Here is a 56,010-nt window from a genome sequence, read left to right as displayed (position 1 = left end):
CGTCGAGCAGCACGTCCTCCCACGCCGGCACGGCGGGCCTGCGGCGCCGCGCCCGAGGCGGCGCAGGCTGGGCGGGCGGCTCGGGCGTCGGCGCCGGCTCCTCGGCGGGCGCCTCCTCGAAGTCCAGCTGGGCCACCGCTGCCACCGGGCGAAGCGGCCGCTCGAAGTTCGGGTCGATCAGCTCGGTGGCGGTGTCGTCGAGCGGAGTCGACGTGCCGCCGTGCGCGCCGGGGGTGAACCGGAAGTGCGCGACGTTTCGCGAGCGGCCCGCCTGCCAGGTCAGCTGCACGGTCCAGTGGCCGTCGGCGTTCTTCCAGGCGTCCCACGTCGTGGCGTCATGGTCTAGGCCGCGCGCGACGAGCGCGCTGGCCACGGTCTCGAGCAGGGTCTGCACCGCGGGCCCGTCGGCGAGCACCGGGTGCGACGCGGTTGCCAGCTCGGCCGCGCGCGAGCGCTCCAACAGCACCGGGTGCGCGAACCGCTCCACCCGGGACACGTCCACCCCGGCTGACTCAGCGACCTGCTCGACGGACGCACCCGCCCTGATCCTGGCCTGAATCTCCCTGGGACTGAGCACGTTTGTGACCTCGATGTCGACTTCTGGCTGGCGGCTGCGAGCGACCTCGCCCCGCACAGCGGCTTGCAGCCGGTCGTCGGCGCGCAGCCGGAACTTCTCGCCCGAGTGCTTGCTCTCGCAGATGATGTGTTTGCCGTCGACGTCTAGGCCGACCACCGTGAGTTCTCGCATGCCGACCTCCTCCGGGCTGTCACGACATGCCCGTCAGCTGCGCACTTTAGACGAGGACGGGGCGCAAGCGGCGCTGACACGCGCTAAAGCCGCTCGACCACCCAATCGACGCACGCGGTCAGCGCGCTGACGTCGTCGGGGTCGACCGCCGGGAACATCGCCACCCGCAGCTGGTTGCGGCCGAGCTTGCGGTACGGCTCGGTGTCGACGATGCCGTTGGCCCGCAGCGTCTTGGCCACTGCGTTGGCGTCGACCTCGTCGGCGAAGTCGATGGTGCCCACGACCTGAGAGCGCAGCTCGGGGTCGGCGACGAAGGGCGTGGTGTACGAGGTCGCCTCCGCCCACGAATACAGCCGCTGTGACGAGTCGGCGGTCCGTTTCACCGCCCACTCGAGTCCGCCGTTGTCCAGCAGCCAGTCCAGCTGCTCGGCCAACAGCACCAGCGTGCCGATGGCCGGCGTGTTGTACGTCTGGTCCTTGCGGCTGTTTTCGACCGCGATCGGCAGCGACAAGAAGTCCGGCACCCAGCGGCCAGCCGCGGCGATCGACTCGATGCGTTCCAGCGCCGCCGGGCTCAGCAGCGCCAGCCAGAGGCCGCCGTCGCTGGCGAAGTTCTTCTGCGGCGCGAAGTAGTAAGCGTCGGCCTGTGACACGTCGACGGGCAGGCCGCCGGCGCCTGAAGTGGCGTCGATCAGGACCAGCGCGCCGTCGGAATCCGCGGGCCGACGCACCGGCACGGCCACGCCGGTCGACGTTTCGTTGTGCGCCCAGGCGATGGCGTCCACCGACGGGTCCGACTGTGGCTGCGGCGCGCTGCCCGCCTCGGCCTTGACGATGATCGGCTCGCCCACGAACGGGTTCTTGTCCACCGCGCCCGCGAACTTGGAGCTGAACTCGCCGTACGCCAGGTGCAGCGAACGCTTGTCGATCAGCCCGAACGCGGCGGCATCCCAGAACGCGGTCGCGCCGCCGTTGCCCAGCACCACCTCGTAACCGTCCGGCAGCGAGAACAGTTCGGCCAGTCCCTTGCGCACGCGGCCCACCAGGTTTTTCACCGGAGCCTGCCGGTGCGAGGTACCGAACAGCGCCGCCGCGGTGGTGGCCAGCGCCTGCAGTTGCTCCGGTCGCACCTTCGACGGTCCCGATCCGAACCTGCCGTCTTTCGGCTTGATCGAGTCGGGGATCGTGAGTGCTTCAGCCATGGGGTCCAGGTTAGGCAAGCGTTTGTGGCCGACGGCTATCGGGCACAGCCTCCCTATGAGCACTGTGCCACTGATCGACCTCAACGACGGCAACCGCATTCCGCAGCTGGGCTTCGGCACGTACCAGATCGAGCCGCAGCACACCGCCGAGGCGGTGCGCACCGCGCTGGAAATCGGTTACCGCCATATCGACACCGCGCAGATGTACGGCAACGAGGAAGGGGTGGGACAGGGCATCCGCGACGCCGGCCTGGACCGCGAGGAGGTGTTCGTCACCAGCAAGCTCAACAACGGGTTCCACCGGCCCGACGACGCTCGCCGCGCGTTCGACGACACGCTGCGCAAGTTGGGCTCGGACTACGTCGACCTGTTCTTGATCCACTGGCCGCTTCCGACGCTCTACGACGGCGACTTCGTCTCGACCTGGAAGACCCTTGAAGAGTTCGCGAAGGACAAGCGCGCCCGCAGCATCGGGGTGTCGAACTTCCAGCCGCATCACGTGCTGCGGCTGCTCAACGAAACCGACACCGTCCCCGCGGTCAACCAGGTGGAGATCCACCCGTATTTCACCAACGACGAGGTCCGCGACTACAACCGCGAGCACGGCATCGCGACCGAGGCGTACTCGCCGATCGCGCAGGGCAAGGTGCTCGACGATCCGGTGATCACGCGCATCGCCGCGTCGGTGGACAAGTCGCCCGCGCAGGTGGTGCTGCGCTGGCATCTTCAGCGCGGCGACATCGTCATTCCGAAGTCGGTGACGCCCGAGCGCATCAGGTCCAATTTCGAGGTCTTCGACTTCGAGCTCAGCGACAACGAGATGGAGGCGATTTCCGGGCTCGACCGCGGTGAAAACGGCAGGACGGGAGCCCATCCGGATACCTTCGACTACATCCCGGACTAGCCCCACAGTGACCTAGATCACGTGACATGCGTCAAGTGCCCGTCGCCCACAGGACGGCGCGCGGTCTAGACAGTTAACCAGTACCCGCGGTACCGTCTCTGGACATAAGGCGTATCGATGTAAACCTCATAGGGGAGGGCTCGAATGGCTCGGACGCGCGTGATGAAGCGGTGGAAGCGCAACATGGAGGTCGACGACGACCGCGAATACGTCGACACCCTGGCTGTCCTGTCCGAGGGCTCCGTGCGCCGGAACTTCAACCCGTACACCGACATCGACTGGGATGATCCCGCGTTCGCCGTCACCGAGAACGACCCCCGGTGGGTGCTGCCGGCGACCGACCCGCTCGGGCGGCACCCGTGGTACAAGGCGCAACCGCTGGAGAAGCAGATCGCGATCGGCATGTGGCGTCAGGCCAACGTCGCGAAGGTGGGCCTGCACTTCGAGAGCATCCTGGTCCGCGGCTTGATGCAGTACACGTTCTGGGTGCCCAACGGGTCGCCGGAGTACCGGTACTGCCTGCACGAGTCGGTCGAAGAGTGCAACCACACAATGATGTTCCAGGAGATGGTCAACCGCATCGGCGTCGACGTGCCGGGTATGCCCAGGCTGCTGCGGTGGATCTCGCCGCTGATTCCGCTTGCGGCAGGGCCACTTCCGATCGTGTTCTTCTTCGGCGTGCTGGCGGGCGAGGAGCCGATCGACCACGCGCAGAAGAACATCCTGCGCGAAGGCAAGTCACTGCATCCGATCATGGAGAAGGTGATGGCGATCCACGTCGCCGAGGAGGCCCGCCACATTTCGTTCGCGCACGAATACCTGCGCAAGCGTGTCCCGCAGATGCGCCGGCGGTCGAAGTTCTGGCTGTCGCTTCACGTGCCGATCATCATGAGGGTGCTGTGCCAAGCGATCACGGTGCCGCCGCGGCAGTTCTTCAAAGAGTTCGACATCCCGCGCTCGGTGCGCAAGGAGCTGTTCTTCGATTCACCGGACTCGCGGCAATGGCTTCGCGACATGTTCGGTGACGTCCGCATGCTGTGCCACGAGGTCGGCCTGATGAACCGGCCGGCGCGGCTGATGTGGCGGCTCTGCAAGATCGACGGCCGGCCGTCGCGCTACCGCTCAGAGCCGCAGCGCCAGCACCTTCCGGCGGCGTAAGCGGATGCCGCACGTCATCACCCAGTCGTGCTGCAGCGACGGGTCCTGCGTCTACGCGTGCCCGGTCAACTGCATTCACCCGACGCCGGACGAACCGGGCTTCGCCACCGCGGAGATGCTGCACATCGATCCGGACGCGTGCGTGGACTGCGGCGCGTGCGTATCGGCCTGCCCGGTCGGCGCGATCGCACCCGACAATCGGCTCACGGCTGAGCAGTTGCCGTTCGTCGAGCTCAACGCGTCGTTCTATCCGCCTCGGCCGCCCGGTGAAAAGCTGCCTCCCACATCGAAACTCGCGCCCGTCATCGAGGCGCCCGCGATCCGGCGGCGCGGCCCGCTGCGGGTCGCCGTCGTGGGATCGGGTCCCGCGGCGATGTATACCGCCGACGAGTTGCTGACCCAGCCCGACGTGCGGGTCAACGTGTTCGAGAAGCTGCCCACGCCGTACGGCCTGGTCCGCGCGGGCGTGGCGCCCGACCACCAGACCACCAAGCGCGTGACGCGGCTGTTCGACCGGATCACCAGCCAGCCCGGGTTCGGCTTCTATCTCAATGTCGAAGTGGGCAAGCACCTTTCACACGAAGAGCTCCTGCGCCACCACCACGCGGTGGTCTACGCGGTCGGCGCATCGGCAGACCGGCGCCTGCACATCGACGGCTTCGGCATGCCCGGCACCGCCACCGCCACCGAACTGGTCGGCTGGATCAACGCCCACCCCGACTACCGTGACCTCGACGTGCCGCTGGACCACGAGCGCGTCGTCATCGTCGGCAACGGCAACGTCGCGCTCGACGTCGCGCGACTGCTCACCGCAGACCCCGAAAAGCTTGCCGCCACTGATATTTCGCGTGCTGCGCTGACGGCACTGGCGGGCAGCAAGGTGCGCGAGGTGCTGGTCGCAGCCCGCCGGGGTCCGGCCGCGTCGGCGTTCACCCTGCCGGAAATGATCGGGCTGACGAATGCCGCGCGGGTGGTGTTGAGCGCCGACGACCACGAGCTGGTCCGCGCGGATCTCGCCCGCTGCTCGGACCGCCTCACCCGGCACAAGCTCGAACTGCTTGTCTCCCTTGGCATTTACGACGAATACGGCGACCAGCCGGTGGTCCGGCTGGCCTATCGCATGACGCCGTCGCGGGTGCGGGGGCGTCGGCGCGCCGAGGGCATCGAGTTCATGGTCACCGGCACCGACACGGTCCTCGACGTCGACGCTGGGCTTGTGCTGAGCTCGATCGGCTACCGCGGCCGGCCAGTGCCGGGTCTGCCGTTCGACGAGCACGCGGGCGTGGTGCCAAACCGGGGCGGCCGCGTGCTCGACCCGCATACCGGTTCTGCGGTGCCGGGTAGCTATGTCGCGGGCTGGATCAAAAGGGGCCCAACAGGTTTCATCGGCACCAACAAGTCGTGCGCCCAAGAGACCGTCAACGCGCTCGTCGACGACTACAACGCCGGCCGGCTCGCCGATCCGGCGGCAGGGCCGCGGGCGTTGGACCGGCTGCTGTGCGCGCGCCAGCCTCAGGTCATCGACCGGACGGGATGGCAGGCCATCGATCGCGCCGAGATCGAACGCGGTCGCGCCGACGGCCGGCCGCGCGACAAGTTCGCCACCGTCGAGGAGATGCTGCAGGTGGCCGCCAGCGCACGGCCGCGCCGCGGCCTGCTGGCCGCTTTGCTGCACTAGCGGCGGCTCGCAGAAGCGGCTGCGGGAAGAGGCCAGAGCCGGACCAGCGCCGCGGCCGCTGAAGACAGCCGGCGGTCCGCCCGCCATGCGACAGCGACTCCTCCGCGCAGCACCGGCCGCACGATGCGTACCAGCCGCACGTCGTCGCGGGTGCGCGCATACGACTCTGGCAGCACTGCCACCCCGAGTCCCTGCGCCGCCAGGTCCCCGACCACCTCGGGATTGCTCACCTCGAGCGTGACCCGGGCGGTGAGCCGGGTGTGCGCGCACCCCTCGTCCAGGCTGTTACGAATCCCGGCCCCGCGTGGCAGACAGATGAGGTCGTAGTCGACCAGACGGCGCAACGACACACTGTTGTGCGCGGCCAGCGGGTGAGCCGGGTCGACCGCCGCCACCAGAACGTCGTCGTTGATCACCTCGACGTGCAGCCCGGCCGGCGGGGAGGAAAAGCCGATGACGGCCAGATCCAGCGACCCGTCGCGCAGACCGGCGACCAACTCGGCGGTCGGCGCTTCGATCAAGCTGACCCGCACGTCGGGGTGACGGTGATGAAACCGCGCCAGTGTTGCGGTGACGACGCCGGGCGGGCACGACGTCATCATTCCCACCGCGACGTGGCCGCGTAGCACTCCACTGAATTCGTTTGCGGTGGTGCGGATTTCGGCGACGGCCGCCAGTGCGGCCCGGGCCAGCGGCAGCATCGCGAGGCCGGCGTCGGTGACCCGCACAGAACGGCCGGAGCGGTCGAACAACGTCTGTCCGAGCTCCTGCTCGAGCCGGCGGAGCTGCGCGCTCACCCCGGGCTGGGCGACATGCAGCCGGGCCGCTGCCTTGGTGAAGCTGCTCTCTTCGGCGACCGCGACGAAGTATTCCAGCTGATGCAGTTCCATAACCAGCGATTATGGATTACATAAGAAACATATTTTGGACTTATGCACGGCAACCGACGCACCATGAGGGCATGGAACCTACGACTATTGCCCAGACCTACTTCGACAGCTGGAACAACAAGGACTTCGACCGGTTGCGGTCGATCCTCGCCGAGGATGTGACGTTCTCCGGGCCGCTGGGGTCGGCGAGCGGAGCCGACGACTACGTCGCGTCGCTCGCCCGGTTCGCGGAAGCCCTCGACGGCGTCTCGGTGGAGAAGATGATCGCCGACGACAGCGACGTGCTGACCTGGTTCTATCTCCACCCCAAAGGAGGCGACCCGGTGCCCGTCGTCAATTGGTGCCACCTGGAAAACGGTCGGGTTCAGCGGGTTCAGGTGACCTTCGACCCGCGGCCGCTGCTGTAACGACCGCTCAGCTGTGCAGCAGCCCCGACTGAACCAGCGCCGCCTCGATGAAGTCCTGCACCGGCCGAGAGCGGAAGAATCCGGTATGGCCGCCGCGATACCAGACGATCTCGGGCCGGCCCCAGTGCTCCCACAGCCGCACCACCTGCTCGCGCGGGTGGACCAGGCGATCGGCGACGCCGCCGTAGATGAAGCGGCCGCGCATCGGCACCTTCGGTGTCAGCGACAACGGTGACACCATCCGGCCGATCGGTCTGGCCATCCGGATCGTCTCGCGGCGCGGGTCGTCACTGCTGAGCCCCGAGTGACGGGCCAGGACGTCGACCAGATCCGCCACCGGGACACCGAGGATGGCGCACGTGAGGCCGTCCTCGAGGCTCGCCACCAGTGACGCGATGTAACCGCCCAGAGAGATACCGTCCAGCCCGATCGGCGACTCGGGCTCCTGCAACCGGATCCAGGACAGCACACGGCGGATGTCCCACACAGCCTGGGCCGCGGCGTGCACGTCGTCCTGCACGTCTTCGCCGGGCAGGACGGCGCCCTTGGGCACCCCGCGCTTGCGCGGGCCGTGCAGCGGCAGCACCGGCAGCACGACGTTGAGGCCCAGGTCCTCGTGCAGGTGCCACGCGCGGAACAGTCTCAGGTCGATTCCGCCGCGGCCCATCTCTGTGCCGTGCACGCACACCAGCCACGGGCGCGGCTCGTCATGCCGCAGCATCAAGCCGTATTCGCGGTTGTTCGCGGTGTAGGAGAGCCAGCGGTCGCGGCCGGGCTCGCCGTCGTACGGTTCGTAGCCGCTGTCGAATGCGAACCGGTGGTAGGAGCGGTTGCGCCGCTTGACCTCGCGCAGTCCGATGTCGGTCAGTTCCGGGGGCGCGGCGAAAAAGCCCTCGGGCGCGTCCAGCCAGCCCTTGTCGCGGTAGAACTGCAACGCGGCGGTCACCTCCCGGGTGATCCGCTCGAAGGCCACCGGTTCGCTCACCGGCCGGCTCATCCGCAGCCCGCTGAGCACGATCTCGTCGCGCAACGCCTGCGCGGCCAGCGAGACCGTGGGCCGGGCGATCGGCAGATCGGTGGGCTTACCGTCGAGGTAGTCGCGCCAGGACTGGGCGTAGTAGCGACCCGTGCGAGCGAACGGGCGAATGACCGCCGACCTCACCGCCTGCACCCGGGAAGGCGTTTTGGCAGACGTGTCTGCGGGCTTGTCCTGTGGCTCGTCGCGATGGGGTGCTGCCATGTAAGGCGATGTTATGCCTAGTGCCGACGGCACCGGACAGTCGCCCACCCCGGCACGGATTACCGGCAGGCCGGCCGCCGCAGGAGAGGCTCAGCGCGTCGATTCTGCGACGGCAGCAAAGTTCCTTCGGATCGCACTGCTTTCGATGAGCATCTTGGCGGCTTGGTGCGGCGCAGCGTGGCGGATGAAGGTGCGCCGGTCCCACCAGATCAGCTTGGTCTGGTAGCGCTCGTCCGGGTACGGCGCCGCCGGAATGGGGGCGATGACGCCGCCGGACGACCGCCATCGGTTGAGCACATAGGCGGCGGCAGTGGCCATGTGGAACTGCACACCCAGCAGCGAGGCGATGTGATATCCGCTGCGGGCGATGGCCTCGGTCAGTTGCTGACTGTGCGCAACTTTCTCGCCGACCCAGGCCGATTTCATCTCCAGGACGCCGTAGGGAATCCGGTCCTCGATCATCTTGCGCACGGCTCCTTCACCGGGTTGGCCTTGCCATTCGAGGACGGCATGTGAGTCGTCAGCGCAGCTCAGTGGACCGATCGCGCGCACTCCGGCAACCACGGTGTCGTCGGCGTCGAGGGCCGCGAAGAACATGATCGTGTCGTCCCCGCTCTGCAGGGCGGCTTGGTCGAGGGCGCATTCGACGCCGTGGCGCCGGTAACTTTGCACGGCACCTTCGCCGTACTGCTCCCACAACTGCGGATCCACGCTGGGCTGCGACACCATTAGGCGATAGCCCGTTTCGTCGTCATGCCAGCACAGTCGCTCGCTGAGTTGGAAATTCGTGGTTTGCTGTTGCGAGAATGCGATCCGCATTACACATCTCCTTCGCGGGTTGGCTGGGGTGGACGGCTTTTGCTCCCTGCATCAACTCGCACCCCGACGGTCATATGTTTTCATAATGACCAGGCAAAAATCCCGGCCTAATTCTAATAGTTCGGTCAATGCAAATCTAGATGCTAAGGGTATGCAATTAGTGTCAGTTGCATACTTTTAGTTTTCCACAGCCCCGGGTTTTTGGCGCGGCTACGATCAGAACGTATTGCGGTAATCCGGCGACGGAATTCCGGCAATCGCCATTCGTGATGGTGCTTTTCCGATCGCGGCGGGCGACCATTACGACACCGTTTAGCCATCGCCACGGCGCAAATTCGACCGACGACTCCAGGCGCTGACGAGCGCGGGCCGCCTCGACACGGCGACGTGCGCATGCCACCCTACATCTGCTGTGACACAGGCGCCTGACCCAGATGAGCACCGCGCGCGCGTCCTCGACGCCGGCGATGCTGCCGACCGTGCCCTCTTGACGCGGCTGCGCGCCGACGAGCGCATCGACGTGATCGACACAGTCGCGCAGCAGAAGCGCACACTCGCCGGCATCGTGCCCTCGCCGCCACCCGAGGTGACTGCCGAGCCGACGCGCTGGGCGTACTTCCCGTGGCGCCGAACGCTCGCGGCGATTCTGGGTCCGCGTGGCTATCGACTGGTGCGACTGGACCGCAACCGCAACCTGATCACCGCCGCAGAGCACGAGCGGCTCGCCACGCTGCGCGTGGGAATCGTGGGGCTCAGCGTCGGTCACGCCATTGCGCACACCGTTGCGCTGCAAGGAGTGTGCGGATCGCTGCGGCTGGCGGACTTCGACGATCTCGAGTTGACCAATCTCAATCGGGTGCCGGCCACCGTCCTCGACCTCGGCGTGAGCAAGGCGGTAGTCGCAGCACGTCGCATCGCAGAGGTCGACCCGTATCTTTCTGTGGACGTGATTGCCTGCGGCATCACACCGGAGTCTCTCGACGAATTCGTCGACGGTGTCGACATCGTTGTGGAGGAATGTGATTCGTTCCAGATGAAGGCCGCTGTGCGGTTGGCTGCGCGTGCGCGCCGGCGACCGGTGCTGATGGCGACCAGCGACCGCGGGTTGGTCGACGTTGAACGCTTTGACCTTCAACCCGATCGCCCGATTTTTCACGGCCTGGTAGGGGATATCGACGACGACGGAATCGGCTCGCTCGGAGGTGCCGACAGGGTTGCACAGTTGCTGCGCCTGATCGACGGTGGCGCACTATCCTCGCGCGGCGCAGCATCTCTGCTCGAAATCGGCCACACGCTGTCCACCTGGCCCCAACTGGCCGGCGACGTCGCGGTCGGCGCCGGGACGATCGCGGAGGCCATCCGCCGGATAGGACTCGGCGAGGCCCTGCCGTCGGGACGAATCCGCGTCGACGTCGCAGCCGCGCTGTGCAGCCTCGAAGACCCGCTGTCCCGACCCACCCCCGCGCCCCCTCCGTCGACCTCTCAGCCCGAGACGGCAGAGCCGGAGCGCGTTGCGGAATCCATTGCGGCTGCAGCTATCCGGGCACCATCGGGCGGTAACGCACAGCCGTGGAAAATCGAATTCAGCGACCACTCGGTCAGTGTGTCGCTCGTGCCGGAGCACACGTCGACCATGGATGTCGGCCTTCGCGCCAGCGCAGTCGCCGTGGGCGCGGCGGTTTTCAATGCGCGTGTCGCCGCGGCCGCGCAGGGTGTTCTCGGTCCAGTGTCGATGTGGGAGGGCGGAAACGGCTCACCGCTGCATGCGGTGCTGACCCTCGGGGACGAGCAGCCGGATCGGTTGTCCGCGTTGGCCGATGCCATGCGCAACAGGGCGACCAACCGGCACGCGGGGACAACGCAACCATTGTCCCCCGTCGCAATTGCGGATTTGACGTCCGCCGCCGCCAGCGAAGGCGGCCGGCTGCGGCTCCTGACGGACGCCGTCGACATCAACTCTTGCGCAAATATTCTCGGCGAGTCCGACCGAATCCGCTACCTGACACCGAAGCTGCACGCGGAGATGATCTCGGAACTGCGGTGGCCAGGCGACGCCGCGGCCGATTCGGGTATCGACATTGCGAGCCTGGAACTCGATGCAAACCAGTGGGCGGTGCTCGACATTCTCCGCCGATCCGATGTGATGGCTGAACTTGCCGCCTGGGATGGCGGCGCCGCTTTGGCCGCCGACACCCGAGACCGTGTCGCGGGATCATCCGCCGTTGCGGTTGTCTGCGTGCATGGCCGTACGCTGCTGGACTATGCACGCGGCGGATCAGCGCTGGAAGCGGTCTGGGTGGTGGCAGAGCAGCATGGCATTGCGGTACAGCCGATCTCGCCGGTGTTCCTCTACGCCCACACCGCTGACGAGCTCACCAGTGTGTCGCCCTCCCATGTCGCCGAATTGACAGAGCTGCGCGACGGGTTCGCAGATCTTGTCGGTTTGGAAACGGGGGAGTCACCGGTGCTGGTGCTGCGGATGTTCTACGGGGCGCGTCCGTCGGTGAAGAGCCGTCGGCGTCCGTTGACTGTCGCTCGGCCCACCGCGCAACGTCGATCTGCGGAGCTGCGGTGACCGTAAGCCTCGATCTTCTGGTCACCTCCGTTGCGACGAAGCTCATGTCGGCGACGGCGGCGAATGCCGCTCAGGTGAGCCAGGACGTTCTGGCCACCATGGTCGAGTACTTCGACGTCGACGTGAGCTTCTTGCGGCACAACGACCACAACATCCGGGCCTCGCGGCTGATCGCAGAATGGCCACCGCGCTCGGATGTCCCGGATCCGGACCCACTCGCGGTGGTCTACTTCGAAAACGCCGATCCGGTGTTCGCGGTGTCGGAGCACGCCAAGACACCGCTGGTGATTCGCCCGGATCCCGCGACCGACGACTACCAGCGTCGCATCGAAGAGGGCCGCCACATCGTAGAGACGTCCATGGCCGCGGCACCGCTCGTCTCGGGTGAGACCACCACCGGGGCACTCGGTTTCGTGAAATACGGCGACCGTGAATGGACCACCGAAGAGTTGAATGCGGTGGAAGCGATCGCGTCGTTGTTCGCCCAGCTTCAAGCCCGGATCAACGCCGAAGAGCAGCTGCGCTTCCTCGCCGACCACGACGACCTCACCGGCATGCACAACCGCCGGTCGCTACTGAGCTATCTCGACGGCCGGATGCAACCGGGCGAGCCTCCTGCGGTGGCGCTGCTGTTCTTGGACCTCGACCGTCTCAAGGCCATCAACGACTTCCTCGGGCACACCGCGGGGGACCAGTTCATCCGGGCCGTCGCGCAGCGGCTCTCCGACAAAGTCGGTACTACCGCGCTGATCGCCAGACTCGGTGGTGACGAATTCGTGGTCGTTCCGAGTGCGGCTGTCGATATCCACGACGCGGAAGCGCTGGCGCAACAATTGCACGCCGCATTGTGCGACCGCGTGAATATCGAAGGCGAATTGGTAACGCGGACCGTCAGTATTGGCGTAGCGACCGGTATTCCCGGAGAAGACAGCACCACGGATCTGCTGCGGCGTGCGGATCAGGCGGTGCTGGCCGCGAAGAATGCCGGTGGGAATCAGATCGCGGTGTTCACTCACGAAATGGCTAAGCGCAGCGAATTCCGCAACGACATCGAATTGCACCTGCAAGACGTCATCGACAGCGGGGCGCTGACGCTGCACTACCTTCCCGAGGTGGACATGCGCACCGGCGAGATCCTGGCGCTCGAGGCGTTGGTCCGATGGCAGCATCCGGTGTGGGGTCTGCTGTCGCCGGACGCGTTCATCGGTGTGGCGGAATCCGTCAACCTCGCAGGCGAATTGGGCCGCTGGGTGATCAGGGCGGCATGTTCGCAATTCGCAGCCTGGCGCGAACGTGGTCTGGGACACAATGCGCTTCTGCGGCTCAACGTATCTCCCGTGCAGCTCGTCGCGGCCGGTTTCGTGTCGACAGTCGCCAACATCATCGACGAGTATTCGCTCGACGGCAGTTCGTTATGCCTCGAGATCACGGAAAGTGTTGTGGTGCAAGACATTGAGACCACACGCACGACTCTTGCCGGACTGAGTGCGCTGGGCGTGCAAGTTGCCATCGACGACTTCGGCACCGGTTACAGCGTGCTGTCTTACCTGAAGGACCTGCCTGTCGACACGCTCAAGATCGACAGGAGCTTCGTGCGTGAACTCGGCACTAACGCCGGGGATCTGGCGATCGTGCGCGCCATCATCGGGCTTGCCGAGGCGTTCGATCTGACATTGGTCGCCGAAGGCGTGGAGACCGAACTGGCTGCCCAGACACTGGTGGCCCACGGCTGCTACCGTGCTCAGGGCTTTCTGCTGTCGCGGCCGCTGCCTCACGATGCGACAGAGACGCTGCTGGTTGCCGGTCGAGTGCCGATGCGGTTTCCCGTCACCGACGTAGCCGGTGGCTCCGAGGCCGACGGCGGTGAACACGGCCACCGTTCGTCTACCGATCGGGTCCATTGACCGAAGTGCGGACCCAGGTGGCACAATACCTGAAAGAAAGTCCGTTTTCCGTAAAGGTATTCCGAGCGTCACGTGACCGAACCGAGCGATAAGCGAGCCGACCTCACACGTCGGCAGATTCTTCATGCCGCGGCTCATCAGTTCGCGCATCGGCCTTACAGTCAGGTCAGCCTCGACGACATTCTCGCCAATGCCGCGGTCACCAAGGGCGCGATGTATTTCCATTTCCGGTCGAAGTACGCATTGGCACTGGCGATCATCGACGAACAACTGGACAGAGGCAGGGTTGCGGCCAAGGCAGCCTTCTCGCGTCGGCTGTCTGGTCTGGAGACGTTGATCGACATGTCGTATCTCGTTGCGACACTTGACCTCAGCGACGAAGTGTGCCGCGCCGCAATGAACCTGGTCGAGAGCGTCGGCCGTGCCGACGGTGTGCAGGCGAAACTGCTCGGCGAATGGATCGACGCATTCGCAATCATCTTCGAGCGCGCGATCTCCGAAGGTGACGTCAAGGCAGACGTGGCGCCCGACGCGGCGGGACGGCTTCTCGTCGCGTTGTACATGGGGCTGCGCCAAACCAGTGACCTGTCGAATTCCCACACCTTCTTCACGAACTTCGAGCAGCTGTGGCTGCTGGTCTTGTCCGCCGTGGCGCCGCCCGAGCGGGCCGGGTACATGACCCAGTTCATCAAGCGGCGCACCGCGATGGCCGTGAACACCGTGCCCCTGCGCGCCGACACGCCCTGACCGCGCCGCGCTGTTACGCTCACCGGGGCGCCGCGGCGACGGCGGACTTCGGAGGAGTGCAGGCATGGCGCGGCAGGCCCGGTCTGAGTTGACCCGGCAGAAAATCATCGACGCCGCGGTTGGCCTGTTCACCGACGTCGGCTATGAAGCCACCAGCCTCGGCGACATCATCGATCGGGTCGGGGTCACCAAAGGTGCCCTTTACTACCACTTCGACTCCAAAGAGACGCTGGCGCGCGCGATCGTCGAAGACGGGATGGCTGCGATGACAGCCTGTTTCGCCGACATCACATCGGCGCCGGCGCCGGCATTCGAGAACGTCATCCACGCTGTGTTCGTCGTCGCCGATATGGTGCGCCACGACAAGCTGGCTCGCACGGCGGTGCGGCTGGCGCGTGCACAGGCCGACTTCAGCGAGTGGGCAGCCGAGGTCTACACCGGATGGATCCAAGTGATCACATCGCAGATGACGTCCGCGCGGGAGCAAGGCGACCTCAACGACGCCACGGACCCGGTGACGGCCAGTGAGTTACTGCTAGCCGCGGTCCTCGGCGTGGAGTTGTTGTCCAGCGCGAGTTCCGGATACGACGATCTCGTCGCTCGCCTCACCCGCGCCTGGGATGTGCTGCTTCCGGCGATCGCCAACCACGAGGCGCTGCCGTACTTCCGCGAATTCGTCTCCCGGGAATCGATGCGTCATGCGGGGTCAGCGCTGACGATCGGAACTCAGAGGCCTTGAACCCACAGCTGCTCGGTGAGGTCCTGGAATGTCACCAGCGCCACGGGGTCGTCGTCGCGCCGTAGCACCGACTTGCTCATTCGCGCGTTCACCGGCGACCCGTCGTGATGTTTGAGCTCGACGACCACATCGGCAAAGGCCCGCATGGCCGCCACTGCTGAGGTGTCCGCCGGCAATGCGGTGAACAATTCCCGAAACTGCAACGCGGTGAGTTCCGCGTCGGTGTAGCCGAGCATTTCAGCGCAGGCCCTGTTCGCGAATATGATTTCGCCGTCTTCGGCTACGGCCAGCGCGGCGACTGGGAGCCGGTCGAGCAACACCAGCGCAGGCAGCTGACGCAGGATTTCCAGGGGTGACTGGCCGGCTTGGTGGTTACGTCGACGCTCCATGGTCCCGAAAATCCTTGATACGGACAACTTCTGAATGTGGGTCACGAAAATTCGTACCACATTTCCCAGACCTTTTTCGGTCTTCGGCAGCCTGAAAAGTGTGATCAGCAGCATGGGGCCTGCGCTGGTCGCAGACACGATTCCGGCGGTAGGAATGGAAAAATGCAATACTGCTGATCATCATTATTGAACTAGCGGGCAAATATTACGAAATGCGGAACTGATTTTACGGCGCCGCAAAGCGATCGAGCGTTTCCGCCGGTCGCAAGGTCGTCAGCCGTCCCAGGTCAGCCTGTCTGCTCGTCGAGACACCGCCGGACGGTCGCCGGCCGGCTCGGGCATACCCTTGGTTGCTCAGAACGCGCATAATCATCCCGAACGTATGTAAAGATGTCATCGTTCTAGTCGTCGGTTTGATGTTGCGCGTTACGGCGAGGCGGGCTTCCTCAAACCCACCTGCCGCGCGTGAGGGAAAGAGGAGATGAATGAGTGACACATTCGCAGCCCGTTTGAACCGGTTGTTCCAAACCGTCTTCCCGCCAAGCCGGGGACCGCACAGCTCGGCGGAACTGGTGGCGGCGCTCAACGCTCAGGGTGTGCGCACGTCGGCCCCCTACATCGCGCAGCTGCGCGCCGGGGTGCGCACAAATCCGTCGAAAGAGCTGGTCGAAGGCATTGCCGCGTTCTTTCGGGTGAGTCCCGCGTACTTCACCGACGAGCAGTACTTCGACAGCATGTCGGAGGGCCCTCTCGACGCGGTGACGCGTGTGCACTCGCTGCCGTGGCGTGAGCAACGGCGAATGGTGAAAAAGACGTTCACCCAGCGGCTCAACCGCCTGTTCGACACGGTCTATCCCCCTGGCCGCGGCCCCCACACCTCGGCGGAGCTGATCAATGCCCTCAACGCCCAGGGCATGCGGATCTCGGCGCCCTACCTGTCCCAGCTGCGTAAAGGCACGCGCGGGAATCCGTCGAAAGAGATGGTGGAGGGCATCGCCGCGTTCTTCCGCGTCAGCCCGGCCTACTTCACCGACGACTGGTATTTCCGGGTCATGGACAAGGAGCTGACGATCCTCGCGGCGATGCGCGACCAAGGGGTGCGACGGGTTGCCAATCGGGTGGTGGGGCTTTCCGCCCACGCCGTCGAGGAGCTCGCTGCGAAGGTGGAAGAGCTGCGCCGGGCTGAACACCTCGACTGACGCCCTCAGCGGTCCATCCGCGAAGCTGGTTAACAGTGCTTTGCCACTCGGTGTCGACTAGGTGGCCGACGGGCATTGGTCGAACCGGTTAAGGCCACTCGTTCTCTGTGGGGCAACAGCTGTACGTTCGCATTTCGCCTCGCTCGTTGGCACATGTTTGCACTCTGTCGAGCGTGGATCTCAGTGCCGCTGATTTTGCTAGATGTTGTGAGGTCAACAACCGCGTGGCTAGACTCGACTGCGGTTCGGCGAACAGCCGAGCCGACGACGTACGCCATGGGTTGAGTCGAGGCGCCATCGGTGGTTTCGGCCGGCGGGGTACCCGTGGATGCGCCGACGAGCGCGTTGGCCGCCTCGCCGAGAACCCGGACGGGTGCGGCCAACGCGCTCGTGAGCTGATCAGCTGGGGCAAACTCCCGGCTATCTGCAATGTCGAATCTCGGCGTCTCACTGGCGATTTCGCGCGCGGCCCGAGTGTTGTGCCTTTTCAGCGCCCCAGTTCCTCATTTATTTGCAAACGAAAATACGAAAGTCCGGAAACCGGAGACTTTTCTGATAATCAGTCGGTATTGTCCGGTGCATGCCGACTCAAAGCTCTATCAGGCCGGCGCCTCCTGCCAAGATGGACGGTCTTCACGCAGCAGGTAGCGAACCGCGGCGTGGCGCCGACGCGAAGCGATCCCGCCCGCACCCGCACATCGACCTCGTCAAGGGATTGACGAAGCAGGCTGCCGCGGACCTCGCCAACCGATTCGGCTGGACACAGCTTCCCACCGACGAAGTTCCCTACTATCAGAAGTCCGAGGCCACACACGGTCGGCTCACCCGCTGGGTGCGCGTTCTCGACCCGGGTCACAGTGGCGTGGTCGAGTACATCAGCTTGTACTGGGACGACGACGGGCACTGGACCGGCCTCGCGGGTAGCGAGCGGTACCGGCGCGGCGTCAGCGTGGGCACCGAGTGGGTCCGCACCGTCGCGGCACTGGAGGAACGCTTCCGTGGCGGCGCGACGGACGAGCAGGGTGAATCCGATCCGGCGATGCTGCGGCTGGTCGGCGACGCCGAGGCATGATGCAGCGGAGATTGCAGCGCTGAGGCTCTCGGCCTACTGCCGGCTGAAGGCCTGCTGGATTTCTTCAGGGCTCACTTCACGCACCGGCTGGCCCAGCGACCACTGGTGACCGAAGGGGTCGCGCAACATGCCGTACCGGTCGCCCCAGAACTGGTCCTCTACCGGCATGACTACCGTCGCACCGGCATCGAGGGCCTGCTGGAATTTCGCGTCGACATCGGTGACGACGAGGTGGATGGTCACCGGCGTGCCGCCGAGCGCGGTCGGTGCACTGGGCTTGCCGTCGTTCATCTCGGGGAAGTCGTCGGCGAGCATCACGGTCGAACCGTTGAGCCGCAGCGCCGCGTGGATCAGCTTCTTGCCGTCCGGGCCCGGCACGCGGCCGAGTTCCTCCGCTCCGAATGCCTTCACGTAGAAGTCGATGGCGGCGGCCGCGTCGTCGACGGTCAGGTGCGGCAGCACAGCAGGCTCTACTTCGATGGCCATGGTGATCTCCTTCTTCCGGGGGTCGGCTCTCTAGGTAGACCTGCCGCCGGCGCCGAAGTCATCGCGACCACGTCGCCTGATCCGGAGGAAGGGAGCGACGGGAGTCAGACCCCGACGCGGGCGATCTCCGACCACCCGTCGACCGCCTCCAACGGCCGCGGGCCGGGTCCCACATACACCGCGGACGGCCGCACCAACTTGCCCAGCCGCTTCTGCTCGAGGATGTGCGCGCACCAGCCGGCGGTGCGCCCGCAGGTGAACATCGCCGGCATCATCCTTGCGGGCACCCCGGCGAAATCGAGGATCACCGCAGCCCAGAACTCGACGTTGGTTTCGATCGCCCGGTCGGGGCGGCGTTCGCGAAGCTCGGTCAGCGCCGCCTGCTCCAGCGCCGCGGCCACTTCGTAGCGTGGCGCGGCGAGGCGCTTGGCCGTCGACCGCAGCACGCGGGCCCGCGGGTCCTCCGCGCGGTACACGCGGTGGCCGAAGCCCATCAGCTTCTCCTTGCGGTCGAGGATGCCCTTCACCACGGCCGTCGCGTCGCCGGTCTTCTCGACCTCCTCGATCATCGGCAGCACACGTGCCGGTGCGCCGCCGTGCAGCGGTCCGCTCATCGCGCCGATGGCCCCGGACAGCGCCGCGGCCACGTCGGCGCCCGTCGACGCGATCACTCGCGCGGTGAACGTCGACGCGTTCATCCCATGCTCGGCCGCGGACACCCAGTAGGCGTCGATGGCTTCGACGTGCTTGGGGTCGGGCTCGCCCTTCCAGCGGGTCATGAATCGCTCTGTGACAGTTGAACATTGGTCGATCTCGCGCTGCGGAATCGCCGGCCGCTCGATACCGCGGGCGGACTGCGCGACGTACGACAGCGCCATCACCGACGCCCGCGCCAGCTGCTCGCGCGCGGTGTCGTCGTCGATGTCCAGAATCGGCTTGTATCCCCAGATCGGCGCCAGCATCGCCAAACCCGCTTGCACGTCGACACGCACATCGCCGGTGTGGATCGGCAGCGGGAACGGCTCGGCCGGGCGCAGGCTACGGCCGAACTTGCCGTCCACCAACAGCGACCACACGTCGGCGAACGTCACCCGCTGCTCGACCAGATCCTCGATGTCGACCCCGCGGTAGCGCAGCGCACCGCCGTCCTTGTCCGGCTCGGCAATCTCGGTAGTAAAGGCCACCACGCCTTCGAGTCCGCTGACGAAATTCTCCGGTACCGCAGTCATGGCGCTGATTCTCGCACCCGGCTCGCCGGCGCTGTCTACCGGTCGGTAACCACCACTGCGCTGCTGCGGCGTAGCGTTGCCGCGTGGCGCGACCGGACAACGAGCACCTGGCACGGATGCGAGCCGAATACGGTTCGGCGGAGAAGGACGGCAGTCCCGATCTGGACGTCGACTGGCTTGCCGACGGATGGGTTGCGTTGCTGTGCAAGTGGATTGACGACGCGGAACGCGCAGGTGTGGCGGAGCCCAACGCGATGGTGCTGGCCACGGTCGACCGTCGGGGAAGGCCGGCGAGCCGGTCGGTGTTGTGCAAGAGCGTGCACCATACCGGCATCACGTTCTTCACCAATTACGACTCCGCGAAAGGTGTCGAGCTGGCCGCGACACCGTATGCGTCAGCGACGTTCCCGTGGTACGCGCTGGGCCGTCAGGTCCACGTACGCGGGCCTGTGAGCAAAGTCACCGCGCAGACCACCGCGGAGTACTGGTCGAAACGGCCGCGGGGCTCGCAGCTGGGCGCGTGGGCATCCGCGCAATCGCAGCCCATCGGCTCGCGCGCCGAGTTGCTGGACCGACTCAAAGAGGTCACGGAACGCTTCGCCGGCGTCAACGAGATTCCCGTACCGCCCAATTGGGGCGGCTACCTCATCGGCCCGGACGTCGTCGAGTTCTGGCAGGGCCGGGAAAACCGGTTGCACAACCGAATTCGGGTACACGACGGCCGTGTCGAACGTCTCCAGCCGTAGCTCGCGGCTGCTGGCGGACACCGCGCCGCTGCGCACGCCCGACTTCCGCCGGCTGTGGCTGGCCGGTGTGGTCACCGTCATCGGCGCCAACCTGACGATCTTCGCGGTGCCGGTGCAGATTTATGCGCTCACCCAGAACTCGGCGTACGTCGGGCTGTCGGGCCTGTTCGCGCTGGTGCCGCTCATCGTGTTCGGGCTGTGGGGCGGTGCCTGGGCCGATGCGATGGACCGGCGCCTGCTGCTGATCATCGCGTCCTGCGGGCTGGCGCTGGCGTCGGTGCTGCTGTGGGCGCAGGCGGCGTTGTCGCTCAACAACGTGTGGGTGGTGCTGTGCCTGCTGTCGGTGCAGCAGGCGTTTTATGCGATCAATTCGCCCACTCGCGCTGCGGCGATCCCTCGGATGTTGCCGGGCGAGCAGCTGCCCGCTGCGAACTCGTTGAACATGACCGTGACGCAGTTCGGCGCGATCGTCGGGCCGCTGCTGGCCGGTGTGCTGCTGAAGTGGGTGGACCTCTCGGCGCTGTATCTGATCGACGCGATCACCTGCTGCGCGCCGATCTGGGCCACGTTCCGGTTGGCCAAGATGCCGCCCACCGGCGAGCGTTCCGCGGGGTGGGGGTTCGCCGCGGTCTGGGACGGGTTCCGCTACCTGGCCGGCCACACCGTCGTGCTGATGTCCTTCGTCGTCGACATCATCGCGATGGTGTTCGGCATGCCGCGCGCGCTGTTCCCGCAGATCGCGCACCAGAGTTTCGGCGGGCCGGTCGAGGGCGGCACCACGATGGCGCTGCTGGCGGCGGCGATTTCGGCGGGAGCGGTGGCCGGTGGCGTGTTCTCCGGTTGGCTGCCGCGGATTCGGCGGCAAGGGCTGGTGGTGGTCGCGGCGATCGTGGTCTGGGGGCTGGCCATGGTCGGCTTCGGGCTGTCGTCGGGCGCGGCGAACGGAACCGGGGGCCTCATGCTCGGGACGGCCGTCGTGTTCCTGGCGATCGGCGGTGCGGCGGACATGGTGTCCGCGGCGTTCCGGTCGACGATCCTTCAGCAGGCCGCCTCCGACGAGGTGCGTGGTCGGTTGCAAGGCGTGTTCATCGTCGTCGTCGCGGGCGGGCCGCGGCTCGCCGACGCCGTGCACGGTGCCGCCGCTGCTGCCGTCGGCACCACGGTGGCCGCTGCGGGCGGCGGGGCGCTGGTGGTCGTCGGGGTGCTCATCGCGGCGCTCGCGGTGCCCGCGTTCGTCCGGTACCGCGTGGCCGTCGCCGGTGACGAGCCCACCGAACCCGGCGACTAGCCCGGTTTTGCGCGTTACGATCCTGTTCGTGGTGGAGGTGGACGGGGCGGGGGCGCCTGGCCTGCGCGAACGCAAGAAGCAGCGCACCCGGTCGATGCTGATCGATGCCGCGGTGCAGCTGTGCGACGAGCAGGGCTACGACCGCACGACCGTCGACCAGATCGCCGCGGTCGCCGACGTCTCGCCGCGGACGTTCAGCCGCTACTTCGCCACCAAGGACGCCGTCATCCTCGCGCTGATCGACGACATGACCGCTGAGATCGCCGTGCATCTCGGGCAGCAGCCGCCCGACCTAAGCCCCGTCGACGCGTTGTTCGCCGCCCACGTCGCGATGATCCGGGCCACGGCGACGGCGTCGGCCGGCGACTTCACCACCGAACGGCTGAAAACCATTGCGCGCATTGTCAATTCGTCACCTGCGCTGCGGCTGGCAGCCAGCGATTTCCGCGACCACGCGGTCACGGCGGCGCTCGCCGCGCGGATGGGTGTCGGTGTCGACGACAAGAAACTGCAGCTCGCGGTCGCGGTGTTCGCGACGATTCTGTTGCACGCGGTCGCCGCGTTCGGCCCGGACACCGACTGGCCCCGGGTGGACGCAGACGCGCTGGCCGCGGTGTTGACCGAGACCTATGAACAGTTCACGGACGTCTGCACCGGCTCGCGGGCACGTGTGTGACCTGCTGTCCTAACCCCGCGCGGGCGCGCCGCCGAGAATACGGCTACCGTTTTGTAGGCTCACCCTCACCAGCGAAGAAGGGACTCTCGTGGCCGACAACTCATCCAATGCCGAAGAGTTCGCCACCCTTCAATACCCCGGGGGTGAGCTCGAGTTACAGATAGCGCGCGCCACTGAGGGCGCCGACGGGATCGCACTGGGCAGCCTGCTGTCGAAATCCGGCTACACCACGTTCGATCCCGGCTTCGTCAACACCGCGTCGACGAAGAGCGCGATCACCTACATCGACGGCGACGCCGGCATTTTGCGCTACCGCGGCTACCCGATCGAGCAGCTCGCCGAGAAGTCGACGTTCATCGAAGTGAGCTATCTGCTGATCTACGGCGAGCTGCCCACCAAGGAACAGCTGGCCAAGTTCACCACCCAGATTCAGCGACACACTCTGCTCCATGAGGACCTGAAGCGGTTCTTCGACGGCTTCCCGCGCAACGCGCATCCGATGCCGGTGCTGTCCTCGGCGGTCAACGCGCTTTCGGCCTACTACCAGGACTCGCTGGACCCGTTCGACGACGAGCAGGTGGAGTTGTCGACGATCCGGCTGCTGGCCAAGCTGCCGACGATCGCGGCGTACGCATACAAGAAGTCGGCCGGCCAGCCTTTCCTTTATCCGGACAACTCGCTGACGCTGGTGGAGAACTTCCTGCGAATGACGTTCGGGTTCCCGGCCGAGCCGTACGAGGTGGACCCCGAGGTGGTTCGGGCCCTGGACATGCTGTTCATCCTGCACGCCGACCACGAGCAGAACTGCTCGACGTCGACCGTGCGCCTCGTCGGGTCGTCGCAGGCCAACCTGTTCACCTCGATCTCCGGCGGCATCAACGCACTGTGGGGGCCGCTGCACGGCGGCGCGAACCAGGCGGTGCTCGAGATGCTGGAGAAGATCCGCGCCGCCAAGGGCGACGTCCACGACTTCGTCAAGCGCGTCAAGAACCGCGAGGACAACGTCAAGCTGATGGGCTTCGGCCACCGCGTGTACAAGAACTACGACCCGCGCGCCCGCATCGTCAAAGAGCAGGCCGACAAGATCTTGGGCAAGCTCGGCGGCGACGACGAACTGCTGGACATCGCCAAGGCGCTCGAAGAGGTCGCGCTCACCGACGACTTCTTCATCGAACGCAAGCTGTACCCGAACGTCGACTTCTACACCGGCGTGATCTACCGCGCGATGGGCTTCCCGACGCCGATGTTCACGGTGCTGTTCGCCTTGGGACGCCTGCCCGGCTGGATTGCGCACTGGCGCGAGATGCACGACGAGCCGGGTGGCAAGATCGGCCGGCCGCGGCAGATCTACACCGGCTACGGCGAGCGCGACTACAAGACGATCGACAGCCGCTAGCCCGCCTCCTTCGCGAGCGTGCGCGTCTGCGCGCCCCGCCTCCTTCGCGAGCGTGCGCGTCTGCGCAGCGACACGCCGCGAATGCCGTACCGCTGCGCACGCTCGCGGGTGCCGAGAGCGACATCTCTCACCTCGCGCGCCCGACAGTTGTACTTTTACAATCGTTGAATGAGCACGCTCAGCCCCCGACGCAAGGCGATCATTCTGACGTCCTGTTGCCTGAGCCTGCTGATCGTGTCGATGGATGCGACGATCGTCAACGTCGCAATCCCCGCGATCCGCGCTGACCTTCGCGCATCCGCCTCGCAACTGCAGTGGGTCATCGACATCTACACATTGGCGCTCGCGTCGCTGCTGTTGCTGTCCGGCGCGGCCGCCGACCGGTTCGGGCGCAGACGCACCTTCCAAATCGGGCTCAGCGTCTTCGCGCTGGGCTCGCTGCTGTGCAGCCTCGCGCCGAGCATGGGCGCGCTGATCGGAGCGCGGCTGGTGCAGGCCATCGGCGGGTCGATGATGAATCCCGTTGCGATTTCGATCATTACGCAGGTGTTCACCGGGCGCGTCGAACGAGCTCGCGCGATCGGCATCTGGGGCGGGGTCGTCGGCATCTCGATGGCCTTGGGCCCCATAGTCGGTGGCGGGCTCATCCAGTGGATCGACTGGCGCGCGGTGTTCTGGATCAACCTGCCGATCTGTGCGGCAGCGATTCTGTTGACCGCCATCTTCGTCCCTGAATCGAAGTCCGCGTCCATGCGCGACGTAGACCCCGTCGGGCAGGCGCTGGGCATGGTTTTTCTGTTCGGCGTGGTGTTCGTGCTCATCGAGGGCCCGTCGATGGGGTGGGCGAACCCGCGCACTATCGCGGTGATCGCCATCGCCATCACCGCTTTCGTCGGCTTCCTTCGCTATGAGTCCCGCCGCCGCGATCCGTTCATCGACCTTCGCTTCTTCCGCAGCGTGCCGTTTTCAGCGGCGACGATGATCGCGGTCTGCGCGTTCGCGGCGTATGGCGCGTTTTTGTTCATGATGTCGCTGTACCTGCAAGCGCAGCGCCACTTCTCGGCGCTGCACACCGGCTTGATCTATCTGCCGATCGCCCTTGGCGCACTTGTCTTTTCACCGCTGTCCGGTCGACTGGTCGGCCGCTTCGGCAGCCGTCCGTCACTATTGGCCGCCGGCGCGCTGATCACTGCGGCGACGCTGATGCTGACCCAGATCAGCGAGACCGCGCCGGTGTGGCTGATCTTGGTGGTATTCGGCATCTTCGGGATCGGCTTCGCCATGGTCAATGCGCCGGTAACCACGGCCGCGGTGAGCGGAATGCCGAGGGACCGCGCCGGAGCCGCCTCGGCGGTGGCGTCGACGAGCCGGCAGATCGGCGTGAGTGTCGGTGTGGCACTGTGCGGCTCGCTCGCGGGTGGGGCGCTGGCCGCCCATGCTGATTTCGCCACAGCCGCGCGGCCGCTGTGGTTCGTCTGTGCGGCACTCGGCTTGGCCGTCGTGGTGCTCGGGGTGGTGTCGACGTCGCCGCGGGCGATCCGCTCGGCGGAGCGGCTTGCCCCATTGATAGCCGGACCTGATCACCGAGAGTCAGCGCGTGCCGCGTAACCGGTTGGCCGACGAGGTCTGGCGGCAGATGTCGGCGTTGGTCCTCGACAACAAGGACCGCTGGCGGCGCGATGTCGTCGACCGGACAGGTCTGCCGTTCAGCAGAATTCGCATCCTGCGGCGGCTGCGCCGAGGGCCGATGACGGTGAGGCAGATCGCCGATGCCGCGACCATCGATGCACCTGCGGCGACCGTGGCCGTCAACGACCTCGAGGCGCGTGGACTGGTGGCGCGGCGCCCTGACCCGGCCAACCGACGCTGCAAGCTCGTGTCCTTGACGCACGCGGGCCGCGACCTCGTCGCATTGATCGATGCCGTCGACGATCCGGCGCCCGAAGCACTCTCATCGTTGGGCGACGACGATCTCCAGCTGCTGCACGACCTGCTTGGTCGCGCTGCTGCGAACGCGGGGCACGGCTAAGACTCGAGGACCGCCATCGCGGCATTGTGGCCGCCGATTCCAGACACACCGCCGCCTCGACGAGTCCCGGCCCCGCACAACAGGATTCGATCATGCGCGGTAGCCACGCCCCAGCGACGGGCAGGGCTGTCCAGAGGTTCGTCGTCCTCGGCGAACGGCCACGCGAGCCCGCCGTGGAAGATGTTGCCGGCCGTCATACCCAGCGTGGATTCCAGGTCGGCGGTGGTCTTGGTTTCCACACAACCCTGCATCAGTACTTCCTGAATCGGTTCTGCTAGAATTGAATTCAGCGAATCGAGCACCGCCGACGTCAGCTGCTCACGAGAGCCCAGACCATGCGGGGTGTGCAGGCCGAACACCGTCAGCGTCTGCGCACCCGACGCCCGCAACGCCGGCGACAGAATGCTGGGATCGGCCAGGGAGTGGCAGTAGATCTCGCAGGGCAACGGCGTGGGAATCGCACCGGCCGCAGCGGCGGCGTACGCCGACTCCAGTTGACCGAACGTCTCGTTGACGTGGAAAGTGCCGCCGAACGCCTGCTCGACGGCGACGCTGCTGTCTCGTAGCCGCGGAAGCCGTCGCAGCATCATGTTGATCTTCACCTGGCTGCCGGGAGCCGCTGGCGGCGCAGGTTCGCCCAGAAGCGACGCCAGAACCGTCGGCGTCACTCCCGCCAACACCCATGCGCCGTGCACCAGACGCTCGTCGTCATGCACTCGGTAACGCACGTCGCCACCCGGATCGATCGCGAAAACATCTGCGCCCGTGACGATTTCGGCGCCATACCGAGTGGCCGCGGAAGAGAGCGCGTCGGTGAGCGCGCCCATGCCGCCGATCGGCACGTCCCAGTCACCACCGATCAGGTGGTACAGGAAGCACACGTTCTGCCGCAGCGACTCGTCGTCGAGCCTTGCGAAGGTGCCGATCAGCGCGTCCGTGGCGATCACACCGCGCGTCAGGTCGTCAGGTGCTGCAGTGCGGATCGCCTGACCGATCGGCTGCTCGATCATCGACGCCCACGCCGCGTCGTCACCGACCCGTCGGCGCGCCGCGCTGCGCGACAACAGCGGCGAGGTCATGGTCGGCCACAGGGCATCCGTGACCCTGCGGCAGCGGCGGTAGAAGTCGTCGGCGATGCCGCGGTGGGGCCCGACGAGCAATCCGCGCCGTCCGCCCGAAGCGGGATCCGGCGTGTACGACGAATACCGTCTCCGGGCCAGCCGCACCGGCAGTTCCAGGTCGTCGACGACCAGCGAAGGCAGAAGACTGACCAGATACGCATACCGCGAGATGCGCGCGTCGACGCCGGCGAACGGGCGCTGCGACACCGCCGCACCGCCGACCTGGTGCAGCCGCTCGAGCACCAGAACCCGCTTGCCGGCGCGCGCCAGGTAGGCGGCGGCGACCAGACCGTTATGACCGCCGCCGACGACGACGGCGTCGTAAGCCGCTGTCAGTTCGACCCCGTCAGTTCAAGTAGCCCTCGACCTGATCGGCGGGGCGTTCCTGCGCATCCTTGGGATCACCACCGGTCTCGCGCAGCGCGCGACGCTGCCGCAACAGGTCCCAGCACTGGTCCAGCTGTGCTTCCAGCGCGTTGAGCCGCGCCTGCTCTTCGTCGCCGCTGATCTCGCCGCGCTGAAGTTTTGCGCGCAGCTTCTTCTCCTCGGCGACCAGCTCGTTGATCCGGGTCAAGGTGTCGTTGTCCTCTGCCACCACCCCAGTGTGCCCGCTACCGTGAGCGGGGCGACAGGCAAACCCGAGATCGACTTCCCCATCCGCCGGTTCAGGCGCGGCGCGAGCGTGCGTCGAATGCCGGCGTCATCGGCGTGTCGCTGACCCGACACGCACGCTCGGCGAAAGTCAGAAGGGTGACGGCTTCGGCCCGGGCAGCCGTAGCAGCAGCCGGGCGCCACCCAGCGGGCTGGCCTCCAAAGACGCTGTGCCACCGTGCAATTCGGCCTGCTGGGCGACCAGCGCCAAGCCCAGACCCGACCCGGAGTGCGAGGCCGTCGAGCCGCGGGCGAACCGCTCGAACACCACCGCGCGTTCCTCTTCCGGGACCCCGGTGCCGTTGTCGTCGATGGCGATCTCCACGCCGTCGCGAGAACTGACTGCCGACAACTGAATTCGCGTCGCTCCACCGTGCTTGACCGCGTTGGCGATCGCGTTGTCCACGGCCAGCCGCAGACCGGCAGGCAAGCCCACGATGATCACCGACGGCGACGGCATCAGCGACACGTCCAGGTCGGGATAGATGCGGATCGCGTCATGCGCGGCCCGGTCGAGCAGCTCGGTGATGTCGACGGGCACGTGGTCGTCGGAGGTCGACAGCTCGCCTTGAGCCAGCCGCTCCAAAGCCGACAGCGTCGCCTCGATCCGCGACTGCGTGCGGATCACGTCGTTGAGCACTTCCTTGCGCTGCTCGTCGGGAAGATCCAGCGTGGCCAGCACTTCCAGGTTGGTGCGCATGGCGGTCAGCGGCGTGCGCAGCTCGTGGGCAGACACCGACGCGAAGTCGCGGGCCGATGCCAGCGCGGCCTTGGTACGGTCCTGCTCGTTGAAGATGCGCTGCAGCATGCCTTCCACGGCGTCGGCGATCTCCACCGCCTCGGTGGCGCCGCGGATCTCCAGGTCGGGCGCCTCGTCGCCGGCGTCGATCGAGCGGGCTTGCTGCGCAAGGCGTTTCAGCGGGCGCACGGCGAACGCGGCCAGCAGCCACCCGAAGACGCCCGCGGCCACGATTGCGAACATGCAGATGAAGATCACGCGGCGGTGCAGGTTGTTGGTGTCGGCGATGGTGTCGTCGTAGGTGGCGCCCACGGCCAGCGACATCGGCGGCTCGGACCCGCGGATGTCGACCGTGCGGACGCGGTAGCGCACCCCGCCGACGTTGGTGTCGGCGTAGTCGGCCGTCAGCGGCGGCAACACCACGTCGGAATTGGAGCGGACCTGGTCGCCTTTACGCACGGTGATGACGACGTCCTGGTCGTTGGGCGACGGCGGGATCTGCTCCAGTCCCCGCGGCACGAACGGCACCGCGAACCCGGCGGCCTCGTCGAGCCGGCGGTCCAGCCGCTCGAGGCGGTCGTTGGTGATGCCGACCCACACCACGGTGCCGACGATCAGCACCGGGATGGCCGCGCCGATGGCCGTCGCGAAGGCGACCCTCGTCCGAAGTGACGGGGTGCGCCGGAAAATGCGTGACAGCCGGTTCATCGGTGACTACTGCGTTCGCAGGACGAAGCCCACTCCACGAACAGTGTGCAGCAGCCGCGGCGCGCCGCCCGCCTCGAGCTTGCGGCGCAGGTAACCGATGAACACGTCGACCACGTTGGTGTCGGCGGCGAAGTCGTAACCCCAGACCAGCTCCAGCAGTTGTGCCCGCGACAGCACCGCGGTCTTGTGTTCGGCGAGCACCGCCAGCAGATCGAACTCCCGCTTGGTCAGGTCGACGTCCACGCCGTTGACCCGAGCGCGCCGGCCTGGGATGTCGACCTCCAGCGGCCCCACCTGGATGGTCTCGGAGCTGAAGGTCGCGGTGGAGCCGCGACGGCGCAGCAGCGCCTTGACCCGCGCGACGAGCTCGGCGAGAACGAACGGCTTGACCAGGTAGTCGTCGGCGCCGGCTTCCAGCCCGGCCACCCGGTCGTCCACTGAGCTGCGCGCCGAGAGCACGCACACCGGCACGTCGTTGTCCATCGCCCGCAGCGCGGTGACCACGCTGACGCCGTCCAGCACGGGCATGTTGATGTCGAGGACGATCGCGTCGGGCCTGGTCTCGGTCGCGCTGCGCAATGCCTCGGCGCCGTCGGTCGCGGTCGCGACGTCGAACCCGGACAGCCGCAGCCCGCGCTCCAGCGACGCGAGCACGTCGGCGTCGTCATCCACTACCAGCACACGCGGAGAGGCAGCACTGTCCATATGCACAATATTGCCTGATTGGCGACCCGAAGCGGGGGACGTGCAGGGCCTTCCCGGCGGGGAATGTTTGACCTCCACCTTTGTTGAGGTTCTAGCGTGGGCGCGATGAGCATGGAATCGGTGGCCCGGACCACCCTGTACCGGGAGATGAGCGCGCGCGGCGGCGACCTGCGCTCGCTGGCTGACCGCGCGCTGATGCGCCGGATCTGGCGGTTCGCCGGTCGGCATCATCGCAGGCTCGCGGTGTTCGTCGCGGTGAGCGTCGGCACGGCGCTGCTGGCGGTGGCCACCCCGATGTTGGCCGGCAAGGTGATCGACGCGATCGTGCGCGGCGGGCCGTCGTCGACGGTCGTGGTGCTGGCACTGGTGATCGCCGCCGTGGCGCTGGCCGAGGCCGGCACCGCGCTGGTGACACGCTGGCTGTCGTCGACGATCGGCGAAGGGCTGATCCTGGACCTGCGTACGGCCGTCTTCGACCACGTCCAGCGGATGCCCGTCGCGTTCTTCACCCGCACCCGCACCGGCGCGCTGGTGAGTCGCCTCGGCAATGACGTCATCGGCGCGCAGCGGGCGTTCTCCGACACGCTGTCCGGTGTGGTGTCCAACGCGGTGACGCTGACGCTGACGCTCGCGGTGATGATCGGGATCTCGTGGCAGGTGACGCTGCTCGCGCTGCTGCTGGTGCCGTTGTTCGTGGTGCCGGCGCGGCGGATCGGCTCGACGATGGCGCGGCTGAGCCGGGAAGGCGCGATCCACAACGCCGCGATGAATACCCAGATGACAGAACGCTTTTCGGCCCCGGGCGCGACGCTGGTCAAGTTGTTCGGCAGCCCGGAGCGCGAGTCTGCTGAGTTCGCGGTGCGCGCCGGGCGGGTGCGCGACATCGGCGTGCGTTCGGCGATGCTGCAGTCGACGTTCATGAACTCTCTGACGCTGATGTCGGCACTGGCGCTGGCGCTGGTGTACGGGCTGGGCGGGATGCTGGCCATCGGCGGCCATTTGCAGGCGGGAGCGATCGTGTCGCTGGCGCTGCTGCTGACACGCCTGTACGCGCCGTTGACCGCATTGGCCAATGCGCGCGTCGAAATCGCCAGTGCGCTGGTCAGTTTCGAGCGGGTGTTCGAGGTGCTCGACCTGGTGCCGCTGATCCGGGAGTCTTTCGACGCCGTCGCGGTTCCCGACGGGCCCGTGCGAATCGAATTCGACGACGTGCGGTTCAGCTATCCGTCGGCGGACAAGGTGTCGCTGGCCTCTTTGGAGGAGGTGGCCGAGCTGGATGATCGCGGCGGAGTCGAAGTGCTGCACGGCATTTCGTTCACCGCCGAGCCCGGTCAGATGGTGGCCCTGGTCGGATCGTCGGGCGCGGGAAAGTCGACCATCGCGTCGCTGCTGGCCCGCCTCTATGATGTCGACTCCGGCGCGATCAGGCTGAACGGCGTCGACGTGCGTGACGTCACGTTCGCGTCGCTGCGTGAAACCATCGGCATGGTCACCCAGGACGGGCACCTGTTCCACGAGTCGATCCGCTCGAATCTGCAACTGGCTGCGCCGCAGGCCACCGACGACGAACTCTGGGAAGCACTGCGCCGGGCCCGGCTCGCGGACGTGGTCGCCGATATGCCCGACGGCCTGGACACCGTGGTGGGGGAGCGGGGATACCGCTTGTCGGGCGGGCAGCGTCAGCGCCTGACGATCGCGCGTTTGCTGCTGGGACAATCCCGCGTCGTCGTACTCGACGAAGCCACCGCGTCTCTGGACTCCGCCTCGGAATCCGCTGTGCAGCAAGCACTTTCGGAGGCGCTGACCGGCCGCACGTCGATCGTGATCGCACACCGGCTGTCCACGGTGCGCGCCGCCGACGTGATCCTGGTGGTCGAGGACGGCCGCATCGTCGAGCGCGGCACTCACGAGCAGCTGCTGGCCCGCGGCGGCCGCTACGCCGAGTTGTACGTCACCCAGTTCGGCGACGACGCGGCCGCCGCCTGAAATCGCGCGGCGGAGCTAGCGGTACACCAGACCACTGAGCTGCCAGGCCAGCTTGCTGCGGACAGCGGGCACGCGAGAAGCCAACGGCATCAACGTGTTCCGGATCGGCCGCAATGCCGGCGGCAGAGTAGCCAGCCGAGTCAGTCGGTCGGTCAACTGCAGCACCTTCTGGGCCATCGGCCGTCGTGCCGCGCTGTAGCGGTCGAGCAAGACCTCCGGCGCGCCGCCGACCACGCGGTCCAGCACCTCGGCCAGCGCGATGGCGTCCTGGATGCCCAGGTTCATGCCCTGTCCGCCGGCCGGGCTGTGTACATGCGCGGCGTCGCCGGCCAGCACGAGCCGGCCCGCGCGATAGGTGTCGGCCACGCGGTGGTGGATGCGAAAATGCGAGCCCCACAGCACGTCTCCGACGGCGAGCCGGCCCGCACCGAAGCCGCGCTCGTCGAGGATCTGCTGCACGAACGCTTGTGACGGCTCTCGCGGCGCGTCGGGTGCAGGCGCGACGATGCGGAACACGTCGCCCGGCAGCGGCGCGACGACCAGCAGCCCCGCCCGCGCGTAGAACAACAGGATCTCGCCGACCGGCACGTCACCGCGCAGCCGCACGTCGGCCAGCGCGAACTCCTCTGCGTAGGCGTGTCCGCGGAAGCCGATGCCGGCGGCCGCGCGTACGGCGCTGTGCATGCCGTCGGCGCCCACGACGTAGCGCGCCGCGATCTGGTCGCCGTCGTCGAACGTCGCCACCGCCCCGTCGGCGTTCTGTCGCACACCCACCAGCTTCTTCGGGCGCACCACTTGCCCGCCGAGCTCTTCGAGGCGATCGAGCAGCACCCGCTCGGTTTCGGCCTGGGAGATCATCAGCGTGTACGGGTACGGCGTGGGCAGGCCGCTGAAATCCAGCGGCATCAGAACCCGGTCGCGGTCGCGAATGCTGAAGCTGCGCGCCTGAATGCCATGCTTGACCAGCTGATCGGTGACGTCGATCTGCTCCAGCACCTCCAGCGTTCGGGCGGCCACCGCGGCGGCGCGCGACGTGTTGGCGCCTGCGGGCAACGCGTCGACCAACGTAGTCCGCACGCCCCTTCCGACAAGCGCCGCGGTCAAAGTGAGCCCCGTCGGGCCGGCGCCCACGACCAGTACGTCCGTCGAATCCATCGCGACCTCCTTTGTCAACGCTTGTTGACTTGCAGCATGCGCTCGAATGCCGCTAATGTCAACGCCTGTTGGCCTACACTTGTTGACGTGACGGCGAAGCGCTCCGAGCAGACCAAGGCGGCGATCCTGGCCGCGGCCCGCGAGCGCTTCGCTGCGGTGGGCTACGAGGCCGCGACCATCCGCGCCATCGCCGCCGACGCCGGGATCGACCCGGCGATGGTGATGCGCTATTTCGGCAGCAAGGACCGCCTGTTTGCGGCCGCGGCGCAATTCGACCTGCGTTTTCCGGACTTGACGACGTCGCCGCGCGACCGGCTCGGCGAGGCGCTGGTGCGCCATTTCCTCGACCGCTGGGAGCGCGACGAGGCGCTTGTCCTGCTGCTCAAGTCCAGCGCCACCAACGCCGAGGCGGCCGACAGGATGCGGCAGATCTTCGTGGGTCAGCTCGAGCCGATGGTCGCGACCCTGGCCGCGGATGCGGCAGCACAGAGGGCCGGGCTGATCGCCACCCAGATTCTGGGCCTGGCGATGTGCCGCTACGTGCTGAAACTTCCTCCGGTGACGGCGATGACGCATGACGACGTCGTCGGCTGGCTAGGGCCGACGCTGCAGCGTTACCTCGACGCGCCGGCCGCCCGCGCAGCCGGGCGATAGGGTCGATGCGCGATAGCCGCGGCGACGGTCCGCTGGACCGCGCTGGACAAGGAGCAGGTGATGACGTATTCGACGGGCCCGGGCGGCTACGGCGGCCCGCCGCAAGGACCGCAGACACAGGGCTACGGCGCCCCGCCCAGGGAGGATCGAGGCCTGCCGTTCTACATGAACCTCGGCGTCGTCGCCCTCGGCATCATCAGTTTCTTCCTCGGCTTCGCGCCGTACGCCCAAGGCGGCGCGGTGTCGCGCAGCGGCGGCCCTTCCGACGACGACAACACGATGAGCTTCTTCGACAACTTCGGGGTCGGCGTGGGCGTCATCGGCCTGAGCCTGCTGTTGGCCGCGGGGCTGATCGCCGGGTTCGCGTTGCTGCCCAAGCAGCGTGCCAACGAAGCGGCCGTGGCCGGCCTGTCGATCGCCGGCTTCTTGTCGCTGCTGTTCTTGCTCATCGGATTGGTGGACAGTCTGGGCGGTCAGGAGTTCGGCGCCGGGGTAGGGCTGATCCTGGCTCTGGTGACCGGGTTTTTGCAGTCGGCGCTCGCAGTGGCCGCGCTGCTGATATCGGCCGGCGTGATCAAGCCGCCCGCGCCCAGGCAGCCGCAGTACGGCTACTACGGCAGCCCTGGCTACGGCACGCAGGGCCAGCCGCAGCAGCCCTACTACGGCGCGGGCCAGCCCGGTTATCAACAGCCGCCGCCATCGCAGCCGCCGTCGCAGCCGCCGCAGCAGAATCCATGGTGAGTCAGCCCAGCATCCGGTAGCGCGCCAGCCGGTCGGCGTTGCGCTGCTCGTCGGGCATGCTGCGCAGCGCGCCCAACTCGGCGGCAATCGCGCGCGACAGCCGCTTGACGAACTCGATCGGCTCCTCGGCGGCGTCCGGATGCTCGGGCACGATCGCGTCGACGATCCCGGCCGCCAGCAAGTCGGCCGACCGGATGCCTTGCGCCGCAGCCAATTCTGCTGCATGTGCCGTGTCGCGGTACACGATTGCGCTGGCACCTTCGGGCGGCAGCGGCGCCAGCCACCCGTGCAACGCGGCCAGCACCCGGTCGGCGGGCACCATTGCCAGCGCCGGGCCGCCGCTGCCCTGCCCGAGCAGTACCGAGACCGTCGCCGTGGGCAACGTGACCAGTTCTGCCAGACACTGTGCGATCTCGCCTGCGAGGCCGCCCTGCTCGGCGTCGGCCGACAGCGCCGGCCCGGAGGTGTCGATCACCAGCACCAGCGGCAGTCGCAGTCCAGCGGCCAGCGCCATTCCCCGGCGCGCCTCGCGCAGTGCGGCCGGACCCACGCTGTCGCTGGTGCGCTTCTGCCCCAGCAGCACGGCCGGCTGGCCACCGAACCTGGCGAGGGCAAGCACCGTCGCGTGTCCTTGACCGGTGCCGGAGAGCACCACCTTCTCGGTCGCGCCATGTCGCAGCAGAAAGCCGACACCGGGACGGTCGGGACGACGTGACGCCAGCACCGAGTCCCAGGCCGGCACGTCGGGCGTCGGCTCCGCCTCGGGTATCTCCGGCGCCGGTGCCGGTGGGTCGACGATCACTTTCAGCGCCCGCTCCAGCGTGCGCCGCAGCCACTTCAGCGGCACCACGCCGTCGATCACGCCGTGCCGCTGCAGGTTCTCCGCGGTCTGGATGCCCGCCGGAAACGGCTCGCCGTAGAGCTGCTCGTAGACCCGCGGTCCCAGAAAGCCGATCAACGCGCCGGGTTCGGCGATGGTCACGTGGCCCAGCGAGCCCCACGACGCGAAAACGCCGCCTGTCGTCGGGTGCCGCAGATACACCAGATACGGCAGATGGGCCCGCTTGTGCTGCTCCACCGCCGCGGCGATCTTGACCATCTGCAAAAACGCGACGGTGCCCTCCTGCATCCGGGTTCCGCCGGAGCTCGGTGACGCCAACAGCGGCAGACGCTCACGGGTCGCGCGTTCGACGGCTGCAGTGATCCGCTCCGCCGCGGCCACGCCGATGGACCCCGCCTGGTAGTCGAACTCGCTCGCCACCACCGCGACGCGGCGGCCATGCACTCGGCCCTCGCCGCTGAGCACCGACTCCTCGCCACCGGTGTCCCAACTGACGAACGATCCGGCATCGAGCACGGCGTCGCGCAACTGCGCGGGGGAGATCCGGCTCACCGCACCACGGTATCGGCCGCGAGTTCGACTGGCGGAGAAGGACTCTCGTCGCCATAATTAGCAGTCGTCGATCGAGAGTGCTAACGCGAGGCGGACAGAAGGGAGGAGTTATTGATGCGTGGCACTGACTTCGTCCGGGATGCCGAGGTGGTCCAGCCGATGCGGATCGTGCTCGTCGCCCCGCCGTACTTCGACGTGCCGCCGAAGGGCTACGGGGGCACCGAAGCAGTGGTTGCCGACTTGGCCGACGCGCTGGTGGACCGCGGCCACGACGTGACGCTGCTGGGCGCCGGCGAACCCGGCACCAAGGCGCGGTTCGTGCCGCTGTGGGACCACACCGTCGGCGACCGGCTGGGTCAGCCGTACCCCGAAGTGATGCACGCGGCCAAGGTGCGCAACGCCATCGCCCGCCTCGCTGTCAACGACGGGGTCGACCTCGTGCACGACCACACCTTCGCCGGGCCGCTCAACGCGCCGTTCTACAAGGCACTCGGCATACCGACCGTGGTCACGGTGCACGGGCCGATCGACGACGACCTGTATCCCTACTACCGCGAGCTCGGCAGTGATGTCGCGCTGGTCGCGATCAGCGATCGGCAGCGGGAACTCGCCCCGGACCTCAACTGGGTGGGCCGCGTGCACAACGCGTTGCGGGTCGACGACTTCCCGTTCCAGGCCGACAAGGGCGACTACGCATTGTTCTTGGGCCGGTTCGCCAGCTACAAGGGTGCGCATCTGGCCTTGGAGGCCGCCCACGCCGCCGGTGTGCCCCTGGTGCTGGCCGGCAAGTGCGACGAGCCGCACGAGCAGGTCTACTTCGACGAACAGGTGCGCCCGCTGCTCACCGACACCGACCACGTCTTCGGCCCCGCCGACGCGCACAGCAAGCGCAAGTTGCTGGCGGGAGCGCGCTGCGTGCTGTTCCCGGTGCAGTGGGAGGAACCGTTCGGGATGGTGATGATCGAGGCCATGGCGTGCGGCACGCCGGTGGTCGCGCTGCGAGCCGGGGCGGTACCGGAAGTCGTCGCCGACGGCGTGACCGGCTTCATCTGCGACGACCCGGCGCAGCTGCCGGCCGCGATGGACAAGGTCGACACGATCGACCCGGCCGCGTGCCGCCGGCACGTCGCGACCCGGTTCAGCGTCGCCGCGTTCGGCTCGGGCTACGAACGCATCTACCGCCGCATGGTCGGCCAGCGCACCTTCAGCGCCCGCCGCATGCCGTGGCGCCGGTCCCGGCGCCGGGTCGCCGAGGTGCCGCGCCCTGCTGAGAAGGTCAGCGCATGACCGGCCAGCCGACCCCGCTCAACGGCAGCGAACCCGCCGCGATCGGTTCCGGCGGCGACACGGTGACGCTGGTCGAAGGCGCAACCTTCTGCCTGTCGGACCGGCACGGCGACGTGCGTGCGGGCAAATCGCACGGACTGTTCTTCCGTGACGCCCGCGTGCTGTCCCGATGGGAATTGCGCGTCGACGGCAAGACCGCCGAGGCGCTGGATGTGCAGGCTCCGGAAGCCTTTGCGGCGCAATTCATTTCGCGACGCCCGCCGCGGTCGGGCACCGCTGACAGCACGCTGCTGATCGTGCGTGACCGGTTGGTCGCCGACGGCATGCGCGAGACGATCTCGGTGTACAACCTCGACCGCGAGAGCACCGTGGTGTCGCTGGAACTGCACGCCGATGCCGACTTCACGGACCTGTTCGCGGTGAAGGAGGGCCGCGCGGCCACCGCGAGCGCCGACAAGGCGGTGCTGAACCGCGAGCTGATGCTCTACGACCCGATGGACCGCGTGCGGGGGCTGAGCATCAGCGCGTCGGGAGATCCTGTCGTGCTGCCCGGCTCGCTGTCGTGGCGCGTGGTCGTGCCACCCGGTGGATGCTGGCAGACCGAGGTGCTTGCGCAGCCGACGTGGGTCGACCAGAAGGTGGCCAGCCGCTTCGGCCGGACAGACGAGCCGGAGTCCAGCGGACCGGCCCGCAAGATCGAGGCCTGGCGCGACACCACCACCGCCGTGGCGGCCGACGATCCGGTGCTGTCGCTGGTGCTGCAGCGCACCGAGAGCGACCTGGGCGCGTTGCTGGTGACCGACGAGGTGCACGGCCGCCCGTTCGTGGCCGCCGGCGCACCCTGGTTCATGACGCTGTTCGGCCGCGACAGCCTGTTGACCGCCTGGATGGCGTTGCCGCTCGACGTGGAATTGGCCGTTGGGACTCTGCAACTGCTGAGCAAGGTGCAGGGCCGGCGGGTGGATCCGATCACCGAGGAAGAACCGGGCCGGATCATGCACGAGGTGCGCCGCGGCCCGGCCAGCGACGCGGTGCTCGGCGGCACGGTGTACTACGGGTCGATCGACGCGACACCGCTGTTCGTGATGCTGCTCGGCGAATGCTGGCGGTGGGGCGCCGACCCGGCGGAGGTGCGGTCGCTGCTGCCCGCGGCCGACGCCGCGCTGGACTGGATGGCGCGCTACGGCGACCGTGACGGCGACGGGTTCATCGAATACCGGCGCGCCACCGATCGCGGCCTGATCAACCAGGGCTGGAAGGACAGCTTCGACGGCATCAACGACGCCGACGGGCGGCGCGCCGAACCGCCGATCGCGCTGTGCGAAGTGCAGGGGTATGCGTACGCGGCGATGCTGGCCCGCGCAGAGCTGGCCGAGGAGTTCGGCGAGTCCGGCGACGCGGAGCGCCTGCGGCAGCGGGCCGCCGAGCTACGCGAGCGGTTCTGCGAGGTGTTCTGGCTGCCGGACCGCGGGTGGTATGCCACTGGCCTGGACCGGTGGAAACGCCCGATCGACGCGCTGACCAGCAACGTGGGCCACTGCCTGTGGACCGGTATCGCTCCCGACGAGCACGCGGCCAAGATCATCGAGCGGCTGTCCGGCGCCGAGATGGACAGCGGGTTCGGGCTGCGAACCCTGGCCACCACCATGGGCTGCTACAACCCGATGAGCTACCACAACGGTTCGGTGTGGCCGCATGACACCGCGATCGCGATCGCCGGGCTGCTGCGGTACGCACACCTGCCGGGTGCGGTGGAGCTGGCCGAGCGGCTGGCCCACGGGCTGCTGGACGCGGCGGGCGCATTCGGCGGCCGGTTGCCGGAGCTGTTCTGCGGCTTCCCCCGCGAGCAGTTCGCTTCGCCGGTGCCGTATCCGACGTCGTGTTCGCCGCAGGCGTGGGCCAGTGCGGCGCCGTTGCTGCTGGTGCGCTCGTTTTTGGGCCTGCACCCGCATGTGCCGCACCGGCGGCTGGAGGTATCGCCGCGGCTGCCGTCGGCCTGGGGACGGCTCGAGCTCGCGGACCTGCGGCTGGGGCCGGTGACCGTGCACATCGAAGCCGAGGGTGAGGCGGTCAAGACGTCGGGGCTGCCCGAGGACTGGCAGCTGGTGACGCCCGATTCGGCGTCCTCGATATGGTGACGTCATGATCGGTGTCACCCGGGTCGACAAGGTCACCACTATCGAGATGCAGCGGCCGGACCGTCGCAACGCGCTGAATTCCGAGCTCGTCGAGGAGCTGCGCAAGGCGATCGAGCAGGCGGGGGCCGACGACATCCGCGCGATCGTGCTGACCGGGCAGGGCAGTGTGTTCTGCGCCGGGGCCGATCTGTCCGGCGACGCGTTCGCCGCGGACTATCCCGACCGGCTGATCGCCCTGCACAAGTCCATCGACGAGGCGCCGATGCCGGTGATCGGCGCCATCAACGGCCCCGCGATCGGCGCGGGCCTGCAGTTGGCCATGATCTGCGACCTGCGGGTGGTGTCGCCGGACGCGTTCTTCCAATTCCCGACCTCCAAATATGGTCTGGCGCTTGACAATTGGAGCATCCGACGGCTGTCGTCACTGGCCGGGTACGGTCGCGCGCGGGCGATGTTGCTGACCGCGGAGAAGCTGGCCGCCGACGTCGCGCTGCAGACGGGGCTGGCCAACCGGATCGGCTCGCTGGCCGACGCGCAGAAGTGGGCCGAGGAGATCGCCGGGCTGGCACCGCTGGCGCTGCGCCACGCCAAACGCGTGCTCAACGACGACGGCGCCTACGAAGAACAGCGACCCGTGCACAAGGAATTGTTCGACAAGGCATGGAACAGCCAGGACGTGGTCGAGGCGCAGGTGGCGCGCTTGGAGAAGCGGCCGCCGAACTTCAAGGGCGCCTGAGCGGCCATGTTGTCGGGCGCGCTGCGGGTCGGCGTCGGCACGGCCACACTGCTGGGCGGGGGGTGGTTGCTGCGCGCGCTGCGGGGCGCGCCGGCCGCGCTGGGCGCCAGCCCGCTGGCCATCCGGGAGGTCGCCGCCGGGTCGCCGAACTACCGCAACGGCGCGTTCGTGAACCTCGAGCCCACGTCGATGTTCGAGGTCAGCCGCGAAGAGCAGCGGATCATGCTGCGCGAGATGCTCGGCGGGCGCACAGGCCGCCCACCCAACAAGATTCCGGTGGAACGGCCGGCGGGCCTGGGCACACCGACGTCGCTGGCGGTCACCTGGTTCGGTCACGCCAGCGCACTGGTGGAGGTCGACGGCTACCGCGTGCTCACCGACCCGGTGTGGAGTGAGCGCTGCTCGCCGTCGCACGCCGTGGGCCCGCAGCGGCTGCATCCGCCGCCGATCCCGCTCGAGTCGCTGCCGGCCGTCGACGTCGTGGTGATCAGCCACGACCACTACGACCACCTCGACCTCGACACTGTGCTGGCGCTCGCCCGCAGCCAGCGGGCGCCGTTCGTGGTCCCGCTGGGCGTCGGCGCGCATCTGCGCAGCTGGGGCATCCCGAACCGGCGCATCGTCGAATTGGATTGGCAGCAAAGCACTTCCATCGACGACCTGACCCTGGTGTGCACACCGGCGCGGCATTTCTCCGGCCGGTTCGTCAGCCGCAACACCACGCTGTGGGCGTCGTGGGTGATCGCCGGGCCGCGCCACCGCGCCTACTTCGGCGGCGACACCGGCTACACGCGCAGCTTCGCCGAGATCGGTTCGCAGCACGGCCCGTTCGACCTCACGCTGCTGCCGGTGGGCGCGTACAACAAGCTCTGGCCGGACATCCACATGAATCCCGAGGAAGCCGTCCGCGCGCACGTCGACCTCAACGGTGCCGCCAAAGGCGTTCTGCTGCCGATTCATTGGGGCACGTTCCGGCTCGCACCGCACCCGTGGGCCGAGCCCGTCGACCGGCTCGTCCCCGCGGCAGCGGACGCCGGCGTCGACGTCGCGGTGCCCAAGCCCGGTCACCGTCTCGAGCTGCCGGCTTCGTCCGCGCGGGACGAATGGTGGCGCATGTAAGCCTCGACGGCCGGCCTCGCTTGTAAAGACGACGGGCGCTCGACGACAATGACGGCATGAGTTTCCTCGACAAGGCCAGAGACCTGCTGGGCAAGAACGCCGACAAGGTCGAAACCGCGATCGACAAGGCGGCCGACATCGTCGACTCCAAGACACAGGGCAAGTACAAAGACACCGTCGACAAGGTCCAGGAAGCGGCGAAAAAGGCCGTCGACAAGGGCAACCCGAAGACCTGACATATGGCGAAACTCTCCGTCTCCGTCGATGTCCCGCTGCCGCCGGAGAAGGCCTGGGACTGCGCCTCTGACCTGTCGCGCTACAAGGAGTGGCTCACCATCCACCGGGTGTGGCGCAGCAAGCTGCCCGAGACCCTGGACAAAGGCACCGTGGTCGAGTCCATCGTCGAGGTCAAGGGCATGCCCAACCGGATCAAGTGGACGATCGTGCACTACAAGCCGCCGCAGGCGATGACACTCAACGGCGACGGCAAGGGCGGCGTCAAGGTCAAGCTGATCGGCAAGGTGAAGCCCAACGACGACGATCCGTCGAGTTCGCAGGTCACGTTCGACGTACACCTGGGCGGCCCCGCGCTGTTCGGCCCGATCGGGATGCTCGTCGCCGGAGCGCTCAAGAGCGACATCCGGGAATCGCTGGACAACTTCAAGGCGGTCTTCGCGGCGTAGCTCCGGAGGGCAGATGTACGAGTACGGCATCGATTTCGCCGGCGTTCAGGCGATCGACATCCACACCCACGTGGAGGTCGACAGCCACGGGCACAAGGCCACCGACGACCAGCTCGCCGCAGCCACCCAGCAGTACTTCAAGCTCGGCCCCGAGAGCAGCTTCACCGTGGACCAACTGGCCGAGCACTACCGCCAGCGCAACATCGCCGCGGTGGTGTTCACCATCGACGCCGAGTCCGCGTCGGGACATCCGCCGAACTCCATCGACGACATGGTGGACGGCGCCGCTCGCAACAACGACATCCTGATCCCGTTCGGCAGCGTCGACCCGTGGAAAGGTCAGCGGGCGGTGCGCCGCGTGCGCAACTTGGTTCACGACCATGGCGTCAAGGGGTTCAAGTTCCATCCCAGCGCGCAGGCGTTCGACCCGAACGACAGGCGGTTCTACCAGATCTACGAGGCGATCGCCGAGGCCGGCGTCCCGGCGCTGTTCCACACCGGGCAAACGGGCCTGGGCGCCGGCATGCCGGGCGGCTACGGCATCAAGTTGCGCCACTCCGACCCGATGCTGCTCGACGACGTGGCCGCCGACTTCCCCGAGCTGACGATCGTGATGGCCCACCCCGCGGTGCCGTGGGTGGACTCGCAGATCGCGATCGCCACGCACAAGGCGAACGTCTACATCGACCTGTCGGGCTGGTCGCCGAAGTATTTCCCGCCGCAGCTGGTGCACGCGGCCAACCGTCAGCTCAAGCACAAGGTGTTGTTCGGTACCGACTTTCCGTTCATCCAGGTGGATCGTTGGCTTCGCGATTTCGACAGCCTCGGCATGGATCCCGACGTGCGGCGGCTGATCTTCAAGGAGAACGCCCTGCGCGTACTGGGCCTCACCTAGTTTGGGCCTCACCTAGCCCCGCGAGCGTGCGCGTCTGCACGGCGACACGCCGAGAACCACGCGCAACAGTGCGCGCTCGCGGGGCACGAGCGATGAGTTTCTGCGCAAGCGGCAGTCAACACCGGCGAGCTGAAAGGAGACTCACATGACCCTCGCACCGCTTGGCGCACCGATCTGGATCGACCTTTCGTCGTCGAATGTCGATCGCGCCCAGGAGTTCTACGGCGCCGTTTTCGGCTGGACGTTCGAATCGCCCGGCCCCGACTACGGCGGCTACATCAACGCAGCCAAGGACGGCAAGCCCGTCGCGGGGCTGATGCAGAACCAGCCCGAATGGAACGCGCCCGACGCGTGGAACATCTACTTCCACACCGCCGACATCCACAAGACCGCCGAAAGCGTAAGCAGCGCAGGCGGTTCCGTGTGCGTGCAGCCGATGGAAGTCCCGGAGAAGGGCTGGATGGCGATGGGCATCGACCCGTCCGGCGCGGCGTTCGGCCTGTGGCAGCCCACCGGCCATCGCGGCTTCGAGCTGACCGGCGCGGCCGGCGGGCCGGTCTGGCATCAGCTGACCACACGCGAGTTCACCAAGGCCGTCGACTTCTACCGCACCGTGTTGGGCTGGCAGACCCGCGTCGAGCACGACACCGACGAATTCCGTTATCACACAGCGGTTTTCGACGGTCAGGACGGTCTCGGCATGATGGACGGAGCTACGATCCTGCCCGACGGCGTCCCCTCGCACTGGGTCACGTTCTTCGGTGCCGACGACGTCGACAAGACTCTGCAGCTGATCACCGAGCTGGGCGGCAGTGTGCTGCGCGCGGCCGAGGACACCCCGTACGGGCGGCTGGCGTCTGCTGCCGACCCGACCGGCGCGGTGTTCAACCTGTCTTCGCTGCGCTGATTCCGAACTGGCCCTTGCGCAGGGTGTCGAGCAGTTCGCGGTACGGCCCCACCAGGTAGGCGGTGTCGCCGGCGGTGAGCCGGGTGTCGCGGCGCGGGTGCACCGTGAACTCGCCGTCCTCTCGGCAGATGGCGATGACGCGGGTGTGGGTGGACATCTCGATCATGCGGATACCGTCGAGTTCGCTCCGAGGTTCCACCCGCACCCCGCCCACCATGAACGACCGCTGGCCGACCGAGAACGTGCCGATGACCTGAAGCCCCAGCGCCGCCCCGATGAACCACGGCGTGGCCAGCTCGACCGTGGAGCGCACGTTCGCGAACCCGAACCGGTGCGCCACCGCGGTACCGAGCGCGCGGTCGTAGACCCGCAGCACCACCGGCACGCCCGGCCGATTACCGCGCCGGCGCCACCGCGAGCCCAGAATCTCCTTGAGCACGATGCCGATCTCGATGTTCACCATGTCGTCCTGGGTGAGCACCGCGACCGCACGCGCTTCGGAAACCCGCGCGGCCTCCAGCGTCTGGCGCAGCGTCGCGTCGCCGAAGATCACCGGGACGTCCAGTGCCGCGGCCGCCGACAGGTAGCGGTTCTCGTCGTTGTTCTCGATAACGGCGACTTCGTAGCCGGCCGCCCGCAGGTCGCTGACGACGCGGATGCCGAACGACCCCAAGCCGACGACGATCACGTGGCGGCGCAGGTGCCGCACCCGCCGCCGGCCCGCCGACTGCGCGAACCGCCGCGACAGCAGCAGATCCGCGATGAACGCCACCAGGATCGCGACGGTGGTGACGCCGGCGAACATCATCACGATGCCCCACAGCCGCAGCCAGGTCGGCTGTTCGATGAAGTTGAAATCGCCGTAGCCGACGGTCGCGATGGTCTCGGTGGAGAAATACAGTGCGTCCACCCACGTCATGCCGGGGTACTGGTAGGCGAACCGCAGCATCATCGTGGAGCCCACCAGCAGCGCCAGCGTGACCGCAAGCAGCCGGTAGAACAGCGGGTTGATGTCCTCGCGCAGCATCCGCAGCCCGTCGACCATCCGCACCCACCACCGGCGTCGATAGCGGTGGTTGGTTGTCTGAGGCTCCGCCCGGATACCGCGCGCGGCCAGCTCCTCGGCGGTGCCCAACATGGCCGTCCAGTCGCCGGCCTGCACCTCGAGGTCGCGGCCCGGGCAGGCCACCACCTCGCCGGCCTGCGGGGAGGTCTCGCCTTTGATCACTGCGACGGGCGCGAGGTCGCCGAACAGTTCGCGCAGCGTGGCGTTCCGCGGCGCCTCGGTGCCGGAGACGACGAACTCGACGCCGGCGATCGTGATCGCGTGCGTGGTGCGCGACAGGCACGCTTCGACCACTGACGACGCGGCCAGGTCGGCGACGTCGAGGATGGCCCCCGGGCCGTTGCCGCCCGCGACCGCCTCCCGCAGTACGGCATTGACCAAGCGGGCCACGACGCGCACATTCGGGTTGGCTTCGCGTGCCAGCAGTGCGATCTCGAGATTGATCGCGTCGTTGTGTGCCACGCAGATGATGGCGTTCGCGTGGTCGATGCCGGCCTCGGCGAGCTCGGCGGGCGAGGCGAGCATGACCACCGACGTGCCGGCGCTGTTGAGCTCCTCGACGATTCGCATCGCCAAGGCGTCGTCGCCGCAGACGATGGTGTGTCCCCGCATTCTGGGTAAGGCTACTCCGCGGCCAACGCGAAATCCGCGTAGTCGAAGCCCGGCACCACCACGCAACTGACCAGGCTGGGCTGGTCGTCGCGGGGCCGTGCCCGCTGCCAGTATCCCGGCGGCACCAGCACTTGGGGTTCTTCGCCCGCGTCGAGGTCAGAGCCGAGCAAATGCGTTGTGGCAGTTGGTTGTACACGGCCCACATCCAGCAGCAGCGGGCTGCCGCGATGGAACATCCACAATTCCGCGCTGCGTACGGTGTGCCAGGCCGACTGCTGGCCGGGCATCAGCAGAAACAGGATCGCGGTGCCGGCACTGCGCGGGCCGGCGTAGTCGGGCGGAAGCGCGGATTCGGCAATCGTCAACTCGCTGCGCCATGTTTCGACGAACCAGCCGCCCTCGGGATGCGGCGACATGTTGAGCCGTCGAGCCCAATCCGGAATTTCCGCCATGGACGTTCACAGTAGTGCCGCGTCGACGCGCTAGGGTGCCAACCATGATCCGGCTGCGTCCCGGTTGGCTGGTGGTGCTGTTCGCGGCGGTGATCGCGGTCAGCGGATGGCTTCCGTGGCGGACCACGAACGTCAACGGCGGTGGGCATTCCAGCGCGATCGGCGGCACCGTGGGTGCGTTGTCGCCGCCGGCGAAGTTCGACGCCGGACAGTTGATCATGCTGCTGGCCTCCGGGCTCGTCGTCGCCGGCGCGATGACCGCGCGCGGACTGTCGGCGCGGATGTCCGCCGTTGCCGCCCTTGTGCTTTCGCTGTCGATCGGCGTGATGACGGCGGTGTACTACCACCAGAAGATCCATCCGCCGGTGACCGTCGGCTACGGGTTCTACATCGCAGCGGCGGCGACGGGCGCGGCGGCGCTGTCTTCGATATGGGCGTTGTTCTCGGCGCTGTCGTCGCGCCGGTGAGCCCCGAAACCGCTTGCTAAGCCGCCATTTCCACCGGATAGAGCAGATGCGTGCCCCGGAAGCCCTTGAGCTCCACTTCGCGCGGTTCGCCGACCTCCACCTCGTCGCTGACCGCCTCGAACACCGGCTCGCTGATCAGCACTTCCCCGCCGTCGGCCTGGGCCGCGACCCGCGCAGCCATCGCGACGTTGCGGCCGAACAGGTCGTCACCGCGTCGCACCGACTTGCCCATGTGGATGCCGATGCGCACGCGAATAGCCTTGCCGGACAACCGCTTCGCCTGCTTGCGCAGCGCCTGCTGAATCGCCAGCGCGCAGTTCACCGCCTCGTCGGGTCGCGCGAACGCGACCATGAAACCGTCGCCTTGGCTTTTGACGACGTGCCCGGAGTGCTTGTCCACACACTGCCGCACCAGCTTGTCGTGGCGGGCGAGCAACCGGACCCACGCCCGGTCACCCATGCTTTCGTTGAGTGCCGTCGACTCCTCGATGTCGGAGAACAAAATCACGACGTTGCCGCCGTGCGTTAGCCGCGCAAGGTCAGGCCGCTCGACCTCGGCCCAGTCGGCGAGCTCCTCGATCGAACTGCGTACCGCCGCGCCCAGCCCGCGCTCGCGGATCAGGTTCGCCGTCTGCCATACGGTCTTGACCGCCTCGCGGCCGCCGGTGATGAGCTGCTGGCGGGTGTCGACGCGCGACCTCAGTTCGTCGGCCTCGCGCCGGGTCCGCAGCAGCAGCACTGCCAGTACCGCAAGCCCCACCGCCTCCGCGACCGCGAGGCCGGCGAGTACCCACAGCAGCGCGTCAGTCATCGCTATCCGCCGAACAACAGGTACAGGCCGGTGAACGTGTAGCCGACCATCACCAGCATCATCGCCAACTGCCCGGTCAGCTGGTGTCCTTGCGGCAGGATGCGCAGCGCTTTGTCGTGGGCGGCGATCACCGCGGCGATGTGCCCGGCCACCACGAATGCGACCTTGATCGTCGCCAACACCGCCGGATGCGACGACAAGATGTACGACACCTCAGCATGGCTGAGCCACAACACATTCCAGCCGCGTCCGAGCGGATCGCCGAGCCGCACGAACGTCTCCTGTCCGCGCTCCACCAGGTAGCTGAGGTAGTGGGCGAAGATGTAGCCGACGACGATCGGGATCAGCGAGTGGGCCATCTGGCCGGGCAACGCCAGCCGCTGGCGGCGGTCGACGCCGCCGGTTGCGCACGCCGCCGCCGAAAACGTCAGCGCCACAACGGCTGCGAACACCAGCAGTCCGCACGTCTTGACCAACGTTGCCGTCAGCGCGGACCCACCGGACAGGTCGTCGACGAAGTTACGCCAGGCCGGCGTGGCGGAGAAGCTGTCGAACGCGGTCGACCCGAGCAGCACCGAGAGCACGACGACCACACCGGGACGCACAGGCAGCGACGGCAGGTGGTCGAACGGGTTGCCCACCACGATGCGCCCCGTGTCGCGATTGCGGCGAAACGGCGAAAGCCTCGATGCCACGACGCTGTACACCTCGAACGGATCGGCCCGGGCGAACCAGCGCTCACCCCAGATCTCCGCACCGATGATCATCGCGACGGCATACACCAGCAGCCACAGCTTGATGCCGTGCAGCGAGCCGGGATCGGGGCTGGCCAGCTCCAGCCAGACGAACGCGAACAACCCGAACGCGGCCGGGAAGTAGCCGAGCCGATCCGGATAGCGGGCATGGCGGAAACCGAAGAGCTGCACCGTGCGATACACCGTGCGCATCGGCGAGATCACCCGCCACACCGGGCCAAACACCAGCGACACCGCGACGACTCCCACCCACAGCAGCACGTAGAACACTCCGGGTAACGCGTTGCGGTTGTTCTGCGGACCGTAGAGCCCGCCGATCACCACCCACACCGTGAACACGAACACCACGCCCGCCGCCACCCAACGCGTCAACCGGGCATCGACTACGCGGGTCACCCAATCCGGAAGCGGCCGACCGGGTTTGGCCGGGTCGAACCGCGGCTTGCGCCACGCGAACGCCACCACTGCGAACGTGAACGTCAACGCCCAGGCGGCACCCACCAAGGCGAAGCCGAGCGGTACGGGCAGGTCGGTAGAGCCGCCGAGCCCATGTGCGAGCACGGCCTGATGGTCGGGCGTCACTGCTGAACTTGGATGGTGGCGATGGTGCGGTCCAGCTTGTGCAGCTCCACCTCGACCTGACCCGGGACGTCGACGCTGAACTGGAACGTCTGATTCGGCTTCGCGTCCACATGGAACGTGTGGTCGGGCACGGAGTGCACGTGCAGCTCGTCAACCGCATCACTGTTCACCTGCACCCGAATCGGTTGTCCCACTTTGGCTTTGAGCTGAGCGTTGGTGGGCGTGACGGTGCCCTTGCTGATCGTGACGTCGACGACCAGGCTGGGTGCGACCGGCTGTTGTGACGGCGGTGGCAACGCCGACGAACTCGGCTCACTGCTCTTCGATCCCCCGCACGCGGTGACGAGCGCGAGGGTGGTCATCAGGGCGGCGACGACTCGTGGCGTCATTCCGACTTCTCGTTCCTTTCCGAGGTGTTTTCAGGAGTTCGCCTGTCGCGCACGGCAACCCAGACGATCACCGCGACGACGGCGATCGCCGGCACGAACGCGGGGACAGCCAGGATCAGCGCATGGTGAGCGAGGACCTGCTGCACCGTCACGCCTGCGCTTTTGGTCGGTCCTCGACGTCCGCGGGTGTCTCGAATTCGCTGTTGTTGATCCGGCCGGTACCCCAGGTGAGTGCGGCGATCAGCGTCAGCGTGCAGGCCAGCACCACCAGGCAGCCGGCGAACCACAACCACGTCGGGGTGTCGGGTGTCCGTTCACGCTGCAGAATGGTGATCTCCGGCTGGAACTTCGCCACACCGACGATGGTCGGCGAATTCAGCTGGTTGGCCGAAATGCCTTCCACCGGTTTGCCGATGCCCGGGTCCGCCGCCAGATAGATCGGCACGCCCGCCATCTTCTTACCGTCCTGGATGCGCAGCAGCGTCTTCCATGACCCGTAAATCGGAACGGGCTGGTTCGAGCGGTAGTGGCCCGGCCCAAGGCGTTGCAGGCGATCGATGACGATGCCGCGGTCGTTCTCCATCTTGCCCTGCCACGACAGCAGCGACACCCACTCGGGGTCGGCGCCGACGAGGTCGGGTGGGCTGATCCGCACGTCCGCGTCCATCATCTTGTGGCCGTCGACGTTGCTGGCCTCGGTGAGCTTGATCGTGGCGAGCACGTTCGGGTCGGGGACGTGGTACTGCAGCCCGTTGGCGGTCGCTCCGCCGATGACGACGACGGCGGCGGCGACGAGCCCGATCCCGATGGGCCGCGCCGGCAGCCGCTGGCCAGTGAACACCATGCCCAGCATCGCGCCGCAGACACCGACCAAGATGGCCACCGGGACCGCCATGGCGAGCGCCTCCGGCCACATGCTCGTCGGCCACGGATACGGGTACACCGCGCCGATCCACAGCGATTCCAGCCAGAGGCCGACGGTCGCGATGCCCAGGCCGCTCACGGCGCCGAACAGCAGCGGGCGCTTGAGCAACGGTGTAAGTGCCAGCAGTTCGACGACGATCGCGGGTCCAAGGTACAGCGGGAACCAGTTGATCGGCGCGCCGAGGATGGGACCGACCACCAAGGAGACGGCACCGCGCAGTGCGATGGCGAACAACGCAGCCAGGATCGCGGCGCCGCGGCCCATCATCATTCGGGCAGCGACCAGACCCAGCGATGCGGCGGCGGCGATGAGCATCGGCTGGAAGACCAGCCGGAACTGCGGCACGCCGAAGTCGAACTCGATCTGGTACACCGACATGCCGATGACGATGCCGCCGAAGCCCAGGTACTGAACGGCCTTGAGGCCCAACCCCTCCTCGGGGGGATTGTCGCGGGTGGCCATCCGGCCCTCGTACTCGAGCAGCAACGCGGCAATGGTCGAGAACCCCGCACCGCCGATCATCATGAGATGGGTTGGGCCCCAGAGCGTTACGTCTTGGCCGAAGATGCGGTGCCAGATGTCGTCGAGCGGGAAGCCGAGCAGCGCGTACATGCCGCAGCCGGCCATCAACACGCCGCCGACGGGGGCGTACCAATTGCGTGTGATCTTGATGGCGGCCGGGCTGGGTTTGTCGTAGGGCAGCACCACGGCCAGCATCCCTGCTACAAACAGCAAGAACAGGCCAAAGAGGATGAAGTAGTGCGCAGGGTTGGCCAGCGGCCCGGCGTCGCGACCGTTGCCGATATGCCAGCTGACGTCCCAGATGAAGCCGAACAGTGCACAGATGATGGTCGAGATGAACAACGCGATCGGCAGCGCGACCCATGGCGGGCGCTTGAACCGACGGCCGAAAGCGTCGGCTAGCCGAGCAAGCCAGGTGATTTTGCGCGTACGGTGCATGTAGCCGATCCACAGCAGAACTGCGAATACGACGGCCGCGCCGACGCTCAGACCGATGACTTGGTCGAGGGCAGCCCCGCCACCCTCAGAGGTCGCAGCAAGTATCGACATGTCCATTGACTCCCCGTTCATTGCCACACCGACGAGTATGGCTTACCAAGTACCGCCGGTAACAGGTCTTGAAACCACTTCACAGCGGACTGATCGTGTGCGAGCGCTGATTAGCGGGCGCGTAAATTAAGTGGAAACGAGGCACGAAGGACAGCAGATGATCGAGCAAGATGGGCGGACGCTGGCCATGAAGATGGCCGAGCTGGCCCGCCGGGTCGCAGTGCCCAGCAGCGTCGAAGACGTCCTGTCCGGCGTGACGGCCACGGCGATCGAAACCATTCCGGGGGTCGACGCCGCCGGCGTCCTGATCATCACCAAGGGCGGCAAGGTGGAATCCCACGCCGGCACCTCGCAGCTGCCGCAGGAACTGGACCGGCTGCAGGGTGAACTCGGCGAAGGGCCGTGCCTGGAGGCTGCGATCGACGAGCTGATCGTGCGGACCGACGACTTCAAGGAAGAACACCGGTGGCCGCGGTACTCGCAGGCGGTTCTGGAGATGGGCATCCGCAGCAGCCTGTCGTTCAAGCTTTACACGAGCACCGACACCGCGGGCGCGCTGAACCTGTTCGCGTTCGAGCCGAACATGTTCGACGCTGAGGCCGAAGCGATCGGCTCGGTGCTGGCCGCACACGCCGCCGCGGCGATCCTGGCCAGCCGGCGCGGCGAGCAGCTGGAGTCAGCGCTGACCAGTCGCGATCTGATCGGCCAGGCCAAGGGCATCATCATGGAGCGCTACAAGGTCGACGCGGTGCGCGCCTTCGACATGCTGAGGGAGCTGTCGCAGACCAGCAACACGAAGCTGGTGGACATCGCGCAGCGGGTGGTGGACACGGCGCTGGACTGATAGCCGGTGCGCCGCATTAATTCGTTGTTCGACCCGCACTGAGAAAACTGCGTGAATACCCGTCGGTGACGCGTGGAGCCGATGATTACGGCACGAGGTTGCGCCGTCAGTCTGCGTCCGGCTTGCCGGGATATCGACAGAATCGTCGTTCATAGCAGATCTGACACGGTGCGGATTAGCGCAGCAGCAACCTGCGCAAGTGGCACAATCTTGCCTTCAAGGGGGAATTGATGTGCGAGACAATTCGAGCTCAGCCCGCCGCCATACAGGCATCCGGGGCGCGTGTCGCCGGTCATGCCGAAGAAGTGCAGGCGGTCCACACAGCTGCCGACGGGCGTATTGAAGCGGCAATGGCGGGCTGGACTGGGTTGTCGCTGGCCGCAATTAGAGCCAGGGCAGCCCGCTGGCAAGCAACAACAACCGTGTTGTCGCTGCGGCTGTCCGATCACGCAACCGCCTTGACCGAAAGCGCCCAGGCCTACGGCGCCACCGAGACCCACAATGCCCAGACGCTCGCCGAAGTGGCCGCCCGGCCTGCGCCGTCTTCGGTATCGAGGCTCTAAAGCCGTGCCCCTGACGATCGCCGATATTGAATGCTGGGATCCGCTGGCGGTGCGCGAGGTATTCCACGCCGCCACCGCCCGCGGCAACACCGCCCTTGACGCCGCCGAAGGACTCGATCAGCTGCCTGCCTTCCAGACGTGGGGCGGCACCGCAGCTGACGCTGCCCGCGACGCTATTGGCCGTACCCGCGTCGACCTCGACGCCCACGGCACCGAAGCCTTGGCTGTCGCCAAAGCCGCGGACATCGCCGCGGCTGATATTGAGCGCATCAAGGACCAGCTGGAGCGGCTGAAAGAAGCTGCCCACCATGCCCGCTTGGAGATCGATCCGCTGACCGGCCAGGTCGTGCCCGGACCGGGCTACCATGCGCGAAACCCCTTCAACGCGATGGCCCAAATCGAGCTGCAGGCAGCCGTCGACGGGCTGATCGCCGATGCCAATCGGGTGGACGCTGAGCTGGCGAGCGCGATCCAGATGGCCGACGGACAAGCACCCATCCCGGAAGCGCCGTCGGGCAATTCGCTGTCTGACCAACAGATTCGGGACATGGTCGCTGAGATGGTCGACGGCCAGGACCTCAATGGCCCTGAGGCGCAACAACTCTCAGAGCGGCTGCATCAGGAGCTCAGGCAAGCATCGGCGGAAGGTTTGACCGCCGACCAGGCCTACGCCAAGGCCGAAGACTTCGCCTCGATGTACATGATGAACCTGCATCGGTCATATGTGCGTAAGGCGACGCGGCTGGGTACTTTCGCCGACACTAAACGAACCACAAGCGGCGATCTGATAACCCCGCAACGCCGAATCATCCCGGCCGCCCGGGACGCTGCCGGTGAGCTGATCTGGGTCGATAAGATGACCGGCCAGCGCGTTCCAGCGGGTACGCCGGATGCGATGACGGTGCCTGAACGCGGCTTCTACCATCTCGGTCACAAGTACGGCTACGAGAACTGGCGGGTCTTGCGGCAGGCGGCTGAAGAGGGCTGGACCCAAGGCGAACTCAACGATTTCATGAACCGCCACGGCTTGTACGAGGTGTCGAGCCCTGCGGACAACCTGAGCCACCGCTATGAAGACAGCTCACCGTATGCACCTAATCCGGAGTGGACACCTGAGCGTCTGAGAAACGTGTTGCCGACGCCGGAGGCCGTGCCGGGCACGGCGGCGCCAGTGGGTGCCCCGCAATCACCGGTGTCATCGCGGTTGCCCGCGCCCTCGATCGCCCCGTCGCCCGGTGCGGCCAGTGCGCCGATGATTTCGCCGCCACCGGATCTCACGCTGCCGCCACATCCGGCCAATTCGCTTCCGCCGTTCCTGCAGCCGTCGATCCAGCCGGGCTACACCGCCAGTCCGGCACCAACCGATCCGTTTATGAACTGGCTGCCGATGGACACCGGCGGTCTCCCTGCGCCGACCGCACCAACACCTCCTCCGGCACCGGCACCGTCGTCGTCCGGGTTTTCGCTTCCGACCCCCAACATCGGCCTGCCGCCACCACCGACACCGGATGAGGCGGCGGCCGGCACGGCCACCGCCGGTGGTGTGGCGCTGTTGCTGCTCATCGGGGCACTGTGTCTGGCGTGATGCCAATGATCGAACCCGGCCACGCCCCCACCACCATGCCAAGGTCACTCGTCGAAATCATTGATGAGCAGGTGAATAACTTGACTTTGATTTCCTCCGACGAGCTGCAGGACTGGTTGAGCAGCCTGCCGCTGCCACGCGGCTGGCAGACCGGGCGGATCGAGGGGGCCGGCAGCGGGCAGCCATCGCGGGTCGCGGTCTACGGGCAGCGGCCGGACGGCGGCTGGGACGGCTGCGAGACGCTCACCGTCTACCGCTTCAGCGGGCCCCCGCCCATCACGGCCATCATGACGCACACCGACTGCACCTTGCGCGACCTGGGAGCGGACAGCGTCACCAACTACCGGCTCGGCCTGCCCGAGACGAAAGGTGTTGCCGCTGCACGCAGTAGCGGCTATTTCAGCGCGGCCGGACGGCGCGTCTGGGCCCAGTACAGCACCTACATCCGCGGCGAGCGCGCGCCATTCGACGGGCTGCTGATCTACCAGACGCTAGTTGTTGCGGCCGACCGCCGCGGCCAGCTCCGCGACGACATCGCCGAGCTGGGCGACGCCGTGCACACGGCGTTTCTCGCCAACCTCGCTACCGTCGACGACGTATATCACTGACACAGTAAATTCGGAGGTGCTTCGCGATGGCCCGTAGCGGCAGGCCGCCCAAGATCGATCCGATGAAACCGATCCATAAGGCCGTGTTGAACAACGACGTTGACACCTTCGCCGTCGAACTGGCGGCCGGAAACTACATCAACGCGCCGGGCCCGGAACGAAAGACACCGCTACACATCGCCGCCGACTACGGCCGTATTGATTTTGCAAAAGCGCTGCTGGACAAGGGAGTCGACATCGATCCGCTCGATGTATGGGGAAATACGCCGCTTTCGATAGCTGTCTACAACTACGATAAGACCGTCCCACCCGGGGCTATCATCCGGCTGTTACTGGACCATGGCGCCGACCCCAACCGTGTAAAAGGGGATATCACACCACTCGAACTCGCCAAGATGATCGCCGGCTTCCCCGAGGACCTGATTGAGCTGCTCGAACAACACGCGCGCTAATAGGGTGCCCGCGGATTGCTACACCCTCACAGCGAACTCCGAGGTTGTGGGGTCATCGAAGTCCTCGCACGCTCGGTCCGTGACCCGCACCTTCGGCTCATCGAGCAACTCCAAGTCCCGGGCGCTTTGCTGTCAGGCTTCGTGCTCAACGTCAGGCCGACGTGGTGGCCGAAATCACGATAGTCGCAATTGTGGCGATCAAGCTATTTCCGCTGAGCCATCTGCTCTGTCGTCCTCCTTAGAGCCAAATTCGCCGCGCTGGGCGACGCCGTGCACACAGCGGTTTCTCGCCATCCCGTTGACGACGTATGTCACTGTGAGTCAGTAAAAATAGGAGGTGCTTCTCGATGGCCCGTAGCGGCAGGTCGCCAAAAATCGATCCGATGAAACCGATCCACAAGGCCGTTCTCCATAACGACGTCGACACCTTCGCCTTCGAGTTGGCGGCGGGCAACTACGTCAACGCGCCGGATCCTGAAGGTAAGACACCGCTGCGTGTCGCCGCCGACTACGGCCGTATCGATTTTGCAACAGCGCTGTTGCACAAGGGGATCGACGTCGATCCGCTCGATGTCTGGGGAAACACGCCGCTTTCCTGCGCGATTTATCGCCGCCGAACGAACTGCCCAGACGGTTCCATGATCCGTCTACTCCTCGATCACGGCGCCGACCCCAACCGCGTAGCGAGGATGTCACACCGCTCGAACTCGCCAAGATGATCGCCGGCTTCCCCGAGGACCTCGAACTGCTCGAGGAACGCGCACGTCGATGGGATCCGCGTTTCCTCGGTCTCTAGCCGTGACACGAGGTTCGTGGTCATCGATGTTCTCGTGCGCCCCGTTCGTGATCCGCACCCTCTGTTCATGCAGCAACTCGACGTCCCCGGCGCGCTTGCTGTCATGTCAAGAACCGGCCCCTGGCCCACCGCGCTATTTATCGCGTCCCTTAGATGTACTGACCACAGACGTTAGTACGGCGTGGCGTCGGCACTGTGGCGGCGAAGCGGTCGGGGAAATTCGCCGGCGGATTGGTATTGAGTCATGATGTGGCGGCCGAAGGTGAGCGCATAAGTCTTGGACGCAGCGGAAAAATCGGGGGCCGTTGGGGTGCCAGATCTGCTGGCCCGGTACGGGGTCGAGTTCACCCAGCGGCCGGCGCCTACAGCGTGTGTCAGCGGCACTTGAAAACTGACCCCGGCGCGGCACCGAATTTTGACCCCCTGGTCCGGTGGCCTGGCTTTACCCGAGCCAGGAGGACTAGAAGGGAATGTTGTCTGTGGAGGATTGGGCAGAGATTCGTCGATTGCATCGCGCGGAGGGATTGCCGATCAAGGTGATCGCCCGGGTGCTGGGGATATCCAGGAAACCGGTGAAGGCGGCGCTGGCATCTGATCAGCCGCCGAAGTATCAACGGCCGCAGCGTGGTTCGATTGTTGATGAGGTTGAGCCGCGGATTCGTGAACTGTTGCAGGCCTATCCGCGGATACCGGCGACGGTGATCGCCGAGCGGATCGGCTGGGCGTATTCGATTCGGACGTTGAGTGCAAGAGTGGCCGAGCTGCGCCCGGTATATCTGCCTCCGGATCCGGCCTCGCGCACGGCGTATGCGGCGGGGGAGATCGCTCAGTGTGATTTGTGGTTTCCGCCGATCACGCTGCCGGTCGGGTTCGGGAAGAAGCGGACCGCGGCG

At 67.0% G+C, this 56,010-nt stretch carries 55 protein-coding genes and 1 pseudogene (1 of these 56 only partly in view); 35 read left to right on the top strand and 21 right to left on the bottom strand.

Annotated elements, in window-relative coordinates; genetic code table 11:
- On the bottom strand, window positions 1-748 hold the 5' portion of the coding sequence (gene sepH / locus AC5Y39_RS15230; RefSeq protein WP_500019130.1) for a septation protein SepH. The gene continues 20 nt to the left of window position 1, outside the view; 748 of the gene's 768 nt are visible here — the first part of the coding sequence; the start codon lies at window positions 746-748; its stop codon lies beyond the left edge, outside the window.
- An 83-nt stretch (window positions 749-831) separates the two neighbouring features.
- Complete coding sequence (gene serC / locus AC5Y39_RS15225; protein WP_500019132.1) at window positions 832-1,950, bottom strand: phosphoserine transaminase; 1,119 nt, start codon at window positions 1,948-1,950, stop codon at window positions 832-834.
- A 55-nt stretch (window positions 1,951-2,005) separates the two neighbouring features.
- Between serC and AC5Y39_RS15220 the strand changes: the two genes are divergently transcribed.
- The 3 genes from AC5Y39_RS15220 to AC5Y39_RS15210 all read left to right on the top strand — a co-directional run bounded on the left by AC5Y39_RS15220 (window position 2,006) and on the right by AC5Y39_RS15210 (window position 5,690).
- Entirely contained in the window at window positions 2,006-2,854 is an 849-nt protein-coding gene (locus AC5Y39_RS15220) for an aldo/keto reductase (protein ID WP_500019134.1), read from the top strand.
- A gap of 144 nt (window positions 2,855-2,998) precedes the next feature.
- Window positions 2,999-4,012 (top strand): AurF N-oxygenase family protein, encoded by a 1,014-nt coding sequence (locus AC5Y39_RS15215; protein WP_500019136.1) that lies wholly within the window; start codon window positions 2,999-3,001, stop codon window positions 4,010-4,012.
- Window positions 4,013-4,016: 4 nt separating this feature from the next.
- On the top strand, window positions 4,017-5,690 hold the full coding sequence (locus AC5Y39_RS15210; protein ID WP_500048253.1) for an FAD-dependent oxidoreductase: 1,674 nt from the start codon (window positions 4,017-4,019) through the stop codon (window positions 5,688-5,690).
- Here AC5Y39_RS15210 and AC5Y39_RS15205 read toward each other — a convergent pair.
- On the bottom strand, window positions 5,687-6,580 hold the full coding sequence (locus AC5Y39_RS15205; RefSeq protein WP_500048252.1) for a LysR family transcriptional regulator: 894 nt from the start codon (window positions 6,578-6,580) through the stop codon (window positions 5,687-5,689). The genes AC5Y39_RS15210 and AC5Y39_RS15205 overlap by 4 nt on opposite strands.
- Window positions 6,581-6,651: 71 nt before the next feature.
- On the opposite strand from AC5Y39_RS15205, the gene AC5Y39_RS15200 reads away from it, so the two are divergent.
- Window positions 6,652-6,987 (top strand): nuclear transport factor 2 family protein, encoded by a 336-nt coding sequence (locus tag AC5Y39_RS15200; protein ID WP_500048251.1) that lies wholly within the window; start codon window positions 6,652-6,654, stop codon window positions 6,985-6,987.
- Between the two features lie 7 nt (window positions 6,988-6,994).
- On the opposite strand, the gene AC5Y39_RS15195 is transcribed toward AC5Y39_RS15200, so the two are convergent.
- Both AC5Y39_RS15195 and AC5Y39_RS15190 read right to left on the bottom strand, forming a co-directional pair.
- Window positions 6,995-8,227, bottom strand: coding sequence for an alpha/beta hydrolase family protein (locus tag AC5Y39_RS15195; protein ID WP_500048250.1), 1,233 nt, complete (start codon window positions 8,225-8,227; stop codon window positions 6,995-6,997).
- A 90-nt stretch (window positions 8,228-8,317) separates the two neighbouring features.
- The gene (locus AC5Y39_RS15190) at window positions 8,318-9,046 is read right to left on the bottom strand and encodes a hypothetical protein (RefSeq protein ID WP_500048249.1); all 729 of its coding nucleotides are present in this window, start codon (window positions 9,044-9,046) and stop codon (window positions 8,318-8,320) included.
- 412 nt (window positions 9,047-9,458) lie between these two features.
- On the opposite strand from AC5Y39_RS15190, the gene AC5Y39_RS15185 reads away from it, so the two are divergent.
- The 4 genes from AC5Y39_RS15185 to AC5Y39_RS15170 all read left to right on the top strand — a co-directional run bounded on the left by AC5Y39_RS15185 (window position 9,459) and on the right by AC5Y39_RS15170 (window position 15,011).
- The gene (locus AC5Y39_RS15185) at window positions 9,459-11,621 is read left to right on the top strand and encodes an Rv1355c family protein (RefSeq protein WP_500048248.1); all 2,163 of its coding nucleotides are present in this window, start codon (window positions 9,459-9,461) and stop codon (window positions 11,619-11,621) included.
- A gap of 44 nt (window positions 11,622-11,665) precedes the next feature.
- Entirely contained in the window at window positions 11,666-13,525 is a 1,860-nt protein-coding gene (locus tag AC5Y39_RS15180; RefSeq protein ID WP_500048261.1) for a putative bifunctional diguanylate cyclase/phosphodiesterase, read from the top strand.
- A 72-nt stretch (window positions 13,526-13,597) separates the two neighbouring features.
- On the top strand, window positions 13,598-14,272 hold the full coding sequence (locus AC5Y39_RS15175; RefSeq protein ID WP_500048247.1) for a TetR family transcriptional regulator: 675 nt from the start codon (window positions 13,598-13,600) through the stop codon (window positions 14,270-14,272).
- 64 nt (window positions 14,273-14,336) lie between these two features.
- A complete protein-coding gene (locus AC5Y39_RS15170; protein WP_500048246.1) occupies window positions 14,337-15,011 on the top strand; it encodes a ScbR family autoregulator-binding transcription factor in 675 nt (224 codons plus the stop codon).
- Here the strand turns inward: AC5Y39_RS15170 and AC5Y39_RS15165 are convergent.
- A complete protein-coding gene (locus AC5Y39_RS15165) occupies window positions 14,999-15,400 on the bottom strand; it encodes a PAS domain-containing protein (RefSeq protein ID WP_500048245.1) in 402 nt (133 codons plus the stop codon). The two genes, AC5Y39_RS15170 and AC5Y39_RS15165, sit on opposite strands and share 13 nt — an antisense overlap.
- An 803-nt stretch (window positions 15,401-16,203) precedes the next feature.
- Here AC5Y39_RS15165 and AC5Y39_RS15160 point away from each other — a divergent pair.
- Both AC5Y39_RS15160 and AC5Y39_RS15155 read left to right on the top strand, forming a co-directional pair.
- Window positions 16,204-16,599, top strand: coding sequence for a helix-turn-helix domain-containing protein (locus tag AC5Y39_RS15160; RefSeq protein WP_499907452.1), 396 nt, complete (start codon window positions 16,204-16,206; stop codon window positions 16,597-16,599).
- A 622-nt stretch (window positions 16,600-17,221) separates the two neighbouring features.
- The gene (locus AC5Y39_RS15155; RefSeq protein WP_500048244.1) at window positions 17,222-17,671 is read left to right on the top strand and encodes a hypothetical protein; all 450 of its coding nucleotides are present in this window, start codon (window positions 17,222-17,224) and stop codon (window positions 17,669-17,671) included.
- Window positions 17,672-17,704: 33 nt separating this feature from the next.
- On the opposite strand, the gene AC5Y39_RS15150 is transcribed toward AC5Y39_RS15155, so the two are convergent.
- Both AC5Y39_RS15150 and AC5Y39_RS15145 read right to left on the bottom strand, forming a co-directional pair.
- Window positions 17,705-18,157: a VOC family protein gene (locus AC5Y39_RS15150; protein ID WP_500048243.1), complete on the bottom strand. Its 453-nt coding sequence runs from the start codon at window positions 18,155-18,157 to the stop codon at window positions 17,705-17,707.
- Window positions 18,158-18,261: 104 nt separating this feature from the next.
- Window positions 18,262-19,386 carry a citrate synthase 2 gene (locus AC5Y39_RS15145; RefSeq protein WP_500048242.1) on the bottom strand — a complete coding sequence of 375 codons (1,125 nt, stop codon included), beginning with the start codon at window positions 19,384-19,386 and terminating at the stop codon, window positions 18,262-18,264.
- Window positions 19,387-19,469: 83 nt separating this feature from the next.
- On the opposite strand from AC5Y39_RS15145, the gene pdxH reads away from it, so the two are divergent.
- From pdxH to AC5Y39_RS15115, 6 genes are all read left to right on the top strand, one after another.
- Entirely contained in the window at window positions 19,470-20,132 is a 663-nt protein-coding gene (pdxH, locus tag AC5Y39_RS15140) for a pyridoxamine 5'-phosphate oxidase (protein ID WP_500048241.1), read from the top strand.
- Window positions 20,110-21,420: an MFS transporter gene (locus AC5Y39_RS15135; protein ID WP_500019138.1), complete on the top strand. Its 1,311-nt coding sequence runs from the start codon at window positions 20,110-20,112 to the stop codon at window positions 21,418-21,420. The genes pdxH and AC5Y39_RS15135 overlap by 23 nt, the downstream gene beginning before the upstream one ends.
- A 28-nt stretch (window positions 21,421-21,448) precedes the next feature.
- A complete protein-coding gene (locus AC5Y39_RS15130; protein ID WP_500019139.1) occupies window positions 21,449-22,096 on the top strand; it encodes a TetR/AcrR family transcriptional regulator in 648 nt (215 codons plus the stop codon).
- A gap of 88 nt (window positions 22,097-22,184) precedes the next feature.
- Window positions 22,185-23,492 carry a citrate synthase gene (locus tag AC5Y39_RS15125; protein WP_500019141.1) on the top strand — a complete coding sequence of 436 codons (1,308 nt, stop codon included), beginning with the start codon at window positions 22,185-22,187 and terminating at the stop codon, window positions 23,490-23,492.
- A 168-nt stretch (window positions 23,493-23,660) separates the two neighbouring features.
- Window positions 23,661-25,100 carry an MFS transporter gene (locus AC5Y39_RS15120; protein ID WP_500019143.1) on the top strand — a complete coding sequence of 480 codons (1,440 nt, stop codon included), beginning with the start codon at window positions 23,661-23,663 and terminating at the stop codon, window positions 25,098-25,100.
- A complete protein-coding gene (locus AC5Y39_RS15115; protein WP_500019145.1) occupies window positions 25,090-25,521 on the top strand; it encodes a MarR family transcriptional regulator in 432 nt (143 codons plus the stop codon). The genes AC5Y39_RS15120 and AC5Y39_RS15115 overlap by 11 nt, the downstream gene beginning before the upstream one ends.
- Here the strand turns inward: AC5Y39_RS15115 and AC5Y39_RS15110 are convergent.
- The 4 genes from AC5Y39_RS15110 to prrA form a co-directional block, all read right to left on the bottom strand.
- Window positions 25,518-26,978, bottom strand: coding sequence for a phytoene desaturase family protein (locus tag AC5Y39_RS15110; RefSeq protein ID WP_500019219.1), 1,461 nt, complete (start codon window positions 26,976-26,978; stop codon window positions 25,518-25,520). The genes AC5Y39_RS15115 and AC5Y39_RS15110 overlap by 4 nt on opposite strands.
- Window positions 26,979-26,988: 10 nt before the next feature.
- A complete protein-coding gene (locus tag AC5Y39_RS15105; protein WP_500019147.1) occupies window positions 26,989-27,237 on the bottom strand; it encodes a DUF2630 family protein in 249 nt (82 codons plus the stop codon).
- Window positions 27,238-27,384: 147 nt separating this feature from the next.
- On the bottom strand, window positions 27,385-28,740 hold the full coding sequence (locus AC5Y39_RS15100) for a sensor histidine kinase (protein ID WP_500019149.1): 1,356 nt from the start codon (window positions 28,738-28,740) through the stop codon (window positions 27,385-27,387).
- 6 nt (window positions 28,741-28,746) lie between these two features.
- Entirely contained in the window at window positions 28,747-29,445 is a 699-nt protein-coding gene (prrA, locus tag AC5Y39_RS15095; RefSeq protein ID WP_500019151.1) for a two-component system response regulator PrrA, read from the bottom strand.
- A gap of 105 nt (window positions 29,446-29,550) precedes the next feature.
- Here prrA and AC5Y39_RS15090 point away from each other — a divergent pair, with 105 nt between their 5' ends.
- Window positions 29,551-31,431, top strand: coding sequence for an ABC transporter ATP-binding protein (locus tag AC5Y39_RS15090; RefSeq protein WP_500048240.1), 1,881 nt, complete (start codon window positions 29,551-29,553; stop codon window positions 31,429-31,431).
- A gap of 15 nt (window positions 31,432-31,446) precedes the next feature.
- On the opposite strand, the gene AC5Y39_RS15085 is transcribed toward AC5Y39_RS15090, so the two are convergent.
- A complete protein-coding gene (locus AC5Y39_RS15085; protein WP_500019155.1) occupies window positions 31,447-32,586 on the bottom strand; it encodes an FAD-dependent oxidoreductase in 1,140 nt (379 codons plus the stop codon).
- A gap of 87 nt (window positions 32,587-32,673) precedes the next feature.
- Here AC5Y39_RS15085 and AC5Y39_RS15080 point away from each other — a divergent pair, with 87 nt between their 5' ends.
- The gene (locus AC5Y39_RS15080; protein WP_500019157.1) at window positions 32,674-33,240 is read left to right on the top strand and encodes a TetR/AcrR family transcriptional regulator; all 567 of its coding nucleotides are present in this window, start codon (window positions 32,674-32,676) and stop codon (window positions 33,238-33,240) included.
- Between the two features lie 60 nt (window positions 33,241-33,300).
- A complete protein-coding gene (locus AC5Y39_RS15075; protein WP_500019159.1) occupies window positions 33,301-33,981 on the top strand; it encodes a DUF5336 domain-containing protein in 681 nt (226 codons plus the stop codon).
- 1 nt (window position 33,982) lies between these two features.
- Here the strand turns inward: AC5Y39_RS15075 and AC5Y39_RS15070 are convergent, their stop codons facing one another.
- On the bottom strand, window positions 33,983-35,374 hold the full coding sequence (locus tag AC5Y39_RS15070; RefSeq protein ID WP_500019161.1) for a carboxyl transferase domain-containing protein: 1,392 nt from the start codon (window positions 35,372-35,374) through the stop codon (window positions 33,983-33,985).
- A 114-nt stretch (window positions 35,375-35,488) separates the two neighbouring features.
- On the opposite strand from AC5Y39_RS15070, the gene AC5Y39_RS15065 reads away from it, so the two are divergent.
- The 8 genes from AC5Y39_RS15065 to AC5Y39_RS15030 all read left to right on the top strand — a co-directional run bounded on the left by AC5Y39_RS15065 (window position 35,489) and on the right by AC5Y39_RS15030 (window position 43,139).
- Window positions 35,489-36,661, top strand: a complete 1,173-nt coding sequence (locus AC5Y39_RS15065) for a glycosyltransferase family 4 protein (RefSeq protein ID WP_500019163.1) — start codon at window positions 35,489-35,491, stop codon at window positions 36,659-36,661.
- Window positions 36,658-38,799 carry an amylo-alpha-1,6-glucosidase gene (locus tag AC5Y39_RS15060; protein ID WP_500019165.1) on the top strand — a complete coding sequence of 714 codons (2,142 nt, stop codon included), beginning with the start codon at window positions 36,658-36,660 and terminating at the stop codon, window positions 38,797-38,799. Before AC5Y39_RS15065 ends, AC5Y39_RS15060 begins: the two co-directional genes overlap by 4 nt.
- Before the next feature lie 4 nt (window positions 38,800-38,803).
- On the top strand, window positions 38,804-39,535 hold the full coding sequence (locus AC5Y39_RS15055; protein ID WP_500019167.1) for an enoyl-CoA hydratase: 732 nt from the start codon (window positions 38,804-38,806) through the stop codon (window positions 39,533-39,535).
- 9 nt (window positions 39,536-39,544) lie between these two features.
- Entirely contained in the window at window positions 39,545-40,654 is a 1,110-nt protein-coding gene (locus AC5Y39_RS15050) for an MBL fold metallo-hydrolase (protein ID WP_500019221.1), read from the top strand.
- A 56-nt stretch (window positions 40,655-40,710) separates the two neighbouring features.
- Entirely contained in the window at window positions 40,711-40,890 is a 180-nt protein-coding gene (locus tag AC5Y39_RS15045; RefSeq protein WP_500019169.1) for an antitoxin, read from the top strand.
- A 3-nt stretch (window positions 40,891-40,893) separates the two neighbouring features.
- Complete coding sequence (locus tag AC5Y39_RS15040) at window positions 40,894-41,337, top strand: type II toxin-antitoxin system Rv0910 family toxin (RefSeq protein ID WP_500019171.1); 444 nt, start codon at window positions 40,894-40,896, stop codon at window positions 41,335-41,337.
- A gap of 13 nt (window positions 41,338-41,350) precedes the next feature.
- Complete coding sequence (locus AC5Y39_RS15035; RefSeq protein WP_500019173.1) at window positions 41,351-42,232, top strand: amidohydrolase family protein; 882 nt, start codon at window positions 41,351-41,353, stop codon at window positions 42,230-42,232.
- Between the two features lie 145 nt (window positions 42,233-42,377).
- A complete protein-coding gene (locus tag AC5Y39_RS15030) occupies window positions 42,378-43,139 on the top strand; it encodes a VOC family protein (RefSeq protein ID WP_500019175.1) in 762 nt (253 codons plus the stop codon).
- Here the strand turns inward: AC5Y39_RS15030 and AC5Y39_RS15025 are convergent.
- A complete protein-coding gene (locus AC5Y39_RS15025; protein ID WP_500019177.1) occupies window positions 43,117-44,817 on the bottom strand; it encodes an NAD-binding protein in 1,701 nt (566 codons plus the stop codon). The two genes, AC5Y39_RS15030 and AC5Y39_RS15025, sit on opposite strands and share 23 nt — an antisense overlap.
- A gap of 11 nt (window positions 44,818-44,828) precedes the next feature.
- Window positions 44,829-45,269 (bottom strand): cupin domain-containing protein, encoded by a 441-nt coding sequence (locus tag AC5Y39_RS15020; RefSeq protein WP_500019179.1) that lies wholly within the window; start codon window positions 45,267-45,269, stop codon window positions 44,829-44,831.
- 44 nt (window positions 45,270-45,313) lie between these two features.
- Here AC5Y39_RS15020 and AC5Y39_RS15015 point away from each other — a divergent pair, with 44 nt between their 5' ends.
- Window positions 45,314-45,736 (top strand): hypothetical protein, encoded by a 423-nt coding sequence (locus AC5Y39_RS15015; RefSeq protein WP_500019181.1) that lies wholly within the window; start codon window positions 45,314-45,316, stop codon window positions 45,734-45,736.
- A 16-nt stretch (window positions 45,737-45,752) separates the two neighbouring features.
- Here the strand turns inward: AC5Y39_RS15015 and AC5Y39_RS15010 are convergent, their stop codons facing one another.
- The 5 genes from AC5Y39_RS15010 to AC5Y39_RS14990 are packed head-to-tail and all read right to left on the bottom strand — an operon-like array spanning window position 45,753 to window position 50,290.
- On the bottom strand, window positions 45,753-46,547 hold the full coding sequence (locus AC5Y39_RS15010; RefSeq protein ID WP_500019184.1) for an adenylate/guanylate cyclase domain-containing protein: 795 nt from the start codon (window positions 46,545-46,547) through the stop codon (window positions 45,753-45,755).
- 2 nt (window positions 46,548-46,549) lie between these two features.
- Complete coding sequence (locus tag AC5Y39_RS15005; protein ID WP_500019186.1) at window positions 46,550-47,884, bottom strand: hypothetical protein; 1,335 nt, start codon at window positions 47,882-47,884, stop codon at window positions 46,550-46,552.
- A complete protein-coding gene (locus AC5Y39_RS15000; RefSeq protein ID WP_500019188.1) occupies window positions 47,881-48,273 on the bottom strand; it encodes a hypothetical protein in 393 nt (130 codons plus the stop codon). The genes AC5Y39_RS15005 and AC5Y39_RS15000 overlap by 4 nt, the downstream gene beginning before the upstream one ends.
- On the bottom strand, window positions 48,270-48,425 hold the full coding sequence (locus AC5Y39_RS14995) for a hypothetical protein (RefSeq protein WP_499906622.1): 156 nt from the start codon (window positions 48,423-48,425) through the stop codon (window positions 48,270-48,272). The genes AC5Y39_RS15000 and AC5Y39_RS14995 overlap by 4 nt, the downstream gene beginning before the upstream one ends.
- Window positions 48,422-50,290, bottom strand: a complete 1,869-nt coding sequence (locus AC5Y39_RS14990) for a hypothetical protein (protein WP_500019190.1) — start codon at window positions 50,288-50,290, stop codon at window positions 48,422-48,424. Before AC5Y39_RS14990 ends, AC5Y39_RS14995 begins: the two co-directional genes overlap by 4 nt.
- A gap of 136 nt (window positions 50,291-50,426) precedes the next feature.
- Here AC5Y39_RS14990 and AC5Y39_RS14985 point away from each other — a divergent pair, with 136 nt between their 5' ends.
- The 7 genes and pseudogenes from AC5Y39_RS14985 to AC5Y39_RS14955 form a co-directional block, all read left to right on the top strand.
- Complete coding sequence (locus AC5Y39_RS14985) at window positions 50,427-51,113, top strand: GAF and ANTAR domain-containing protein (protein ID WP_500019193.1); 687 nt, start codon at window positions 50,427-50,429, stop codon at window positions 51,111-51,113.
- Window positions 51,114-51,343: 230 nt separating this feature from the next.
- On the top strand, window positions 51,344-51,676 hold the full coding sequence (locus tag AC5Y39_RS14980) for a WXG100 family type VII secretion target (protein WP_500019195.1): 333 nt from the start codon (window positions 51,344-51,346) through the stop codon (window positions 51,674-51,676).
- A gap of 4 nt (window positions 51,677-51,680) precedes the next feature.
- A complete protein-coding gene (locus AC5Y39_RS14975; RefSeq protein ID WP_500019197.1) occupies window positions 51,681-53,261 on the top strand; it encodes an Rv0964c family protein in 1,581 nt (526 codons plus the stop codon).
- A gap of 5 nt (window positions 53,262-53,266) precedes the next feature.
- Window positions 53,267-53,869, top strand: a complete 603-nt coding sequence (locus AC5Y39_RS14970; protein WP_500019199.1) for a hypothetical protein — start codon at window positions 53,267-53,269, stop codon at window positions 53,867-53,869.
- A 26-nt stretch (window positions 53,870-53,895) separates the two neighbouring features.
- On the top strand, window positions 53,896-54,321 hold the full coding sequence (locus AC5Y39_RS14965) for an ankyrin repeat domain-containing protein (RefSeq protein WP_500019201.1): 426 nt from the start codon (window positions 53,896-53,898) through the stop codon (window positions 54,319-54,321).
- 347 nt (window positions 54,322-54,668) lie between these two features.
- The gene (locus AC5Y39_RS14960; protein ID WP_500019203.1) at window positions 54,669-55,040 is read left to right on the top strand and encodes an ankyrin repeat domain-containing protein; all 372 of its coding nucleotides are present in this window, start codon (window positions 54,669-54,671) and stop codon (window positions 55,038-55,040) included.
- A 547-nt stretch (window positions 55,041-55,587) separates the two neighbouring features.
- Window positions 55,588-56,010: pseudogene (locus AC5Y39_RS14955) on the top strand (IS21 family transposase); the annotation flags it as partial.

Source organism: Mycobacterium sp. NGS39 (genome assembly GCF_059812765.1).
The sequence above is the reverse complement of the archived record's forward strand: the minus strand, read 5'-3'. Positions and strand labels throughout refer to the sequence as shown.

Excerpts from the sequence above, each read along its gene's own strand:
- serC (WP_500019132.1), bottom strand. The coding sequence starts at position 1,950 with ATGGCTGAAGCACTCACGATCCCCGACTCGATCAAGCCGAAAGACGGC.
- AC5Y39_RS15220 (WP_500019134.1), top strand. The coding sequence starts at position 2,006 with ATGAGCACTGTGCCACTGATCGACCTCAACGACGGCAACCGCATTCCG.
- AC5Y39_RS15215 (WP_500019136.1), top strand. The coding sequence starts at position 2,999 with ATGGCTCGGACGCGCGTGATGAAGCGGTGGAAGCGCAACATGGAGGTC.
- AC5Y39_RS15210 (WP_500048253.1), top strand. The coding sequence starts at position 4,017 with ATGCCGCACGTCATCACCCAGTCGTGCTGCAGCGACGGGTCCTGCGTC.
- AC5Y39_RS15205 (WP_500048252.1), bottom strand. The coding sequence starts at position 6,580 with ATGGAACTGCATCAGCTGGAATACTTCGTCGCGGTCGCCGAAGAGAGC.
- AC5Y39_RS15200 (WP_500048251.1), top strand. The coding sequence starts at position 6,652 with ATGGAACCTACGACTATTGCCCAGACCTACTTCGACAGCTGGAACAAC.
- AC5Y39_RS15195 (WP_500048250.1), bottom strand. The coding sequence starts at position 8,227 with ATGGCAGCACCCCATCGCGACGAGCCACAGGACAAGCCCGCAGACACG.
- AC5Y39_RS15190 (WP_500048249.1), bottom strand. The coding sequence starts at position 9,046 with ATGCGGATCGCATTCTCGCAACAGCAAACCACGAATTTCCAACTCAGC.
- AC5Y39_RS15180 (WP_500048261.1), top strand. The coding sequence starts at position 11,666 with ATGTCGGCGACGGCGGCGAATGCCGCTCAGGTGAGCCAGGACGTTCTG.
- AC5Y39_RS15170 (WP_500048246.1), top strand. The coding sequence starts at position 14,337 with ATGGCGCGGCAGGCCCGGTCTGAGTTGACCCGGCAGAAAATCATCGAC.
- AC5Y39_RS15165 (WP_500048245.1), bottom strand. The coding sequence starts at position 15,400 with ATGGAGCGTCGACGTAACCACCAAGCCGGCCAGTCACCCCTGGAAATC.
- AC5Y39_RS15155 (WP_500048244.1), top strand. The coding sequence starts at position 17,222 with ATGGACGGTCTTCACGCAGCAGGTAGCGAACCGCGGCGTGGCGCCGAC.
- AC5Y39_RS15150 (WP_500048243.1), bottom strand. The coding sequence starts at position 18,157 with ATGGCCATCGAAGTAGAGCCTGCTGTGCTGCCGCACCTGACCGTCGAC.
- AC5Y39_RS15145 (WP_500048242.1), bottom strand. The coding sequence starts at position 19,386 with ATGACTGCGGTACCGGAGAATTTCGTCAGCGGACTCGAAGGCGTGGTG.
- AC5Y39_RS15120 (WP_500019143.1), top strand. The coding sequence starts at position 23,661 with ATGAGCACGCTCAGCCCCCGACGCAAGGCGATCATTCTGACGTCCTGT.
- AC5Y39_RS15100 (WP_500019149.1), bottom strand. The coding sequence starts at position 28,740 with ATGAACCGGCTGTCACGCATTTTCCGGCGCACCCCGTCACTTCGGACG.
- prrA (WP_500019151.1), bottom strand. The coding sequence starts at position 29,445 with ATGGACAGTGCTGCCTCTCCGCGTGTGCTGGTAGTGGATGACGACGCC.
- AC5Y39_RS15090 (WP_500048240.1), top strand. The coding sequence starts at position 29,551 with ATGAGCATGGAATCGGTGGCCCGGACCACCCTGTACCGGGAGATGAGC.
- AC5Y39_RS15085 (WP_500019155.1), bottom strand. The coding sequence starts at position 32,586 with ATGGATTCGACGGACGTACTGGTCGTGGGCGCCGGCCCGACGGGGCTC.
- AC5Y39_RS15075 (WP_500019159.1), top strand. The coding sequence starts at position 33,301 with ATGACGTATTCGACGGGCCCGGGCGGCTACGGCGGCCCGCCGCAAGGA.
- AC5Y39_RS15065 (WP_500019163.1), top strand. The coding sequence starts at position 35,489 with ATGCGTGGCACTGACTTCGTCCGGGATGCCGAGGTGGTCCAGCCGATG.
- AC5Y39_RS15060 (WP_500019165.1), top strand. The coding sequence starts at position 36,658 with ATGACCGGCCAGCCGACCCCGCTCAACGGCAGCGAACCCGCCGCGATC.
- AC5Y39_RS15055 (WP_500019167.1), top strand. The coding sequence starts at position 38,804 with ATGATCGGTGTCACCCGGGTCGACAAGGTCACCACTATCGAGATGCAG.
- AC5Y39_RS15045 (WP_500019169.1), top strand. The coding sequence starts at position 40,711 with ATGAGTTTCCTCGACAAGGCCAGAGACCTGCTGGGCAAGAACGCCGAC.
- AC5Y39_RS15040 (WP_500019171.1), top strand. The coding sequence starts at position 40,894 with ATGGCGAAACTCTCCGTCTCCGTCGATGTCCCGCTGCCGCCGGAGAAG.
- AC5Y39_RS15035 (WP_500019173.1), top strand. The coding sequence starts at position 41,351 with ATGTACGAGTACGGCATCGATTTCGCCGGCGTTCAGGCGATCGACATC.
- AC5Y39_RS15030 (WP_500019175.1), top strand. The coding sequence starts at position 42,378 with ATGACCCTCGCACCGCTTGGCGCACCGATCTGGATCGACCTTTCGTCG.
- AC5Y39_RS15025 (WP_500019177.1), bottom strand. The coding sequence starts at position 44,817 with ATGCGGGGACACACCATCGTCTGCGGCGACGACGCCTTGGCGATGCGA.
- AC5Y39_RS15020 (WP_500019179.1), bottom strand. The coding sequence starts at position 45,269 with ATGGCGGAAATTCCGGATTGGGCTCGACGGCTCAACATGTCGCCGCAT.
- AC5Y39_RS15015 (WP_500019181.1), top strand. The coding sequence starts at position 45,314 with ATGATCCGGCTGCGTCCCGGTTGGCTGGTGGTGCTGTTCGCGGCGGTG.
- AC5Y39_RS15010 (WP_500019184.1), bottom strand. The coding sequence starts at position 46,547 with ATGACTGACGCGCTGCTGTGGGTACTCGCCGGCCTCGCGGTCGCGGAG.
- AC5Y39_RS15000 (WP_500019188.1), bottom strand. The coding sequence starts at position 48,273 with ATGACGCCACGAGTCGTCGCCGCCCTGATGACCACCCTCGCGCTCGTC.
- AC5Y39_RS14990 (WP_500019190.1), bottom strand. The coding sequence starts at position 50,290 with ATGAACGGGGAGTCAATGGACATGTCGATACTTGCTGCGACCTCTGAG.
- AC5Y39_RS14985 (WP_500019193.1), top strand. The coding sequence starts at position 50,427 with ATGATCGAGCAAGATGGGCGGACGCTGGCCATGAAGATGGCCGAGCTG.
- AC5Y39_RS14980 (WP_500019195.1), top strand. The coding sequence starts at position 51,344 with ATGTGCGAGACAATTCGAGCTCAGCCCGCCGCCATACAGGCATCCGGG.
- AC5Y39_RS14970 (WP_500019199.1), top strand. The coding sequence starts at position 53,267 with ATGATCGAACCCGGCCACGCCCCCACCACCATGCCAAGGTCACTCGTC.
- AC5Y39_RS14965 (WP_500019201.1), top strand. The coding sequence starts at position 53,896 with ATGGCCCGTAGCGGCAGGCCGCCCAAGATCGATCCGATGAAACCGATC.
- AC5Y39_RS14960 (WP_500019203.1), top strand. The coding sequence starts at position 54,669 with ATGGCCCGTAGCGGCAGGTCGCCAAAAATCGATCCGATGAAACCGATC.